Origin of the sequence: Vibrio sp. OPT18 (assembly GCF_015163615.1) — a bacterium.
Classification (GTDB): Bacteria; Pseudomonadota; Gammaproteobacteria; order Enterobacterales; family Vibrionaceae; genus Vibrio; species Vibrio coralliirubri.
In genome coordinates this window covers 221,807-272,804 of the sequence record NZ_JADDYK010000033.1, presented here as the reverse complement: position 1 = coordinate 272,804, position 50,998 = coordinate 221,807, and the positions used below count along the sequence as shown (strand labels likewise).

Below are 50,998 nucleotides of genomic sequence, written 5' to 3'. Positions count from 1 at the left end.
CTTTTTCGCTTTACCCATGTCACCACCGTTCTAACTATCACAAAGGTTCAGATCACGGGACTTGGAAAAGGTTCAACTGATTTAGGCAACAACGCCTTGTAAACTTGTTAGTTAATGTACTTAAGCCAGTTCACCCGTTTGCGAGAAAGCTTCTAGCTTCGCTGCATAAGGTTGTAGGTCTCCGATATTCAGATTTACCCACTCGTCATTGAAGTAAGTGTCTAGGTAACGCTCACCACTGTCACACAGTAAAGTCACGATAGAACCTTTTTCTCCACGTGCTTTCATTTCACTGGCTAGCTGAAGCACACCGTACATGTTAGTCCCGGTTGATGCGCCAACCTTGCGGCCAAGAATGTCAGATAACCAATGTGTCGTTGCGATACTTGCTGCATCTGGAATTTTGCGCATTTCGTCGACCACACCAGGAATGAAGCTTGGTTCTGCTCGTGGGCGACCAATGCCTTCAATCTTGCTGAATGTACTGCCTTTCACGTTCGCATTGCCGGTTTGGAAGTATTCGTGGAATACAGAGTTTTCAGGGTCGACAACACAAAGCTTAGTTTCATGTTGTTGGTAGCGAATGAAACGGCCAATCGTCGCTGAAGTACCGCCAGTACCTGGGCTCATTACTACCCAAGCCGGAACTGGGTGATCTTCCATCTGCATTTGATTGAAAATCGAGTTCGCGATGTTGTTGTTACCACGCCAGTCGGTTGCGCGCTCCGCGTAAGTAAATTGGTCCATGTAGTGACCATTCAACTCTTCTGCTAAACGGCGAGACTCATCGTAAATTTCATCTGAGCGGTCAACAAGATGCGCTTGACCACCGTAGAATTCTATCTGTTCAATCTTCTTCTTCGCTGTGCATTTTGGCATTACTGCAATAAACGGCAGGCCAAGTAGGCGAGCAAAGTACGCTTCAGATACCGCAGTGCTACCCGATGAAGATTCAATGATTGTTGTTTCTGGACCAACCCAACCGTTACAGATAGCGTATAAGAACAGAGAACGCGCTAAACGGTGTTTTAAAGAGCCTGTAGGGTGTGTGCTTTCATCTTTAAGGTAAACATCAATGCCTTCGATACTTGGTAGATCGAGCTTGATAAGGTGCGTATCCGCTGAGCGTTGGTAGTCCGCTTCAATTTTACGAATCGCGTTGTTAATCCATTGATGGTCAGTGCACATAAGCGTTCTCCTGATCGAGTGTAGGAATTCTTTGTAATTGGTATGGTTCTAATTTATCCATAATTCGAGAGAAAAACTTTGCCATATTTGCTTTGTTTTGCTTAAATTGTAGAAAATTATTCTCTTTAAATGCGATTTGGTGAAAGTGTGATAGATGCCGTAGATAAAAAAATATTAGGGTTACTGCAAGAAGACAGCACCCTGTCATTGAATGACATTTCTGAAGCGGTCAATCTCACTACAACGCCTTGTTGGAAAAGGCTTAAGCGCCTCGAAGAGAACGGTATTATTGAGAAAAGAGTCGCACTGCTGAACCCGGAAAAACTGGATCTTTCCTTTACTGCGTTCGTTTTAGTGAAAACCAGTGATCATTCTCACGAGTGGTATGGTCGTTTTGTGAATACTGTGTCGGAGTTTCCAGAAGTGATGGAGTTTTATCGTATGGCTGGCGAATATGACTATATGATGAAGGTTCAGGTTAAAGACATGAAGTGCTTTGATGATTTCTATAAGCGCTTGGTGAATAGCATTGATGGTATCTCTAATGTGACCTCGACGTTTGCGATGGAACCGTTGAAGTACACTACAGCATTGCCGCTTTAAGCTGCGCCTAGTAATAGATTAACTATCGCTTTAGTTTAACTATCTTCTCAGTTTAGATCTCGCCTCTGCGATAAAGAAAAGGATTATTCATGTTTGCAAAAGTATCTACCGCTATCCAGCTAGTATTGGCGGTCGCCATTTTTTACTTGGGTTACACCATTTACTCATTGACCAATAAAGTCGGTGAAATCGTTGATACTTATCCGCAAGTTATCGAAGACATATCGGGCCTCACCAAAGGCCTTAAAGTAGAAGAGCTATTAGCGCTTGCTGAACATGTCAGCGATCTTGCTCCTCAGGTGTTAAACACTGTCGAAGAAGTTAGAAAGACGATCGATGATGTGAATCAAACGGTAGCCTCGGTCGACAACAAAATCCCTGCGATTTTAGATGAAGTCAAAAATGTTCGAACGGAAGTCGAGCAGGTAAGAACCGATGTTATTCCTCCAACATTAACGGAATTAAAGAGATACCGCGTAGATGTAATGCCACCAATGCTCGCTGAAAGTAAGTCTTACCGCGAACAGACTATTCCTGTCATCGTCACGGAATCTGAAATGCTACGAGCGGAAGTCCCTGGCATTTTGGCACAAGCTAATTTGTTAGCGGATAAGAGTAAAGAGCTCGCTCAGGGAGCCGCAGAGGGCGCGGTGAAAGGTGTAGTGTTATCGCCATTTAACCTACTGCGTGACGCAGGTGATGGCATCAAAACACGAGTACAGAGCGAGTTTGAGCCTACGCTAGAAGCAGAATAAACTTTAGTCACTCTTAAGTGACGGCTTTTCGTTAGTGTTATAAAAAAGAGAGGCTAGGTATTAAACCTAGCCTCTCTTTTTGTTTTCTCGTACATATTTGGGGCTTTTAAAACAGCGCTTGATCGCTATTTAGTAAAGCGCATCACACCTTCTTGTACTGCTGTCGCTACGAGCTCACCTTTTTGATTAAAGATCTCGCCACGAACTAGGCCGCGAGTATTAGCTGCCGTTGGGCTTTCAATCGCATAAAGCAGCCATTCGTCCATTTTGAATGGGCGGTGGAACCAGATTGAGTGATCAATCGTCGCTACTTGGAAATTTGGCGTCATGATAGAGACTTCATGAGGGTGAAGCGCCGTCACCAAGAATCCCCAGTCCGATGCGTAAGCAAGCAGGTATTGGTGGATCAATTGGTTGTCTGGCATTGCACCATTCGCTCTTACCCAGAGGTACTGTTTCGCTTCCGTCTTCTTAGGTTTCAGTGGATTCACGACCGTCACCGGGCGCATCTCAATCGGCTTTTCGCCACAGAAGGTTTTGCGCAGTTTCTCTGGTAAGAATTCCGCGATGTGGCTCGCTAATTCAGTTTCTGAGGCAAAGTTCTCTGGTCCAGGAATGTCAGGCATTGAAATCTGGTGCTCAAACCCTGGCGCATCGCCATGATAAGAAGCCGTGAGATAGAAAATAGGGCGGCCATTTTGAATCGCTTTTACACGGCGTGTGCTAAAGCTGCGTCCATCTCGTAGGTTCTCAACATCGTAAATGATTGGCTTTTCAGGATCGCCGGGAAACAGAAAATAACTGTGGAACGAGTGAACACTACGGTCGTCTTGGACGGTATAACGAGCAGCAGAAAGCGCTTGTCCCAATACCTGACCGCCGTATACCTGTGGTAGGCCTAGGTTCTCACTTTGCCCACGGAATAAACCTTCTTCCAGTTTTTCTAGCTGAAGTAAACTTAGTAATTCTTGTAAAGGTTGACTCATCGCCAGCATTCCTCTTCGTAAAATGGGTGTCAGATTATGGTGTTAATCATTTAGCTTAGTCAGATATCTGTCAATAAATCATAGGGTTTCAAGACAGAATATGAAAGCTCTCTTATAATTGGTCAGTAGATTTGCCGAGTCCGGCAAACATGTTGAGAGAAATTGAATATGAAAAAGGCTCTAATTCTTATTACGTCTTTAGTATCGTTTGGCCTACTTGTTGGTTGCCAAGCAACATCAGAAACGAACGCTTCTCAAGAAGTGGTTGCAGAGAACACTCAAGTGATTTCAGGAACAGTAAGCTATCGTGAAAGAATTGCACTGCCAGAGAATGCAGTAGTTACCGTTACGCTAGAAGATATCTCACTGGCTGACGCACCATCGACGGTTATCGCAACTCAAGAGTTCACCACAGACGGTAAGCAAGTACCGTTCGCGTTCGAGCTAAACTACGACAACGACAAAATTAAAGCTAACCACCGTTACAACATGCGCGCATCGATTCATGTTGACGGCAAACTGCGTTTCACTACTGATACTATTAAGTCAGTAATTACTGATGTAGAAAATACACAGCAAGCAGACCTACGTTTGGTTGGTGTTCGTTAATCAGAAGTCGATGCCACTGTTAAGGCATCTTGATTGGCTTAATTTAGCCAGTTGAATTGACGATTAGTGGCAGCTCTAGGGCTGCCATTTGTATATTCTGAGTTTGATCTTTCCTGCATCACTTACCTCAACCCCTTCTTTAACCAAATGCTGCTTTTGTCGGTCGAACGAATCACCCTTTAAAGATATTTCACCCTTGCTGTTTATCACTCGATACCAAGGCAGTTTGCTACCTTCTGGCAGGTTGCCCAGCGCTTTACCAACATGGCGCGCATAGCCCGGAAATCCTGAAAAACGTGCTATGTCTCCATAAGTTGTTACTTTTCCATATGGAATTTGGTGAATCACAGCAAAGATTTGGCTCAAAAATTGGTCCATACTAAATGTTCCTAGTTCATTAATACCACGGATCGGTAGAAGGAGAGGGCTATGGTATTTACAACGTTTCAGTTCTTGATCACCACATTATTAGCGGTTGTTTGCGCGAGAGCAATCAGTTTAAGTGAGGGAGATATCCCGGTGCTTGCAATGGTAATTCCTGCATTATGGATTTTACCGCAGGGAGGCATAGCAGGATTAGCTTTGCTTGCTGCCATGACCACTTATGGTCTAACCCTTCCTTTACAGCCTATCACGCTGTCTGTCAGTGCATGGGTACTATTCCCGCTATTGATGGTGGTCTTCTCAAGACGCAGTAGTTTGTCGGTCGTGATTATTTCCGGCTTGATTGTGACTACTTTGCAGGTCGGGATCATGGTGACACAATCAGCAGGCAAGCTTGAAGGCGTCCCGTGGGTTACCACACTTCAAACCTTATCAATCATCGTGATTTGGTGGGCGGCAAATCATCTTAAGCCCGCTAGCCGACACAGCTGGTGGTCATTAGGCTTAATACTTCCATTATGGATAGCCGATTTACCTTATGCCGCTTTGGTTGCCTTGTGTGTAACGGGCATCATGGCATCGATGGAAACGCTGACGCGCTTGAAAACCTTCCGCTGGAATAAACTATTGTGTTGGACATTGCCGACGGTTGGTTTTGCGGCACTGGTGATTACCCCAAGCATCGAAGTACCAAGCCCAGTCTTTGTGGTGTGGTTGTGTCTATTAGGTACAGCGTGGATGACAGACTACATCATTCGCACAGAAGATAACGAAGACATCGATATCTAGCACTCCAGCAATCCAAACCTTCCAAATGCAGGTAAATGGTGAATTTACCTGCGATTTTCTAGTGGTTTGAATAAAGGATAAGCACTTAGACCGCAATTGTTCAAAAATAGGGTGGAAGGGCTTGCAATGGTTGCTGTGATGCTTAATAATCCAATCACTCTTTGAGGCAAGCCTCTTAGAAAACGAATCTATGGGGGCCTGGTCCTCCCGCAACAATAGCTCGTGAACTCGGTCAGGCCTGGAAGGGAGCAGCCGCAGCGAGTGACTTGTGTGCCGGGATGTGGCTGGGTTCCCACCCCTTAAAAAAGCCGCTCTTTATGAGCGGCTTTTTGCTATCTGGAGCTTTTTAAATCGTTTCTTCAAATATTGTCTAAATCTTTCAGATTGTCCAGTTCAATATTTTCAAAATCCTATCACCCCAAAGCCTGTCAAAAAGTGCAAGCAGTCATTGTCTACACTGTTTGAAAGCCACCAAACTATTCGTAAATGCTGTATGAAAAGTATTTACTCGCAATTTTTTGGTGCTGGCCATTGTCGATCAGCTTTTGTATTCCGCTATCGATAAGATCTTTTAATTCGTCATCTTGTTTTCTAACAGCTACACCAATACCGCGCCCAAACCATTTTTCTTCTGTAAATTTAGGACCCGTAAAGTGATAGTCCTTACCTTGTTCCGTTTCAAGAAAGCCCGCATTCAGTCCCATAGAACCACCAAACACGCTATCTAGGCGCCCGTTGAGTAAATCGGTAAAGGCTTCGTCGAATGATCCATAACGCTTGATATCTACATTTGGGTAGATCTCGGAAAGGTATTTGTCACCAATGGTAGCGCGCTGAACTCCAATTGTTAGTTCATTTAAGCTGCCGTCATCCATATTGATTTCACGCCCCTTTTCCATGACAAAACGAGTGGGAACTTTAGCGTAAGGCATCGTGAAGTTAACTTTCTTTTCACGTTCTTCGGTAATTGTCATCGCAGCAATGATTGCGTCGTTTTTACGGCTTAAAAGAGATGGGATAATACCGTCCCAATCAGTTTTTGAGATGATACATTTTACTTCTAATTCGATACACAAGGAGTTGGCTAAATCGACTTCAAACCCCTCTAATTCACCATCTTGCGTTGTCCAACTGAACGGTGGGTAGGCCCCTTCCACCGTAAAGCGAATTTGTTTCCAATCTTTTGCGTATGTGAACACAGAGAAAACACTGACGAGTACAACAAATATCCACTTCATTTTTATTTCCTTATAGTAACAATGGGTACCGATGATTAACTATTTGTTAATGGTTATCAATGCTGGTGCATATTGATGTAAGCAAAGACATGCATAACAATGAGTTTGCTTGCGTTTTATTTTTAGAAGCACAGCTAGTGTATTCAATGAAGATAAATTACGTACCTTTCTCAATTCGCAGGCAACACAACAGCAGACGCTACTTCGTCTGAATCTTCTTTGCTTTCTACTTGGTAGGCAACCTAATCAATCGTCTCCGGAAAAGTAAAAAAGACTTTACACATTGGTTTAGTCATTTCTGATGTATCGAACAGCGCTATTAATCCATTGAAAGTATTCTGTAAAATTTTCAAAGGGTGTAGTGTGTCCTTCGAGAAGGGAGGATATGATAACAGCTAGTTTGATTGATAAGCCGATCGTAAAATTGATGATAAACACGTTCATACACAACACCTAGTGGGTAACTTATAGTTTTCTGTGCCCACAGAATAAAAAATGGACAAAAATTGGCTAATATCAATTGAATACAGTTAACCATATGTCTCGAGGTGTATTTTCGCGTATGAATATAAAACAAGCCCTGAAAATTGCAGAAGACGGTTATGCACCCTTGTTTAAAGCTACAGATTTTTTGCTAATAAACCTTTCTTTAACAATTATTGTAAATACGGCATTTGTTGATGAGACTGCAATCGATGTTGCAGGGGCTTTCTTCGTCGCGACATTCTTTTTGTTGTTTGGTGAGTATTGCCATTTATACCGAACTCATATTCGCCGACGCCTTGACTCTTCTATTCTTCGTATTTTGGCGACAGCCTTCCTTACCTTGATTGCGATGGAAATCGTTAAATATAACGTGGCGGATTTGGTGGGAAGTCAAATAAGTCACTTTCGTAATGGCTTGTATTATATTTGGTTCGCCAGCGCAATGTTATCAACCATTTTAGTTCGAGTGGTTGCCTTTGCTATCTACCGACAGTGCTTTAAAAAGTACAAAAAGGTAAAGAGAATCGCGATTGTCGGATTGTCACCAGCAGCGCTCGTTTTGGAAAAACAATTGCTGACTTTTTATAGGAGTCAGGATATCAAGATTGAGCTGTATGATGACCGAAGGGAAGAGCGATTTGGGTACATGATTAAGTCTCGCTACGTAGGAAGAGTGGATATGCTGATTGAAAAGGCACAAAACAACGAGATTGATGAAGTTTATATAGCGTTACCTATGGTTGCGAAAGAGCGAATAATTGACTGTTTAACTCTTTTATCTGATACAACCGTTGATACTTTTATGGTTCCTGATCTATATAGCTATAACCTTTCTGCGTCCCAGTTTAAGTCAATTGGTCATGTACAAACGTTAAGTATTTTCGGTACTCCCTTTGATGGCATGGGTGGGGTGACTAAGCGTATCGAGGATATTGTCTTAGCTAGCCTCATTTTGTTACTTATTACGCCTGTTCTTTGCGCTGTGGCAATCGGAGTCAAACTCAGTTCTAAAGGTCCTATCTTGTTTAAACAAGATCGTTATGGTCTGGGTGGGAAAAAGATAAAGGTATGGAAATTTCGCTCTATGAATGTGATGGAGAATGGGGTCGATTTTAAACAAGCAACGTATTCAGACCCAAGAGTGACAAAGTTTGGTGCGTTTATTCGCCGCACATCCTTAGATGAGCTTCCTCAATTTTTTAATGTGTTACAAGGTTCAATGTCTATCGTAGGGCCAAGACCTCATGCGGTTGCGCATAATGAGCAGTACCGGAAGATCGTATCTAACTACATGATTAGGCATAAAGTAAAGCCCGGCATAACAGGTTGGGCGCAAATTAATGGTTATCGTGGAGAGACCGAAACCGTCGATAAAATGAGTAAGCGGGTTCAGTATGACATCGTTTATTTACAGAATTGGTCGCTTTGGTTGGACATTAAAATAGTGTTTCTAACAGTTTTCAAAGGGTTTGTTAGTGAAAAGGCGTACTAGCCTATTAAGTGTCAATGTTGTGTTTTCTCTTGGTTTGGTTAGCCAAGTTTGTCATGCCGAGCTTACTCCCAAGTCGCATATCTCAGTCGCGGGTATTGATGTTCAGTCACATGTCGGCGTTGAGTATGGTCAGGATTCCAATGTGACATACCAAGTTGAATCGATGAATGAGCTAGACTCAACTTATACCAAATTAACACCGTATTTACGTGCAGTAGGCGAGCGTGGAGAGGACCGATATGTGCTGGTTTACTCTGGTGATTATTCGCGCTATGACAGTGCAAGTGATGATGATTACACCGACCATTTTTTAATGTTTCAATCTTCGTTGAGGTTTGGGCTTAAGCACGGCCTTGATTGGTTTATCCAGCAAGATTGGGGGCATGAGGAAAGGGGTACAGAGCTAACGGAAGGTTTCAATCCTACTCAGTTTGCATCTTTTGGGGTGAATACACCGTTACAAAACCGGTTCCTAAATAGTGAGATACGATATAGCTATGGGTCGCCTGAGGGGCGGGGGAAATTAGACTTTGCTTGGCAGGTTAAAGATATAACGTTTGATGAGTTGGACGAAATACAAAGCGCATCCAGTGACTTCTACCATTATATAAAAGAGCAGGAATGGAAAGAAAATACTATAACTGCTGAATTGTTCGACCAATATTCATCGCGGACTCGCTTTCGATACAGTCTAATTAGTAATCTAAGAAGCTATGAAGCAAATTCGGCTAAGGATTCGAGCGAACATTATGCGCTCGTCGGTTTGAAGTCCCAACGAACGGGCAAACTGATAATAGAGACTGATTTAGCATGGTTGTACAAGCGTTTTCCGAATAACAGCGAGGCACAATCGTTCAGTGGTTTAAATTGGGACGCTAATATTAACTGGCAACCACTCAAGCATTCGAAGTGGTCTTTATATGGTTGGCGCAGAGTCAAAGACCCAACGGAAGAAGGTGGTTATATTCTTAACACTAAGGTCGGTATATCGTGGAAACATCATTGGTGGGTCGAGCGGTTAAGTACTACGGTTGATTATGGAAGAGAAGTCGATGACTATCGGGTAGAACAGAATGACAGAAAGGATGATCTAGACGTTGCGTCGGTCACGTTAGGGTATGATTTTCGGCCGTCGATTCGGCTTGAGTTGAACTATCAGTTCGCCCGTAAACGTTCGAACGAGGATGAAGTGGTGTTTTTCATCGGAGATAACTCCCAATCCCCGGTGAGTCGTCAACTTGGCTATGACAAAAACACAATTGGATTGACACTAAAGGTACAGATCTAGAGATGAAAAAAATAAAGCTACTGCTATTAGGTTACTGTGTGTTGATGAGCTGTATTAGTTTTGCCGCAACCGCAACCGCAACCAAGACAGCACCTGAAAAAGAAGTGAAAGGCACTACTTCTAAGACTCTTGAAAATAGCCATCAGTCAGCTAACAGTGAGACCCGAGAGTACCTTTTGGGACCAGGAGACACGATACGAATCTGGGTGTATGGAGAGAAAGAAATGTCGATGTCGCTAAAGATAGGCAAGCGTGGTGATATTAATTTCCCCTATATAGGTCGAGTACAGCTCTCGGGACAAACGACAGATTCGATAGAGCACGACATTGAAACTCGTTTGAAAGCTGGGTTTATTCGCTCGCCAATGGTAACTGTCACTATGGAAGAATTTCGGAAATTTTTTCTTCTTGGAGAAGTTGAAAGCCCAAATGGTTATGAATATGAACCACAACTTACGGTTGAACAAGCGATTGCTATGGCAGGTGGCTTCACCGATAGAGCCGATAGAAGTGATATTAACATTCGCCCATCAGGGCAAAAAGTATTGATAAAGAAAGTCGACATGACACATTCAGTCTATCCTGGCGATGTTGTTATTGTTGAGAAGAGCTTTTTCTAAGGTGAAAAAATTAATGGTAGAACGTGGTAAACCTTTAGAAAGTAACGTCAACTTTGCACCGCTTCTGGGCGCTCTGAAAAATCATGGGCTTAAGTTATTGCTGATTACAGTGGTAGTAACAGGGTTAAGTCTGCCGGTGATTTGGTCGATGACGGCTAAATACGTCTCGACGGCGACAGTATTGATTAAGGCGCAACCGGACAATGCTTCTCCGATTGACCCGATAGAAGATTATGACTCTGCTCGCTCACAATACTATGAAACTCAATTTAACCTTATGCAATCTAGAGTGGTGTTGGTCAAAGCCGTTGAAGAGCTAGAGCTGCAACAAAATGAACAATTTAACGGGGCAATGCTGACTGATAATGGCGACTGGACATTGTCTAGAGAGTTACGTATTGAACATGCTGTTAAAGAGTTGAAACGGCATCTAACGTTTACTTCAGTGCGCTTAACTCAATTAGTTTATGTGTCTTATGAATCCGCGAACGCACAACAAGCTTCAAGGATAGCAAATGTAGTAGCGCAAGCTTTTATTGACTATACGGTGGAGCAAAAAATAGCGAAAACCCAACAAGCTAAGCTGTGGAATCAGCAACAACTTGGTGTGCTCAAAAAGCAAATTCGCCAGCAAAAACAAGAAATAGACGCGTTTTTACAAAGAGAAGGGTTACTGACTTTTCGCGGTGTTGATGGATTTGAAACAGAAGAACTCGGGATTATTACCAATAAATTGGCTGATGCAAAAGAGCGGCGCCTGACCGCGCAAGCCAATTATGAATTAGTGAACAAATACATGAAAGGTGACACGGCGAGTCTCACCTCGTTGCCTGACTTTTCTTCTCATCCTCAGCTTCAAGATCTTAGAATTGCACTTATACAAGCAAAAAGGAAACTGTCTGATCTTAATCGACGATATGGGCCAAAACACATTAAAGTTCTTGAAGCCAATGCTGAAATAGAGGTTATTCATAAACAAACCGTACAGCTGCTTGATGAGTTAAAGCTGGGGCTTCAGCAAAAATATCAAGCAGAACTCATCAAAGAAAACCACTATAAAGCGCTATTAGCCTTACATAAAAAGGACTTTTTTACACTCGCTGATAAACGTGAGCATTATGACAGTTTGATGGCCGACCTTACTCAAAAACAATCGCTATATGAACAGCTTTATCTGCGTACAACTGAGCATGCTCTTAACACAACATATAGAGAGCAAGACGCACGAATTTACGATCCTGCGGTGGTCAGTGAGCGCCCAGCGAAACCTAATAAACCATTGTTAGTCGTGATGGTAAGTATAATGACAATGATAATTAGCGTTCTGATTGTCATTATTCGGGCTGCCACCAAACAAACAATAACAACTCTCGCACAGTTGGAGGCAAAGCTTGGGTTGATTCCACTGACGGATATGCCCACATTCATTAGTGAACCGATGCCGGCATGGGCGTTAGGTAAGCAAATCCTTTCCAACCTATATGCGAACGAGATCGGTAATGGCGCTTATACCGCATTATCTTTAGCTCGCCCCAGCAGCCAATGCGTTGGTGTCGTATCGTCATACCGACAAGAAGGGGCAACGACGACGGCGTTGTTATTAGCTGCTGCGGTCAGTGAAGTGAAACCAACCTTACTGCTTGATTTGGATTATCGTGGAGAAGGCGAATTTACAAGAGATATTATTGCGGACAGTCACTGCAGTACCGCTAAGTTAAACGAGCAGGAGGAAATTGCTGGGTTTAGTCATTTGGTGTTTAGCCAATTGAATTCGATACAAATAAGTGATGAAAACAAATCTTCATCATTACAAGAAGCACTACAACTCGATATTGAGCAAGTCACTATGCCAATATCGCAGGGATTGTCTTATATCGCCCCTGGTACTCTGGCAGAGTCACCATTAACTTTTTTTGCTCGTCCAGAATGTGAATCTGCATTGTTGGCACTTTGTCAGCGTTTTGAATCTGTCATCATTAAGCTTCCGCCTCTGAATGATAGTAAGGATGCACAGCTCCTATTGCGCCTTTTGGACAGCCTGATTGTCGTGGTCAAATCTGAGCAACATACGGCGAATGAAATACAGTATCAACTGAATAAGTTGTCGCCGTTGTTGAACCAGCCAGCTTTTGGAGTTCTCAATCAAGTGAGTGATGACCTGATTGTAGGTGAAGAATCTCTGCGTTTTATTGCTCAAGGTAGTATGGATTTACTCAATATTGAGGATTCTTAGTGAGCTTGCTTAAAAGCATTTCCACTATTGCAACATCATCGATATTGTCTCAGTTAATTGGGGCAGGATCGATATGGTTGATTTCGCATTGGTACGGGATGTCGGAAGTCGGCTCATACGCGTTAACGTACAGTATTGCCTTAATTGGCGCACAAATTTGTACATTTGCATCACAGTTATTACTGCCAAAACAACAACCTAATGAATTAGGGCAAAACGTATCATTTTGCTTGCTGTTCAGTGTTTGTGCATCGTTCATTTACTCTATTGGTATAGCATGTTTTTTTGACCGTCCCATACTTCAAATTCTGATGTTAACGTTGGCGCATGCATGGGTTTTGATCTCTGAGAATTTACTGCTTAGAGATGGAAAAATGAAGTCGCTCGCCTTACAAAGAACATCGATTTCTATATTGGTGTTGTTACTTGTTTCTGTCAGCGAAGATTTGAGTGCATTTTATTGGGCTTGGGGGGGGGCGTTGTTAGTGTACATGCTGCTATGTATTGGTTACTCACTACCAAGGAACGTGATGAACATGAATCAATTCTCGCTTTCGTCTCTGTCATTGTTCTTCCGTAAACACAAACATCATATTGTCAAAGTTGGGAGCGCTGAGGTTTTGGCAATGGTGAATAACAATTTACCCGTTATTCTTATTAACGTGTGGTTCAGCCCTACCGTGGCTGGTTATTACGCCGTAGTCAGCCGATTTTGCTTAGCGCCTATTGTGATTGTTGGTAACGCTGTAAGAAACTCTATTTTTTCCAGTTGGTCCGTCGACTTTCGGCATAATCAGTTCAATTACGCCGAATTCTCCAAAGTGCGCCGATTACTCTTTGCTTTGGGGATGGCGGCGGTAATTGGAGTCTTCATTTTCTACCCTATAGTGATGCAATTAGGGTTTAGCGCTGAATGGGTCGCTTCAGTGCCAACGTCTCGCTATATGCTACCGTATTTGTTTATGGCGCTAGCGGTGTGCCCATTGACCGTTCTTGAGTTGGTTTATGGATCTCCCAAGTATTTCCTTCGCATTCAGCTTGAGCAACTTATGGTGGTGGTATTGGCTTTAGGTACGCTGCCATTTTTTATAAGTGATTATGCATATTCGGTTATTGCTTTCGCCGTACTGTCTTCGATTCGGTACTTGTTTATTTATTTCAAAGTGAATAAAACGGCTTTGCGACTTCGTCGAACGATGGAGGCGACTTGAAGGTAAATAATGGTCTGTTTTTGCAGGTATACACGTTTGTTGCGTTAGTTGCTTGTGGGCTAGTACAGTACCTAACTGGTGTTGGTGCAGTGCTTTGGCTACCATTTGTTGCTGCCTCTGCGATGGTTTTGTTGCTATTGATGCAAACCAATTATGAAACGGTTAAATTAGATACTATAGAAACAGTGCTCACATTGTTGTTGGTGGGTGCCTATACGTTGATCTTAGCGTCGACAGTTCTACAAAATGGGCTGACGGTGACCATTGTAGGTTGGAAGAACGAACTTGCATTGTCGCTTATTTTTCTATGTTTACTATTGGGGTTTATCCGAGAGTCGCAGCTTTACCGGGTGGTACAGATGCTGTATTGGACTTTCTATCTACAATTCCCAGTTATCTTGTATCAGATTTTAGTTGTTGTTCCACAACGTGTCGCTTTGAAAGGTGAATTTGAAAAGTGGGATTCCGTGGTTGGGACTTTCGGTGGTGACCCTATGGGCGGGGGGAATACGGCAGCATTAGGATTATTTTGTTTACTTGTAATGCTCCTTAAATTGTCTGAATTTAGGCATGGTGTAGTTAGTCGGCTTAACATGATACTGCATATTGTTGCCGCGTTTATTTTGTGCGTTCTTGGTGAAGTTAAGTTCGTCATTTTGCTTGCTCCTATACTTTTAATATTTGTTTGGCTGTGCCCTAGCTATGTTTACGGCGTTAGGCAAAAGGATATTAAGAAAGTGCTTCTTATGGTTTTCACCATGGGGGTGTTAGTTTTATTGGCAATAGTTGTCCTTGCTGCGTCTTACGCAACCGCTTTCGATACCGACCCTGACCACAGTGCTTTAAAGGTGTTTTGGGATTCTTTAGAGTATATATATGACTCAAATTACATCTTACCAACGGGAGAGTTAGGGCGGATGACCACGCTATTTTTCTGGTTGGATAATAGTCAGCTTTATGGATGGTCTAACGTGTGGTTTGGTTATGGGTTAAATGCAACCAACCACGGTAGTTCGGTAGCTCCAGGTTTCTTAAATCAAATATTTAATGTCCTTCTAGATTCTACGTCACTAAGTATGATGTTGTGGGAATTTGGCGTCGTTGGATTAGTCCTATTTTTATGTCCAATTTTATTGACGCTAAAGGTGTCGATGCCTAAGGAAGCGCTAAAACGTGAGCAGTTATCGATGCAAGACATTCAATTGCTCTCTTGGCAACCTGCGTTGATTGCATTTATTTTTGCAGGTTTATTAAGCTTACCTTACAGCCAAATTTTAATGTTGGTGCCTATGTTGCAGTTCCTTTTCTATTTTTCACTTGGTGCAAGTCTAATCATACGCAAGTCTGTTATTCAATCGGGGGCAAGGTTATGAGCTCTTTACCTAGAATTACCGTCATTATAAAAACACTCAATGAACAAGATGGTATTGCTGCGACGATTAAAAGCATCCAAAGTCAGCTCAACAATTATCAATATGACATAATTGTTGCCGATAGCTTATCTGATGATGATACGCAAAGAATTGCGTTAGAGAATGGCGCTAAAGTCGTGACGTTAATCAACGCTAATGATCGTTGCTGCGGCGTAGGCCATCAACTTGGCTATTTATATAGCACTGGTGAGTATCTACTGTTATTGGATGGTGATATGCGTTTACAAGACGGATTTATTGATGCGGCGATAGCATTTTTGGAAAAAGAGTCGACTTACGCCGCGGTGGCGGGGACGGTTGAAATGGATGAAGCGAATAGCTACGAATTTAAATCTCGTCAACAAAGGCATCACAAAATATACCCTATCGGTGATTGTAGTCATTTAGCCGGGGGGGGACTGTATCGGGCGAGTGCAGTCAATGATATCGGTTATCTTACACATCGCACATTGCATGCCTATGAAGAAGCTGAGCTTGGTATGAGGCTTCAACATGCAGGTCACAAATTGCGTCGCTTGGATACCCCGTTTTTTCATCATACCTCTTATGACATGCCGACGTTAACGTTACTGCGTTACAGATGGAATCGTGGTTATTTGTTTGCGTCAGGCGAATTGCTAAAGAGCGCGTTTGGTAAAGCGTACTTTCGAAAAGCTGTGAGTGTGGTGCGTAATGAGCTGATCTTTGCTTGCTATCTTGTTTGGTTAATATTGACCTTGTTGGTGGGCAATATTTCGTTGTTGACCATTAGCTTGTTGCCATTGATGCTTTTTTTTGCTGCGAAAGCGTTTAAAAACAGCTCAATAAAGGACGGTGCGCAGAGCATTATTAATTTGACCGTATTTGCAGCCGGATTGGTAAATGGTTTGTTGTTGCCCATTAAAGACCCAAATCAACCACCGTCACATAAAGTGTTAGAGCGAGATGTGTCATGAAAGTATTGGTGGTGAATAAGTTTTTTTTCTTAAAGGGAGGCGCTGAAACGGTCTTTTTTCAAGAAAGAGAAATGTTAATGGAGCGAGGGTTTTCGGTTATCGACTTTTCAATGGTCCACAATGACAACTTGGTATCTGATTACAGTGCTAGTTTCGTCGATAACGTAGATTATTACGCTAATGCTACTTTATTCAGCACATTGAAAACGGCAATGCGGTTTGTACATAACACAGAGGCGTGTGAAAAGCTGTCTGAGTTGATTGCTACTGAGCAACCCGATATCGTTCACTTTCACAACATTTATCACCAACTGACTCCCTCAATTATCAAGGTTGCTAAACAAGCCGGATGTAAAACCGTACTAACCGCTCATGATACTAAAATAGCCTGTCCTAGTTATACAATGTATCGTGATGGGCAAACCTGTGAAGCTTGTTTACAAGGTAGTGTTTTCAATGCGTTGAAGTATCGTTGCCAACAAGGGTCATGGTTTAAAAGTGGCTTGCTTGTTATAGAGGCGCTTTATCAATCGCTCGCTCAGAACTATCAATCACTGGATGTGATAGTTTCACCTAGTCAGTTTTTAGCCAATATCATTCGTCGTAAGCTTCCTAATAATAGAATTGAGGTCATAGTGAATGGCATTGACGAGAACGTTGACCAGCAAGATGTGGCAGATCATCGATATTTTTTGTATTTAGGGCGATTGAGTCAGGAAAAAGGCGTGGCGACAATGGTAGCGGCTTACGAGTTGTCCAACCAATCGATACCATTAAAAATAGCCGGTACAGGACCACTTGCAGACTCCCTTTCAGGGAAACAGAGTAAGGTCGAGTGGCTAGGTTTTAAAACGGGGCCGGATTTACATTTACTCATAAAACAAGCTAGTGCAGTTATTGTCCCTTCGGAATGCTATGAAAACTGTTCTATGTCAGTGCTTGAAGCTATGTCGTACGGGAAGCCTATTATCGGCGCAAATATTGGAGGTATCCCTGAGCAAGTTCGAGATGGAAAAGAGGGGCGTTTATTTGAAGCGGGTAATGCCCATGATCTTGCCAATGTGATGGATGAGTTTGCGATACGGCCAGAGCTTACAAAGTACTATGGTGAACAAGCAAGACAACGCTTAGAGTCGCGCTATTCATTGAGAGCACATCATCAGCAGTTGGTCGATTTGTATCAAAATTTATTGGGTGAGCAATCATGAAAGTAACCGTACTAGGGACGCGTGGTATTCCTGATGTATTAGGAGGAGTCGAAACTCACTGTCAGCACCTTTACCCTCTTATTGTTAAGCAAGGATTTGAGGTAGAGGTTATTGCTCGTTCTCCTTATGTCGCTTATAAAACGAGGAGTTATAAGGGGGTCGCGGCCAAAGCACTGTGGGCTCCGAAAAAGACATCGTTAGAAGCTATCGTTCACTCGACTATTGCGGCGTTTTCTACCTTAACGGATGGCTCGAATGTGGTGCATGTTCATGCGATCGGCCCTGGGTTAGTCGTGCCACTGTTGCGTTTGATTGGAAAGAAAGTGGTATTCACCCATCATGGTCCAGATTATCAGCGTGAGAAATGGGGGAAGCTAGCAAAGATTGTTTTGAAGCTCGGTGAGCGTTTTGCCGTTAAATATGCCAATGAAGTCATTGTCATATCAGAGGTGATTAATGACCTTATTAAGCAATCTTATCAAAGAGATGATGCACATCTTATTTATAATGGAGTTAACCCGGCTAAGTCTCTGCCTGTTGATGTCGTATCATCTATATTAGAGCGCTACCAGTTAAGTGCGCGAGGATATATTGTCGCGGTAGGACGTTTTGTTGAAGAAAAAGGCTTCCATGATCTTCTTCAAGCCTACGCAAAATCCAAGCTTGATATGCCGCTCGTACTGATCGGAGATTCCGATCATGAAAGTGAATACAGTCGCTCATTAAAACAAGCAGCGAATGACACTCCAGGCGTGATATTGACCGGTTTTCTCAAAGGGGAGGAACTACAAGTTGTATTTTCTCAAGCTAAGTTATTCGTAATGTCTTCTTATCATGAAGGCCTACCTATTGCACTGCTAGAAGCGATGTCATATTCCTTACCCGTGGTGGTTAGCGATATCGCGCCGAACTGTGCGGTTGGACTTGAACCTGATTGCTATTTCCCAGTCAAAAATATAGATGAATTATCACAGGCAATACAGAAAAGGTGTGTGGTGCCGCGACAAGACTATCAACACTTTTTAGAGCGATATGACTGGCATAAAATCGCTAATCAAACGGTGAGTGTTTACCATAAAATATTGGGAAGAAAATGTGACGAATCGTCGTAATAAAAATAATGACACGGATGAGCCTGATAAGAGCCGGGCAGTGACTCAATTTTACCGAGTTTTACAGCAAGAAACGCAACAAAGCTTGAGTGAAGAACAAAGGCAGGCCATTGAAAAAGCAGTTAATCAAGTTGGCTTAGTCGCAAAACACTCCGTTGATATCCGTAAAAGCTTTCCTTGGTTCGGCAAGCGCTACTATGTGGTGCTGCTGAGTGGGCGTGATCGTCGTACGGCAGAGCGTCAAGGTGAGTCTAAATGGATAGTCTATGCTACAACGGTATTGCTAACTACCTTTGTCCTTGCGGGGGGGATGCTCGCTCTACTGGCATTGTATTTGTTAAAGTCTGCACTGGGTATCGATCTGTTCGAGAGCTTTTCACTAGGTATATGGGACTGGTTTCAATCACTATAAGGGTTGAACTCGAGTGATAAATGATAGGAAATAAACAAGTGAAAAAAGTCACTAACTGGCAGTGCTCATGGCTATACCTATTATCGTTAGTATTCTTTGTTACCTCATACGCCTATGCTGACGAAGTAGAGGATAAAGTGACGTCAATCACGGCACTCAATACACCTATCTCTAATCCAGGTATGGGGGTTGAAACGTTTCACGACGGGTGGGGTACCGTACTAACTCTTGAGCAATATCCTGTCTCGGGAATGGGATACTACCGGTATTATTGGAGTGAACTTGAGCCAAGCGAAGGTGAATATAACTTTTCTCTCATTGATGACTTGCTTGAACAGAATGCCAAGCAATCAAAGCGAGTAGCTTTGCGTTTTATGACACTTGATGAACCATTCTCAGGAACAAAAATTCCACAATGGCTCATCGATAAAGGTATCGAAGGGCAGTGGGTTGAAAATGGAAAAACTTTCGTAGCCGATCTCGATGACCCAACTTATTTATACTATGTAGAAAAATTACTTAGTGCTTATGGGCAACGTTACGATAATGACTCGCGGCTTGCTCAGATTGACATAGGTATGGTGGGTTCTTGGGGAGAGTGGCATAACAGCAACTTTCCAGAGCTTGAACCACTATTTAGTAGGTATTCAGAACACCAGTTAAATAAGTTCGTTGATCTGCACTTTTCAGCATTCCCAAATACTGCAAAATTAATGCTTATCAACGGGGGGGATTCTTTCGCATACGCAATAGAAAAAGGTGCTGGCTGGCGTGCCGATTGCTGGGGCGATTGGCATAATTTTGGCCCTACTTGGAGTCATATGAATGATGACTACCCGTATCGAATTCAACAAGCAAACTCGCAAACACCAATATTTGATACGGCTTGGCAGCACCAGCCGGTTAGTTTTGAAGTCTGTGGTGACATGCATGGTTGGCTAGCCACACAACATTACACAAGAGCTCAAGTGGCTGCCTCATTAGACTGGGCGATTAGCCAACATGCGAGTAGCCTAAACTTGAAATCGAAGCCAATTCCCGAACAGTACCGCGATTTGTTAGATAATGCGTTGCTAAAAATTGGATATCGCTTTCGAGTAGATACGATTCGTCATTCAGCTTACCTGTCGATGGGAAAAAACCTCTCTCTGGAAGCTCATATTTTTAACGATGGAGTGGCACCAACATACCAACCTTATTATGCGTATTATCGATTAGTAAACAGCAACGGTCAGGTGGTTTCGTTTGCAAAAGATAGTACAAGTAGCGAAGCTTGGCTCCCTGGGGATTATAAATCTATTGCGAACTTCTCATTGCCGACAGATCTAAATGTCGGTCACTATTATATCGAAATAGCAGTGAGTGAAAGTCGTGACAGTAAACCTTTGAATTTGGCAAATATAGGGAAACAGCCTGATGGTTGGTATCGGCTAAGTGAAGTGATCATTGAAGAGTAATGACAATTGTCATTACTCTTCTAATGCATGCTAGATAAGATGGCCTGGTTAGCCCTGATTACTCAATCTAATTCGCAGGCAATACTACAGCAGACGCTTCTTCCTCTGAATCTTCTTTGTCTTCTACTTGGTCAGCAACCCAGTCAATTGTCTTTGTTAGATAAAGCTTGTTGGTTTCGGTATCACACCAACTCTTGGATAATCCTCTTCGATTGAATTCACTGCCAATTGCTGCGAGTGTCTGGTTACTTGAGCGCCCGTAATACAAGGTGTCACAAAGTTGCAGGTTCGACATCGATTGTGGGTATGTGTTAACCGATGAGGAGTTCATGCTCAGTGCTTTTGATTGGTTATGAGTGCATCCTGTTAGGCTCAGGAAAAAGAAAAGGATCAGTGTATTTTTCATGGTGTATCAGGTCTGTTGCCGATGATTTGAAGACAGTATTGGCATGTATGATTAAATTATTGTCAATTTTTTGCCAACTAGTTACAGACCAAGACTTTCCTCCCAGTTAAAAAGCGTTATTAAGCCAACGACAAAAACAGTATTAACAAACAAAAGCGCAATTTTGTACAAAAGCTGAAAGAGACTATAGAGTAGACTGATAAGTCGCTCGATAATCAACAGGCTTGGGAATTGTTATGGAGAACAAGAAACGATCTAAAGAAAAGGCCGAATATAAGATAACCGAAGAGCTCGGTGGCCTTGAAATTCTTAATGCTGAATATGAAAAGCAGAACTTCTCGCGCCACAGCCACGAAGGCTACACGCTGGGAGTCATCGAGCAGGGCGCTCAGCGTTTCTATCGAACGGGCGGACATCATATTGCGCCACAAAATGCGATTATTCTGGTCAATGCCGACGAAGTTCATAGCGGTCACTCTGCTACTGAAGGCGGTTGGGCGTATCGAGCCATGTATCCACTCCCAGAGCAACTTGCCAAGATAACTCAAGAGCTTAACCTACCGAATTACGGCGCGCCTTATTTCCCAAGAGCGGTTGTTGAAGACCCTGAACTCGCCAATCAATTGAGATTAGTCTTTAACACGATTGATGAGTCCGACAATCGCCTGTTAAGAGAGACCTTGATGTATGGGATGTTGGTTAAGCTGATTAGCCGACATGGAAAATCGCCGCTTAACCCTCAACTCGATGGGAAAACTCAGCGTCAGCTCGTTCTGGTTAAAGAGTTCTTAGATGATTTTCCACAAGCCGATGTTTCCCTAGACGAACTATCTAAGTTAGCGGCATTGAGCCCGTTTCACTTAGTGCGTTCTTTTCAAAAAGAGTTTGGTCTTCCGCCACATGCGTATCAAATCCAATCACGATTAAGGCTTTCTCGTAAGTTATTGAAACAAGGACATACCATTTCAGATACCGCGCAAGAGTGTGGCTTTCATGATCAAAGCCATTTTCATCGACACTTCAAAAAGGCCAATGGCTACACGCCGGGGCAATACATCAAAATGCTCTAAATCGGACACCTTAATTCGTTCGCGAAATCGAGCAAGTTTGTACAATCGAACCGACTCAACTCTTCTTACATTGAATAGCTAATGTGAAGAGACAAAAGAATGATATGGATAGTGAAACAATGGATAGACGAACACAGTTATGGAAAGGCGTTTTAGCGGGAATGCCTTTGAGTATTGCGGTAATCCCTTGGGGAATTCTTGCGGGCTCATATGCGATAGATGCTGGATTGAGTCAGCTTCAAGCGCAAGCGATGTCGGCTATTTTGTTTGCTGGTTCAGCGCAACTTGTCGCTGCGGGCATGTTCAAAGCGGGTATTGGTTTAGGCACCATGTTGTTGACCACACTGTTCATCACCTCAAGGCACTTTCTGTATAGCGTATCGATGCGTGACAAAATCAGCCATCTTCCTGCGCGTTGGCGTCTATTACTCGGTTTTTGGCTCACCGACGAGCTGTTCGCGATTTGTAGTGGGCAGTCTCAGAATGAATTTAATCGCTGGTATGCTGCGGGTGTAGGCGGCGGTTTTTATCTCGTTTGGAATATTGCGAGCTTCGTTGGCATTGTCGCGGGAAGCCAAATTCCTTCACTCAATGAAATTGGGCTCGATTTCGCGGTCGCAGCAACCTTTATCGCTTTGGTGTTCCCATTAATCCGAACTCTACCCGTCGTGGTGTGTGTGGTGGTTTCACTGGCCACTTCGGTTGCCATGTCGGTTAACAATATTGAGGGCGGGCTAATGATTGCAGCGATTGCCGGTATGTTAGCGGGCTTTTTCAGTGAATCGTTCCAAGAGCGAAACAACGGTAACAAGACAATCGTGGAGGGGAAATAGAGATGATTTGGTTAACGATATTCCTCATGACTGCGATTGTTTTCTTTAGTCGGTATCTGTTTCTTGAGCCTGCAATCCCGCTTCGACTCAATCAAACCGCAAGGCGCCTATTACGCTATTCAAGCCCCGCGGTGCTGACTGCGATTTGGGGGCCGATTGTATTTGCTCCTGAACAAACATTTTGGCCAAGCCTTGAGAACCCATACTTGATAGGCGCGGTGGTCACAGGTCTGTTGATTTGGAAAACAGGCAATGTGCTGCTAACGATCGGCGTCAGCATGGCGGTGTTTTTGTTCTATAACCTTGTCGCGGTTGATTACCTTTTCTCGTGAGCTTCAACTTCAATGTCAACTTAGGCTTTGTGTTTCTCCTATTATTTAAGGGCTGTATAAATATGATTACTTGTTATGTTCGATATGTGATTGATCCTAAAAAGGTAAATGAGTTTGAGGCATACGCAAAAATGTGGATTCCTCTGGTCGCTAAATTTGGAGGCCAACACAATGGTTATTTCTTACCGTCGGAAGGGGCGAACAATATTGCCTTGGCGCTGTTTACCTTTGAAAGTTTGGCTGCCTATGAAGAGTATCGGATTAAATCGTTGAACGATGCTGAGTGTATTAAAGCGTTTGAATTTGCAGACGAAGTTGATTGCATCGTGAGTTATGAACGCAGCTTTTTTAGACCTGTTTTAGAGTGATAGACCTTGCAACGTATAGCGTGGTGGCATCTAATGTACTGATTCACTGTTTGTGTGTTTAGGTTTTGGTAAGGAGTTAGTTTGGCTAAGAAATATTATGTGGTTTGGAAAGGTCGCACACCGGGTATTTTTACCACTTGGAACGAGTGTAAATCTCAAGTTGATGGCTTCGCTGGCGCGAGATATAAATCGTTTCCAACACTAGGCGAGGCTGAGTCTGCTTTCGGTGGTAAAACGTCGTCTGCGTCAGGTTCTACAGCGACAAAGCCAAGCTCTGCGGGTAAGGCGACGAAAGCAAAGGTTCCGCCTCTTTCGGAGCAGCAAATCACAGATATGCCTTTTGATATCAAGATCTTTACCGATGGTGCGTGTGAACCAAACCCTGGTGAAGCGGGGACGGGTTTAGCGGTATACCAAAACAACCAATTAACCGAATTGTGGTATGGCTTGTATCAATCTGTTGGAACCAATAATACCGCTGAGTTACATGGCCTTAAACAGGCGTTTTTGCTCGCAAAAGAGAAGCTAAACGCGGGTCTGTCTGTAGCGATTTATTGTGACTCTAAGTACTCAATTGATTGTATTACTAAGTGGGCAACGGGTTGGGAGAAAAAGGGCTGGACTAAGTCGGGCGGCGAGATCAAAAACCTCGATATTATTAAGCCGGCATATGCGCTCTACCAAGAGCTGGCTTCAAAAATTACCATCTACCATGTGAACGGACACGTTGGTATTGAAGGTAACGAATTGGCCGATAGAATGTCGATTGTGGCTATTTCATCGAAAGAGCAACAACTCGCTCAATATCGTGACATCGACGATATTGAGTCTATTTTGGCACTGCGAGCAGGCTAGTTAGGCTTCTTAATGAAAAGCTACTGAAAGCATAAGTCGCGATCATTGGGCAGTGCTAAGTTGAGCGTTACATTTCAAATTGATGTAGCGCTCTTTTGTTTTTGTAGTGCTCCGTTTTCTTATGGTGCTTAGTCGTTCTTGTAAGGCGTAGCGGTCCTTGTGATGCTTACCGCCTGAGTTAATCCTTATTGAGCTGGGTTCTCTATCCAACGAGATAATTGCTGAGCTTGTTTGATCGAATTAAAACTGTCTTTCACTCTCTCACGTGCCTTTAAACCCATCGATGTTTTATCGTTACTGCTCAGCTGCGCGAAACGCTCAATCGCTTCTCTTAATTCTTCCACATTCTTTTCGCTAACCACAAAACCTGTCTCTGGTGAGACGATCTCTTTGCATCCCATGATGTTGGTGGTAATAACTGGCGTTCCTACGGCCATCGCTTCTTTTAAAACCAGTGGCCCTGTATCCACACACCCGGTTTCGGAAAAACAGAAGGGCGCGATTAGGCTGTCATAGTTCGATAGTTTCTCTTTGACCCATTCGTGAGGTTTCGCGCCAAGAAAGGTCACGTTTCGAGTTAGCCCTTGCTCTTTGACCTGCAATTTTAACTGTTGCTCTAAATCGCCAGTACCGATGATATCGAGATGAATGTCGAGAGGTTCGGCAATCGGCGCTAATGCATCAATAAGATGGTGAATGCCTTTTTGCTCCACTAATCGGCCAAGGAAAATAAAGCGAAGTTGCTTCGTTTCGGTTTTTGGGTTGAGTTGGAATTGCTTGGTATTGACTCCGCAGTGTAGGAGTTTAATGTTTCCTTTCGCCATGGTGTTGAAGTCAGCGAGCATGTCTTTACACACTGCAACCACAAAATCACTCGATGAAATCTTATGTTCAATGTCATAAGCGAACTCGTAAACATCATGACCGTGAGCAACGAACGAACAGGTGATATTCAGCAGCTTTGCCGCGACGATGGCGTGAGCTGTGGTGTGCTGACAGAAGTGCGCGTGAACGTGTTCGACGTCGTTTTCCGCGAGTTGCAGCGCTAATTTAAAGCCATAAGCGAACAGTGACTTTTTGGGCATGCTGGTTTGCTTAGAAATAAATGAGACAGCCTTGATGAACCCTATCCAGTTAATGCTAGCGACTTTACCCTTCCGAACATTTTTACCTATTTCAACAATGTCGTAGTCGAACTGTTTTTCACTGTTTTCAATTTTGAACGTCATTACACAAACATCGTGCCCACACGCTTTCACAGAGTCGACTTCTGTTTGAATGAAGGTCTCACTGAGTACTGGGTAGGTTGGCGCCACAAATGCTACTTTCTTCATTCCTTACTCCTCAAATCCATATGACTAAAGCTATCAAGCCAAGGTAATAACCAATAAAGCAAGATACGAACCAAGATCGAATCGTAGCTTTGGAGGGCTTTCTGATTGCTTTTCGAAGGTTACCCCTTAAGAGGTGGCTCGTTTTCTCAAATTGATAATCAAATTGGAGTTGCAGTTTTTTTGAACATCTGTGTTTGGTCGTCATTTTGAGAATAGGCGTGTAGGTGACTGATATAGAGCTGATTTCGTAGCAAGACACTCTCGGCATAGAACGTGCAACGTTAGCCATATAACGTATAAATCTGAGGGCGTCATTATGGCTAAAGTAAGTGTTGTTATTCCTACCTACAATTGTTTGGATTACCTGCCGAAAGCGATTGGCAGTGTACTAAAGCAGACTCATCAAGATGTTGAGCTGATTGTCATTGACGATAACAGTAACGATGGAACGTCGACGTATCTCGCTTCGATAGACGACGAGCGCATTATAATCATATCTACGTTGGGTGTTGGTGCGCCTCAAGCGAGAAACCTAGGGATTGAAAAGGCGACAGGTGAATACATCGCTTTTTTAGACGCAGACGATTTCTGGTTTCCTGAAAAAATTGAGCGCCAACTCGAATTTCATCAACGTTACCCTGATCTCGCGATGAGCTTTACTAACTACGAGCATCTTACTGAAGATTACCAAGTAATAGTCGACTGCTTTAGTTACTGGTCGCAATTTCAAGATCAAGACGAGCTGTTCATCAACATCGAGAACCCGCTGGAGTTCATCATTGAAAACAACGTGATTGGAACTTCAACGGTCATGGTGAAAGCGGATGTGTTTTCTCAAACAGACAGTTTCAATGCTGACATTAAGTATGGGGAAGATTGGGAGCTGTGGCTTCGAATGAGTGAAAACCATCAGATCGGTGTGTTGAACTCGGTGCAGGTTGGCTACTTGATGAGAGCGAGCTCTGTTACCCAAACTGAAAGTCTTAAATTGAGAAATTTGCAGTCTATAGAGACTATTCTTCAACATTACCAAAATGACAGTCAACGATGGAATCTACCCACTTCCAGCTTCAAAATCGCAAAGGCGAGAATACTGGAAGGCTACGCTGACTATTACCGAGGCTTACAACAAAACCGATTGGCCATTTCATACAGTATCCGCTCGCTAGTTTTGGCTCCGCAAAAACGAACGTTACGACATCTTCTTGGAGACTGTAAGAGTTTCCTAATGCCTGCATTGTAAGGAATAGGTGTCTGCTATGGGGTCACTAAAACAGTCTGCCTATTACGCCATTGGCATTGTGATGATGAAAGGGATCTCGCTCGTGATGATCCCCTATATTACTCATAAGATGACGTTGGCTGAATACGGTTCTTTAGAAGCCATTGTCTTGTTGGCTGACATCGGGACGATCTTATTTAGCTTTGGCATTGTTGAAGCCATGTATCGATATGTTGGCGTTGCTGAGGGTGAAGAAAAGAGAAAGCTGGTCTCGAACTGTTTCACGTTGAGTGTCTTGGTCTGTGTGCTTGGAGGGGCTTTAATTGCTCTTAGTATGCCGTTGTTGTTGCTGATGCTTCCCGTCGAGTTCCAACACTATCAGATCCTACTTCTGTTAATACCGACCATGTTAGATGGTGCGATTTCTATCCCGCTCACATTGATGCGAATGAATGCGATGGCTAAGCGCTTTTGCATGCTCAATGTAATGAAGGCGAGTGTGCAAGCTGTTATGACGTTTGTACTGCTTGAAGCGGGTTATGGTATTGATGGTGTACTCATATCTTCCGCTGTTTCGAGTGTGTTGTTGATGCTGTGTTTACTGCGTTATCAATGGCAAGAGATGGGCTCATTTGGCAGCCTCAAATACTCCGCTAAGATCTTAAAATTTGGATTGCCCACGTTAGTTGGTGGAGCTTCAATATATATGATTACAGGGCTAGACCGCTGGGTGATGGCAAGCTTTGTTGGTGTTGAAGAACTTGCGATTTATGCGGTCAGTGGCAAATTTGCGTTGCTTCTTGGTTTGCTACTGCAGCCTTATGCTCTGTGGTGGTTTCCAAATCGAGTGGCCATGTTGCAACAACCTGATGGTAAGAAAGAGTGTGCGGACAGAGCGCTCGTCGGCGTTAATTTAGCCATTGTATTGGGTTGTTTGATGATCCTCACTGTACCTGGTTTTATTACTTTGATTCTGCCAAGCAGTTATCAATATGCAGGCACGATTGTCGTGGCACTCTTGGCGATTGGTGTGATTAAGAACGCTGGGGATTACCTAAACCTTGGTTGTTTCAGCGGTCACTCAAGCCAATCGCAAATGTGGATACAAGGCGGGTGTGCGATTTTAGCTGCGATTGGTTATTTTGTTGTGACACCAATTTATGGAGTGTGGGGCGTTGTGGTGGTGCTTTTTGGCACTTATGCCGTGAGACTGTCGCTGCTCTATATCGTGAGCCAAAAAATGGAGTACTTACCTTATGATCACCGTAAATGGATGGCAGCGTTGAGTATCTCCATACTTGCCATTATTTGTGACCGAGTTCTTGGCTTGGCGCTGGTTGATGTTCATGATTTTGTTTTAGGCAGTTTTGTGGCGGTAGTGACGTTAGTGGCCTTCATTCGATACTCTGTTGTCCCAGTTCCAAAGGCGCTGCTTGATAAGTTTACGTTAGGCAAACATTCACATGTGAGTTGAATTCATGCCATCCAAGCTCTGGGCTTTCTAATCGGCATTCTTAAATATCATAATTCCTGATAATAAAACGCTGTTCATAATACTTCTGATTAGATAGTATTTATAAATTCAGTGAATATTAACGATGGAAAGATATATGAATAAGTGGATGCTGCTCCTTTCTCTGTTTTCAGCTGCCTCATACAGCGCCTCTGAGTTTTCAAGTGAGGGTATGACTGCTCCCGACTTCAATTCACCGGATTTTAAGCCACCTGAAGTTTCCCAACAGGAACAACACAATATCGTTTGTGAAAGTGTCGTTTGTAATTCAATCTCGCGATTGCAGGCAGTTCCTGAATTGGGCGAAGTACCGGATAGAGAGCCGAATAAAACATTAGAAACGATAGCGAGTGCGATTTTCATCGCGGGCGAAATCGGTATTGCAGAGAATTTGATTGAACCAGACGAAGATCATTATATTGTCGAGTAATGATTAATTAAAATGGCGGTATGTGAAGCGGTAAATACAGAGCTTTCTGCATTCGTTCATTGATTAAATATTTACGAAGTTTTTCACAAGGACGAAAAATGGAAATCTGGAAGTTAATGCTATTCATCCCTGCTTGTTTTGCGCTCAACATGACTCCGGGTCCAAACAATTTGTTATCAATGAACAACGCCCGTTGTTACGGATTTCAGGCCGCCTTTGTCGCTGGCCTAGGAAGAATCCTCGCTTTTTCTGGCATGATTGCTTTGGCTGCATCTGGCTTAGCGGTTGTGCTTTACACCTCTGAAACGTTGTTTTTCCTTATCAAGTTATTTGGCGCGATGTACCTGTTGTGGATTGCGTTCAACCTATGGCGCTCACAAGCCAGCCCGGTCGCGGATATCGAGCGAAATAAGAACTGGTTTGGTCTGTTTAAACAAGAATTTGCACTCGCTGCTGGCAATCCAAAAGCGATACTCATTTTCACTGCATTCCTTCCTCAATTTGTCGATGTTTCAGCGAACGTAAATACTCAATTCTTTGTTTTAGGAAGCACATTCTTAGTATTAGAAATGCTTGCGATTTCTATCTATGCGGCATTTGGTTTATATCTACGAAATTGGTTTTCAAAACCTCAGATGGCCAAGCGCTTCAATAAAGCATGTTCTGTGTTTCTTGCCTTATCTGGTGCGAATTTGTTGGTAAGTCGTCAGTAGTTCTTATTTTGCTTTTTAGTTTATAGTTAATCTTTTTAAGGTCGATGTATGAATGTTGTTTGTGCGGAAAAACAAGAGCTCGCTAATATTTACCAATTAGAACATGCTTTGTTTGGCGATCACGCCTATCCGCTGTTTTTCTTTCGTCAGGCATTTGATTGCTGGGGGAAGGGCTTGTTGGTGGCGAAACAGGATTCGCAGGTTGCGGGCTACGTGTTAATGACGCCAACCGACAAACAACAAGAGTATTGGGTTTTGTCACTGGCTGTAGATACTGCTTACCGAGGCATGGGGATTGGCCGTTCATTGATGCAGCAGGCGATAGAAACATTGCCCCAAGATTCCAAGCTGTTGCTTACTGTTGATCCAAATAACAACTCGGCTTGTGAGCTGTACTTGTCGATGGGGTTCGTGACCATCAAGGAAGAGAGCAATTATTTCGGTGACGATGAGCCTCGTCTGGTCATGCAGCTCATCGTCTAGTTCCCGTTTCATTGTGTCTATTTAGGTGCAGACATCCCACGCTTAGGTCAGCATAACGATACCGTGCATCAACACCACGCTAGAGGTCAGTCGGGTTCGCATATCAAAATAGCCGTCGGGGCCTTCGCTTTGGTTCTCTTCTCTCATGGACCTTTCCGCTCGCCAAGCCGCAATGTAGCCTAAGATCAGAATCAGTGTGGTGAGGAACTCTTGTTGCTCACCGAGTAGCACCGCTAACCAGGCTGCCAACACAATAACATTGCTTAGAATCAGAGCCTTGTTGCTGGATTGGCTTTCGAAGTTCTCTATCCCATTGCCCCACAAGATGCCCGACAAAAAGCTCAAGATAACCACGCTGTAGGTGATGAAGAGTGTTTCGCCGCTCAAGCTAAAGAATTGGCTGTCGGTGAGTGATAACAGTAGGCCGAATAAAAAGGGGATTAAACCCATATAACCGAGCTTGGCCATGGTGTTGCGTGTTTGAGTTGTGTCCAAGTAATCTGACCTCATAACTGCTGCTCTATTGCATTTTTGAGGGTACTACTGGTTGGCGATGTAGAACTCGGGAAGGTTGCTATCACTTTGCCTTCTTTGCTGACCAAGAACTTGTAGAAATTCCATTTCGGTTTGATACCGGCTTGTTGTTGGATTTCGGCAAAGACAGGGTTTGCGTCTGGCCCTGAGAGTGAAGCACGCGCCATCATCGGAAAAGTCACACCATAATCTAGGTAGCAGATTTTAGCGGATTGCTCCTCACTTCCTCTGTCTTGGCGAAAATCATTGCTTGGGAAACCAACAACCGTGAACCCTTCATCTTTATACGTTTGGTGAAGCTGCTCAAGTTGTTCGAATTGAGGCGTGAAACCGCATTGGCTTGCCGTATTCACGATCAATAAAGTCTTACCTTTGAACTCTTCACACAGCTCAATCTCTTCATTTGAATTTAACAGCCTTTGTTTGCCGTTAAGTATCTCAGGGCAGCTTGCTGAAAAAGCGAATGAACTTGTTAGGCTCGCGATTAGGGCGGTGGAGCACAGCAGTGAATGGTTCATAAGTCTGACTCATTTTAGTTGGCGTAACTGTTATTACTGTTCAGCGACTAGAAATGATCACTTTAAAGACCAGAATCGCTTCAGTATCAGTATCAGTATCAGTATCAGTATCAGCTATCAGCTATCAGCTATCAGTTAAGTATCAGCTGTCGCTTAGCAAATAGGGCTCCACCAAGCGTCTGATGTTTACCTTGGCTCCAAGGCGAGATGCCAGCAGGTACATGCCTCCGATCTTTCGGTGGAGGAATAGGGCATCGGCTGGTGGTGTGTGCCAATACTCTTGCTCCATGCTGAGTATGGTTCCTGCTTCACGAAGCCTTTGGGCCAAACCACTGGCTTTGAAGTCGTAATCTTCATCGACAAGCATGGGTTCACACGCCATTTTCACTAAGTTGAGAATCGCTTGGCGTTGGTCTGGGAGGATGGTCTCGCTAAAAAATCCAATTTGCTCTAGGGCTTTGTTTAACCCCTGTTCGTCATGATTAACTACAGATGTGAAAGCCATGCGATAACCATCACTGAATCGGTCGCTGTATTCACGGGTGGCACCGAAATCCAATAAGCCAATCTGTCTTGTTTGTTCCACATACAAGTAATTGGCGAAGTTGGGGTCGGTCTGCACCATCTTAAAATCGAACAATTCCCTGAACATGAGTTCGAGCAAGCTGTGCATCACAAAATCTCGAGTACTTTGATCATAACCTTCAATTTGCTCTATCGAGATGCCCTCAATGAAGTCCATGGCGAGCACCGATTCTGATGAGATTTGCGTATGAATCTTAGGTACGACGAAGTGAGAGTGCTCTTTTAATGCATTGTGATAACGAGTCGCATAGTCAGCCTCGCGAGCATAGTCGGCTTCATCATGTAGTTGTTTTTTTGCCTCTTCTAGCAAGCCTTTGTAATCGACTGACTTTGGTATCAACCCTACGATATTGAGCAATGTACCAACGTTATCCACATCACTGTCGATGCTTTTTCGAATGCCAGGGTATTGGACTTTGACGGCGAGTTTGTCTCCCGCATCGCTATAGGCTTTGTGAACCTGGCCTATAGATGCGCTGGCAATAGGTTTAAAGTTGAAGGAAAGGAATTCGGCTTTCCAATGGCTCCCGAGCGCGCTTTCTAACACTTGGTTGAGCTGCTTTGTTGGCAGAGGATCTGCGTCTGAGCGCAGGCGAGAAAGAATGTCGGCTAATTCAGGTTCTAAGACATCGCCTGCATCCATTGATAGCATCTGCCCCAGTTTCATTGCTGCACCGCGCAGGTGTGCAAGTTGATCGGTTAGACGAGCAATGTTTTGTGGCGTTAGCAGTAAGTCTTTTGCTTTAGGCCTGTTGCCTTGTGCTATTTGCTTGGTACCTTCCGTTAGTACATTACCCGCGACCCTTGTTGCCAGCGAGGCAAACTTACTGAATCTAGAAATTCGATGAGTGGGAAGGTTTCTCTCTTTTGCCGACATAAAGGTTCTCACTTAGTTATCAAGACTCACTACAAAGTTCTATAAATCATTACCCAACCGAATGTTTTGTTGTGGTAACTTGTCTCGCGAAACAGTAAACAGAATTTAAAGGACAAAACATGAAGTTTATTTGGTTAAAAGTCGCGGTTACCGTTTTAGTTTTTGCTGCGCTGTTTGGTGTGGTGTATTACAAAGTCGCAAGTGGTATGTCTTAACCAAGTACTATTTTGTGCAGCTGTTACCATCGCAGCGTGACTTTCCAGTTAGCCAGAAAGAGACTTTGTATCGGTTCTTGGCAAACCGAAGATAACACCAGTCGGCCACTGGCTTGAATATCGCCCAACGTAAAGGGGCGTATAGCCAACCTTTTCCTACTAAGCGCCACGCTTGGTAGGTCACGTCTAAACCTAGCAGCAGTTTTCCCTTCTCATCCAGTGCATGCAAAATGGTGTTGGCTGCGTCGGCATCAATCTGTGGGTAGTCTGAAAAGGCTTCACTGTGGATATCGATGGTTTGAATCTTATTCTCGGTATCATGCTTGGCAAGTGCCGCCATCTCTTTTGCGCACAATGGACACGTCCCATCGTAGAATATCGTAAGTTGTGTCATCGTCTGTTCACCTATCATTTCACGATCTGAACCTCCCGTTACCCGTCAATTCAACCGCTTGTTATTCAATAATCTAGCAATGGCTACGTGATTGTACCTTTTAAAGATCACTCTCCTCGTATCAAAGCTCTAAAGATGTCTGACTTAGACACTTTGTTCATCCTTCCAAGTCCTTGATTGTTTGGTCAAATCTCTGGTCTATGGACAAATGATAACAAAGCGTCCAATAAAGGTGTTCCGTCAATATATAAACATCAATCAAATCAATTAGTTGAACTTGGCTTGGAATATGCTCTATCGAACCTACGAATTGCTAAAGGATTTTCTCCAATTTGGGCAAGGCAGAAAACCCTAAAAGCATAAGTATGAACAAATGGAGAGAGAACATGAAGGTTATAAATTATTTACTTAGTGTGCTTTTGTTGTTTAGTAGCCCCCAGTTGGCGTGGGCTACTGTTGATGTGATGGAACTTGATGGTAATGCGACCAGTGATAATAGTGGTATTGATTGGGACGATGTAAATGATCCCAACAGCATGGTTGGGATTGCAGAATTTTTCCAAAAAGACCGTAATGGTATCGACCAAATCTTTTGGAAGGGTGGATCAAAAGATGATTCCGACATTACGGATTGGGCGTTCCGTACGGCGTCACCACAACCAAAAGATGACTTTACCAATGCGTATGCCGCTGCCTTTGAAAGCGAAGGCGATTTGCTAATTTACTTTGGTGCAGACCGATATGCGAACAATGGTGATATGTACATTGGCTTCTGGTTCCTACAAGACCAAGTAGGGTTACCGGATGGACAAACCAAAGGCGACTTTGTTGGGCAACATGTCAATGGAGACATCCTTGTGCTGATTTCATTCCCACAAGCGAGTGGCGGTAATCCGTATATAGAAGTGTTGCAGTGGGATTTGAATAATGGCGATGTCACCGACAACATGACGAGAATTTTCCAAACAGACGGTGATCCTAAATCGAATGATTTTGTGGGAGCTAGATGTGGCAGTGGTGCTGTTGGTGTCGATAAGATATGTGCGATTGCAAATGATGACTCTATCGGGGCAATACCGCTACCTAATGTACAAGGTTGGGACTACCTCGCGAAAACGGGTGAAACAACCTCTATTCCGACAGAGAGCTTTGTTGAAGGACGTCTGAATTTATCTGCGTTGTTGAACGATGAGTTTGGTATCAGCGACATCCCTTGTTTCAGTAGCTTCTTAGTTGAGTCACGAGCTTCTCGTTCGATTGATGCATCTTTGGCTGACTTCGTTGTCGGTTCATTCAGTTTATGTAGCATCAGCATAGCGGCGACTTGTAACACAACCAGCTTTACGGTTGATGGCATGTTTAACATCGATTACACCGTGATGGTAACCAATACTGGTCCAGGTTCGTTAGGCACCAATGGTGATTACGAAGTGGCCTTTTTATCGGAGTCACCAATCTTAGGCGCGCTTCCAGTGGTTGGTAATGGTGATGAAGTGTGGAGTGTCGGTGAGTCATTCTCATTCATGGGCAATTACTTGTCTGTAAATAATGGTGCTGTCGGTGTCATAGATGGTTCGGTGGATCTTGATGGGCTTATCGTGAATGCTCAAGCGCCAGTGGCCTACAATTGTCCACCAATAGACTTGAGCCCGATGGTTGAGATTTCTAAGGTGTGTAATAGCTTCTTAGAGGTTGATGGCGGTCAAGTTGTGCTTAAGAAAACCTATGATGTTGAAATATGTAATACCGGTGATATCCCATTGGCCATTGAATCGTTGGTGGATTCTAAGGATGACTCTTTGAGCCGTTCTGATTTACCTACTGAAGTAGTCAACAGCAGTTATTACCTCGACTTTGCTTTACCTTGTGATGATCTTGAGGATGTGACCACATGTGGTGCTGGCAATATGTGTAGTGCATTAAGTGCCGACCCTGAGCTGTTTGCTTGTAAAACGGGTGAAGGAGAGTGGATACCGAACTTTGGTGATGCGATTGGTCAAGTGTGTACACAAGTAAGTAAAACTTATGCACCAAATGTGTTACCAACCGGAACTGCAGGGATGCTATCTAATCAAGTGACAGCAACGTTTGACTCGCTGTTCTTACAAGAAGCATTTATGGAAACATCCAACATTGCAACCTGTGATGTTTGTCCATTTACTGTTCCTGAGCCATAAGTACTTTCATTAATTGAGTACGACTAAACTCTAAAGCAGCCTAGTTCGTTAGGCTGCTTTATTAGTTATTTAGTTATTTAGTTATTTAGTTATTTAGTTATTTAGTTATTTAGTTATTTAGTTATTTAGTTATTTAGTTAGCTAGCTAGTTAGGCGACTTAAATTACTATCTGATGTTTTTTGATCAGCTTGTATAAGGTTGTCCGAGAAATAGACAACGCTTTAGCAGATTGGGAAATATTGTAGTGGTGTTGCAGAATCACTCGACGAACATTTTTTGAAGAAAGTCGAGTGTCACTCTCAGTATCGGGCGAAGCGTCTTTTAATTGAATCCCCATATGACGAGTAGAGAGGGCGCTCGAGTTAGAAAGAACAATCGCCCTTTTTATGCAGTTGAATAACTCTCTAACATTGCCCGGCCAATGGTACTGTTTCATTTGCTCAAGGGTGTCACTAGGCAGTTTGGTTTTGGATGCGTAATTGTGCTTCAGTTCAAATCGAACCAAATCTTCAATGTCTTCTTTGTGATCATTGAGTGGTACTAGGTCTAATGGAAGTACATTGATGCGATGAAAGAGATCCTTTCGAAATTTACCCGCAGCAACGGCTTGTTCGATATTGACGTTGGTGGCGAAAATTACACGGCAATCTACGGGCAATTGGTTGTTACTGCCTAATCGTTCTATCGAGCTATTTTCAAGAAAGTGGAGCAGGTAAGTTTGCAGCGAAAGTTCAAGGTCGCCGATCTCATCCAAAAATAGTGTGCCACCATTCGCTCTTTCCACGTGTCCGACGTAGCGTTTGTTTGCACCCGTGAACGAGCCTTTTTCAAAGCCAAATAACTCTGAGTGAATCAGGGATTGTGGAATTGCGCCACAATTTACAGCGATGAAAGGTTTTTGACTGCGGGCTGAGGCCTCATGTATTAAACGCGCACATAGGCTTTTTCCTGTTCCGGTTTCCCCTTGAATCAGCACTGGAAAATCGTTGTTAGCGATCTTGGCTATCTTCTTTTTAAGTTGTTGGATGGTTCTGGATTGCCCTACCAATTGACATTCATGGCACGAGGCAGACTTAGGTTTAGTTTGCTTGGTGTCGACCATGCCATACGCATGGCCTAAATTTCGACAAAGCCATTCTGTATCAATAGGGAGGTGGTAATAATCCCAAAAGGTTTGCTTAATGAGCGATAAGTTGCGGCTTGGTGGTTGGTTGCAGATAGCGATTGCTTTTAAATTTGGAGAGTGAACCTTTAACGCTGATATTTGCTCACATTGTTTGTCGATTGAGGATGATGTTAGACAGGAAACGACAATTGGTGCGCAGCAGTGACTGCGGGAATTGAGAAAGTGAATGGCCTGTTCGGTGGTTTCTGCAATTTGAGCTGCCCAATTATGGAGACGCAGTTCTTCTACCCACTGTTTATGATGCAGGCATGCGGTGTTGCATAATAGAATCACGGAACGAGTTGTTGGCTCAGGTGATACTCTTTTTGATGGCATTGTGCTCACTCTTCATGTTTCGACTCCATGATGAAACCTTCAGTAAGCCCCCTAAATATCCATAAGCTTAGAAGCAAAATTCAATTAATTCGAGCACACAAATCTGATGGCGTTTGGCTGACAAGTGTCATTATCTCAAGCGGGAAAGCTAATCTGGTGCTTTACTTACTGATATTTATGCTTATTAATTAAAGGTATTCACGAATATCGTGTTTTTACTGTTTTGTTTATTGATGATCACACAGTAAACTCCGCGCTAATCACTAACGATAAAGAGCTGATATTGATGATAATTAACGTAGCAAAAAAGTTCATTTTGGCAGCTTCTGCGCTGGTGCTAGGTGGTTGTGTTAGCTACAGCGTGACTGAACAAGAAATGACAAACTACCTTCAAGATTCGGTGATGTTAGAACAAGAAGTCGGTGTGCAAAACGTTATGTATGCGCAAGTGGCGGTTGATGACTTAGCGGTGCAAATTGGTCGAGCTGATGCCGAGCGAGTGTCTGTTCTGGCGAATACCAATGCAAAGGTTCAAGTGTTTAACATGCCAAACATGGGGCTAGATCTGGATATCGAATTCAGCGCGATTCCCGAGTACGACAAAGAGAGTGGTGAGGTCTACTTAAAATCTCTGCGTCTTGAGCGCTTTGAGGAGAAGGGAAAGCAGCTTTCTCCTGAAATAGAGAAGTTACTAAAGCCTGCCGTTTCTATGATTGGCTTTGCTTTGTCCCAGTCACCGGTTTACAAATTGGACAGCAATAAGGTTCAAGAGTCATTGATCAAGTCATCGGAACCTAATCTAGTGATTAAAGACAACAAGCTGGTCATCGAGTTATTTGATTAACCCTTCCCGTTTACTTGGACTCAGATTTAAAACACAATGGCTGCCGATTTGGTGGCCATTTTTGTTTGTGTTGAACAAGCAATACTTCTGTTTTTAGGCTGTCTGTTAAGCTTGTTTTCTATGGCTCATTTATTGAATTAGCCGCGTATCTCACCTTTACTTTACTCTTGTGAGCAAGTCATCGCTTCAGTCATCAAATCATAAGAAAGAAAAGGTGAACGAACTATGAAGAATCCAGTAATAGCGGATAACAAACCCGTTAAGGTCGAGCTAACCGAAGGCGAGGAGTATTACTTCTGTACCTGTGGCAAATCGAAAAACCAACCGTTCTGTGATGGTTCTCATGCCGGAACGGGCTACAAACCAAAGAGTTTCGTGGCCGAGGAAACCGGCGACGCTTACCTGTGCCGCTGTAAGTATTCGAATAATCTCCCTTTTTGTGATGGCACTCATAAACAGTTTACGGCTGAGCAAGTGGGTCAAGAAGGCCCCGATGTTCATATCCAAGCAGCAACGCCCGATCTCTCACCAGCGGCTTCTGCAACCAAAGAAGAGCCCACGGTCGAGTTCATTCATCAATTAGCACGAGATGGTTTATCCAAAGTGGGCCACCATGGACCAATGACTTCAATGGGCGTCCCAAGATATCTATTACCTCACTGGGATGATATTCAAGTGATGGTCGCACAAATGGCGACCAAACCGTTATTGGAAAATGTGCCCGTCGGTACTGAGCTTATTATTGGGCCAAAAGCGAAAAAGCCGCTTAAATTGAACATCTCCTTGTTTGTGTCTGATATGAGTTTTGGGTCGTTATCTGAAGAAGCGAAAATTTCTTTAGCGACAGGCGCGGAGCTGGCCGGAACGGGAATTTGCTCGGGCGAGGGCGGAATGTTACCCGAAGAGCAAGCGGCAAACTCGCGTTACTTTTACGAACTAGCCAGCGCACAATTTGGCTACGATGAATCTAAGCTCAAAAATGTCCAAGCCTTTCATTTTAAAGGTGGGCAGGGGGCTAAAACCGGAACAGGTGGTCACCTACCGGGTGCGAAGAACATTGGCAAGATAGCTGAGGTGCGCGGCATTGAAGCGGGTACGGCTGCGATTTCTCCACCAACCTTTGTCGATCTAAAAACGGTCGAGGATTTCAAAAAGTTCGCCGACCGAGTTCGAGAAGTGACAGGTGGAATCCCGATTGGCTTCAAGTTGAGTGCCAATCATATTGAAGAGGATATTCAGTTTGCGCTTGATGCCAGTGCCGATTACATCATTTTGGATGGTCGAGGCGGTGGTACTGGGGCGGCGCCAGAAATGTTCCGTGACCATATTAGCGTGCCAACTATTCCAGCGCTTGCTCGTGCCAGAGCCTATCTAGACAAGCAAGGCGTAAGTGACAGAGTCACCTTAATCATTACCGGTGGGCTTCGTGTTCCAATGGACTTCGTAAAAGCGATGGCGCTTGGTGCTGATGGTGTCGCCATCTCGAACAGTGCCATGCAGTCGATAGGTTGTGTTGCTGCCCGAATGTGTAACACCAATAATTGTCCGGCGGGCATCGCGACTCAAAAAGCCGATTTACGCCAACGGTTAAATGTCGAGAAGGCATCGAACCAATTGAAGAACTTCTTCGAAGCCTCGACTGAATTGATGCAAGTGATGGCGAGAGCGTGTGGTCATGATCATTTGAATCAGTTTAATCCTCACGATTTGGCAACGTGGAATCGCGAAATGGCCGAGCTATCCGGAGTCGCATACTCTGGTGTCAGTCCATTAAACCAACTTAAGTAAATAGTATTTCGATAAAGCACATTCACTGTATTTTGGGTGTGCTTATTTTTGCCTGTGCAATGCCAATCTATGTTTAACCTTTCGTAATTAACTGCTTTATAAGTATTTTTAAATTATTTCCTATATTTTGAAAATATCGCTTTACCTCAAGTTAACTTGAGGTTTTATTATCATCCCCAATCTAAAAACATAAACAATCACCTTGTCATTTTTGAGCGTTGTTAGCTTGGAAGACGTCAGTCATTAGGTGATGAAAACAAATCAGGGGTTAGGTATGGAACAGCGTCAAATCACCGAATATTTTTCAAGAATTGGTTTATCCAAACCAAGCGATACCACAATCGAAAGCCTAACAGCGATCCATAGGCATCAACACCGAACCATTCCGTTCGAGAATTTTGATGTGGTTCAGGGGCTGCCTATTCAACTGTCTCAAGAGGCATTGCATGAAAAGCTGGTGGTTAATCAGCGAGGTGGTTATTGCCAAGAACTTAATGGGTTGTTGCTGAATGTGTTAATTCATATGGGCTTTGAAGCGAGAGCCTTGCTTGGTCGAGTACACCTAGCAGGAGAGCCTACAGGGCGTAGCCATCGAGTGACATTGGTGACGATTGAAGGTAAACAGTGGCTGGTGGATGCGGGCTTTGGCACCTTTACCCCTCGTGCTCCATTGCTGATTGAAACCAATATTGAGCAGTCTAATGACTTACAAACTTTTCGTTTTATCGAAGATGAACGATATGGCTTCTTACTGCAGATAAAGCAGGGTGAAGAGTGGATGAACGTCTACAGCCTAGACATGACGTATGTGGGTGCCAACGACTTAGAGTCGAGCAACTTCTTCACTTCAAACAGTCCGAAATCCATTTTTACATCAAACTGTATTGCGGCACTGCCGATTGAAGGTGGGATTGTCACGCTGCTTAACCAGAAAATTAAAATTAGCAAAAATGGCTCAACAGAGGAATGGCTACTTGAAGATGAGCCAGCGTACCTTGCTGCATTACAAACGTACTTTGGTTTAGCGCCAAATGTGCCTTTTCAAACTTTAGAGAAATGTTTCTAACCAAATTCGAGGATCAACAATGAAAGTATTAGCGATTGGCGCGACCAACAGTAAAGCATCGATTAACCAACAATTGGCAGCGTACACCGCAAGCTTAGTTGAGGGCGCGCAAGTAGAGGTGCTCGATCTTAATGATTTCGAGATGCCCATTTACAGTGAAGACAGAGAAAAAGAGTCCGGCGTTCATCAACACGCGCAGCGCTTTTTCAGCAAGATTGGCGAAGCAGATGCTGTTGTCATCTCTTTTGCAGAGTACAACGGTTCATACACCGCAGCCTTTAAGAATGTGTTTGATTGGACATCACGAATCGACATGAAAGTGTATCAAGGCAAACCTGTTGTGATGCTCTCCACATCACCAGGCCCAGGCGGCGCAAGCTCTGTGTTGTCGTCTGCGGTAAATTCGGCACCTTACTTCGATGCTGATGTGAAGGGGTCGATGTCGGTGCCAAGTTTCTACGACAACTTTAATGTAGAAACGGGTGAGATCATCAATGCTGAAATGGCCGAGAGCCTGAAATCGATCATGAGTCAGATTTAGCTGCTTTAGTGAGTGAGATAATTACAACATCGGTGCGCAGATAAATAGATAAATAAATAGTTAGATACATAAATGGCCATCAAGCGATGGCCATTTAATTGCGTCATTGTCTATTGTGATAACTCTGCTGCGGTGTCAACGAAGATACCTTGAATGTCTTTCGCTTCACGCTCAGTTTGTCCGCCATGTTTTAGAAACGCACCGATAATTGCTGCGGTTTTTTGCTCTTTTGCGCGCTCTAAGAAGTAACGCAGTTCTAGCTCAGCGCCCGCTTGCTCATCTTTGATTGAGGCTGCGATGATCTCTTTGTACATCACGATATCACGTACTTCTAATTGACTGATCACACCGAGTGTCGCTGCTAAGAAATCCTCTAGCTCAGCCTTCGGTACGAACTGCGTAATGATGTTACGGTCTTCTGCTTGCTGAGCCGTAAAATCGTTGCCAAGCAGCAAAGCTTGCAGCGCTTTGTTTTTGCCCATGCGTCTTGCAAATTGCACAGCGCCTTGGCCACCCGTTGGGATGTTTACATGAATTTCTGGTTGTGCGAACGCCGAGTTTTCAGTGCCATAAGCAAGGTCACACGCCATCACAAATTCATTACCGCCCCCACGAGCTACGCCATCAACTACCGCGACAGAGACTTGTTTCATCGCTTTAATGTTCTCAATCATGTGGTTGAATTCTATCGAACCGGCTTGTCCACCTTGCGTACCGTTGATCACATTGAGGTCTAAGTGAGCCAGAAAGAAGCTCTCATGTAATGATTTAAAGACCACAACCTTAGTATCACGATCATCTTTCAATGAAAGCACAAAGGCATTGATCTCGTTGATCAAGTCGAAAGTCAGCACGTTCACTGGTGGGTTATTGATTGATACCGTTGCGATGCCATTTTGGTTAGTCACAGATAGTAGTGTCATGGGGTGTTCCTCTATTAGGTCGGGACTGAATGTTGTCTCCGTTATGTTTAGCTACTATAGATTTGTAATAAGATGAGAAAAATAGTCATATTGGCACTTGATTGGTGCTTAAAATGCAACAAAGGGCGTTATGGATATATCGAGTCGTTTATTATTGTTACTTGAAGTGGTTGAGCTGGGTTCGTTTGTCAAAGTGGCGGAGCAAAGAAACGTCGACCGTTCCGTTATCTCTAAACAGATCAGCCGTCTTGAAGAAGAGCTGGATGTTCGGTTACTCAATCGCACCACTCGTTCGTTATCTCTGACAGCCGCAGGTAATGAGATGGTCAATCAAGCGCATCAGCTTCGTGCACTGTTGAACGATACTCGACGCTTGGCGCAAAATTATCATGCAGAGCCTCGAGGGTTATTAAGAATCACCAGCTCTACTATGTTTGGTCGACAATATGTTCAGCAGGCGATAGCGGTTTTCCAGAAGCAGTATCCAGATGTTGATTTTGAATTGAGACTCGAAGATCGAATCGTCGATATGGTTAAGGAAGGGTTTGATATTGGCTTCCGTATTGGTAAGCCCAAAAACTCTAGCCTAATCAGCCGCAAGATAGCCAGAAGTCGATTGTTGATTGTTGCTTCACCTGAGTTCATTGCTCAGCATGGCGAGATCAACACCATCGAAAAGCTGGAGTCATTACCTGCGACTATTTACGCTGCTCCGGGTTTGTTAATCGATAAGTTTTCTTATGTCGATCAAGAGGGGCAAGCGCAGCATTTTCAGCTTAATGCCGCTTATAAAGTGAATGACGTTGAGATGATTTCCAAGAGCGCGCTAACCGGCAGTACTCTCGCGGTCGTCACGGCGCAGATGATTGAAGATGAAGTGCTCAGTGGTGAGTTGGTGCCTATTATGACTCACTTAAACTTGGATGACTTTGGCACTTTTTATGCGGTGTACCCACATCGAGATGCACCCATAAAAACCAAGCTCTTCATTGATACATTGAAAACCATTGTCGGTGAAGATAAACCCGTGTGGGAGCAAGGCATTCCCGGATTTGACGACATGTATGGTAATCAGCGAACAAAATCATAGTTCATAGAATCAATACGTTAGGTTGCTTTGTTGCGCGTATTTTGTAACCTAGCCCAAACCTTAATTTGAACCCAAACTTCAAGTTAAAGTGAACTCTATTATACTGATCATTATCAGGATGAAACGGCTATTCAAACAGGAAGTGAAAGATCATGAGAAACATCGTATACCTCAGCATAGGCCAGTTGGCAGAGCGCAGTGGCGTGGCTCCTTCGGCCCTACGTTTTTACGAAACCAAGGGATTGATTGCTTCGATTCGTACTAATGGAAATCAGCGCCGTTATCAGTCGGCGATGTTGAGACGAATTGCGTTGATCCAAGTCGCGCAGTCGATAGGCTTCACGCTGGAAGAGATCACCGAAGAATTATCGACACTGCCGATGAACCATACCGCGACTAAGCGAGATTGGGAGCGCGTTGCTAAGAAGTGGCAGGGGCAACTCGACAGTAAAATGGCGCAGATTAAATCGCTACAAGAGAACTTAACCGGCTGTATCGGTTGCGGGTGTTTGAGTATGCAGAAGTGCCACTTGTTGAACCCTGAAGATATTCTGCATGACCAAGGGCAGGGCGCACAACGGATCGTTGAGTAGCCCTGAATTAATGTATCTTATCTGAGATCGTTGAATCCAATGCACTCAATCTGATGGTCAGCTAGCCACTGTTTTAGCTCTGGGCTAGTGAGAAGTTGATGCTCTTCGACGCGTTTATCACTGTAGCTTGATAGGGACTTAAGCTGTTCACTTGCCACTGATGAAGGGTGGCACATTAACTCAAGCACACCGTCAGGCATCATAGCTTGGTAGCTCAGTAATAAATCTTGCAGGCCATTCAGTGATATGCCTTCGTCAAAGAAACGCATGTCGAAAGCATCTGGCGTTGGCACTCGCAGTGCATCTTGGCCACTCAAGATGTTATCGATTCGCCTAACTGGCAGACCAATGCGATTCACTGTGCGGGTAAACGCTGCTTTTAGAGGTTTGAATACACCACCAAAGTGATGGCTGTCGATATGGTTGATCTTCAAACCGGCATCGACAGCGGCTTGATATTGCGCGTTGAGTTCGAGCATCACCTCATCTTCATTTACATCTGATTTATCGAACAGAATAACATTGCTAAAGAAGTGGCCGTGTTCGTCGACTAAGCTCGGAATTAACTCTGGTGGCGTCAGTGGTTTGCCTGCGGTGACCGTAAAGTGCAATCCAACTTCAGGGATTAAACCTTGATGATAGAGCTCAATCGCGTGCTGTGTACCCGGTTGATTCATCATGATGGTGGTCGACTTAACCAAACCCGCCTTGAAGCATTCAACGATGCCGTGGTTCACGCTTTCAGTGAGGCCGAAATCATCGGCGTTGAGTATCAATTTCATCATGACCTCTTATTAAAAGATTTGGATTCAATATCTTGAATGAGCTCTGCTGTCACTGAGCTCATTTGCTGTTATCACTGAGCTTATTAGCTGTTATAACCGAGCTTATTAGCTGCTAACAAAGGCCACATCAAGCGAGTCGATGAGCAAACGCAGGCATGAAGTCTAAGTTCTCGCGAATGGTTTCTTGCAAAGCCTCGTCGATGTGCGAACCACTATCGACGATAGGGTTTAAGATCAGAGCACGTTTTGCTGTTGCGATGTCACCCGTCATCGCCGCTTTAACGGTCAGAGTTTCAAACTCTTTCATCTGCTGAATCAAGCGCAGCGTGTCACTATCAAAAGGTTCAACGTTCAGTGGCAGGATCGCACTGCTGGTGATCACCGAACTCACTTCTACCGCGCAGTCATCGGGTAATCCTTGAATCGCACCATTATTGCGAGTGTTGACGTGCATGATAGAACGTTTGTTGTTGTGAATACTGCTCATCAGCTCACAGGCCGCTTCAGAGTAGTAAGCACCGCCTCGTTCTTCTAACAATTTAGGTTTGGTATCGAGCATCGGATCTTTATAGATCTCAAGCAGTTGCTTCTCAACTTGAGCCACCAAGTCGGCGCGATTAGCGTTGTTCTTCGATGCCTCAAACTCTTTATCTAAGATATCTCTGGATTGGTAGTAGTAACGTAGGTAAGCACAAGGAACGATGTTCAGAGAACGAATCAATTCAGCGTCCCATTCAAAGGGAGGGATGTTCTTTGGCATCATTTGATCGTTACCACCAAGGAGTTGTTCGATGAGTTCTCCTAACTTGTCTTCACCTTTATGAAGCACCTTACGAGCCCACACTAGGTGGTTTAATCCGGCGATTTGCATCGTGATATCTTTACGTTCTGCGCCGAGCATTTTCGCCGCGCCTAGCTCCATGTTGACGGGAACGTTACATAGACCAACGGTTTTAATGGTTGAGTGCTTAATCAGTGCTTCTGTTACCATGCCTGATGGGTTGGTGAAGTTGAGTAACCACGCATTTGGACACAGTTCTTCCATCTCTTTCGCTATATCGAGCGCAATCGGAATGGTTCGGCAAGCATTAGAGAAGCCACCCAAGCCGTTGGTCTCTTGACCGATCATGCGATATTTCAGAGCAATCCTCTCGTCACGTAATCTTGCTTCCATTCTTCCTGCGCGAAATTGTGAGCAGACAAAATTGGCGTCTTTCAGGGCTGATTTTCGATCCGTGGTGAGGTGAACATTAATCTCACAGCCTGCTTTGTTTATCATTCGCTTGGTGAGCGCCGCGATTATCTCTGCTTTTTCCATGCCTTCTTCGATATCGACCAACCACAGATCAGAGATAGGTAATTCGTGATGGCGCTTGAGCAGTCCTTCAACTAGCTCTGGGGTGTAACTTGAGCCACCACCAATCACGGTTACTTTGAGTTTTTGATTCTGTTGCATGCTGTTCACCATTTAATGTTGTAGATTACTTGGTTTAATTTATATGATGGTTACATACACCGACAAACCAGTTATGACGACTTATGAATTAGTGAGGTTAATGCATGGGACTGTTCGAAAATCGCCAACAAACGCTGTCATTGCTGCACACCTTTAGTGTTGCGGCTAAACACTTAAGCTTTACACTTGCCGCCGATGAGCTCTTCTTAACTCAGGGAGGGGTCAGCCATCGCATCAAAAAACTGGAGCAACAACTGAAGTTCAATCTGTTTGTGCGCAAGACAAGAAAGCTCGAACTGACGCCAGAAGGTCAGCGTGTGTTATCCATGTTAAACGTCTCGTTTGAGTCTATCTTTTCCGAACTCATGGATATTCAAACGGGTGAGCTAAGTGGGGAGTTGTATATCGCGACATCGCCTTATTTCGCTTCATCATGGTTAATGCCGCGTTTGCCAGAATTCAGACGCTTGTATCCGAATCTAAGCATCAAACTGCAAACCAAACAGAGCCAGTCAGATTTCCAATTTGAACCTTATGACGTGGCAATTTTCTATAGCGAAGGCCATTACCCCAACCATTACAGCGAGCGATTATTCAGTGGAGTAAGAACCCCAGTGTGCAGCCCTGAATACGCGAAACGCTTCAAACTAGACCAAGGCATTCAACACTTAGACGATGTTCGTTTCATTCATAGTGGTGATATCACTGCGTGGCAACGTTGGTTGTATGAAGCTCAAAGTGATACCAACTGCGCACTTCAGTGTGACTATTACAGTGATAACCGCTTGGCGATGGATGCGGCGATATTATCGATGGGGCTAGCACTAGGGCGGTTAGAATTTATGACACCGCAGATTGAACAAGGCTTGTTGGTCGCGCCTCTTATGAGTATTGAGTCGGGTAAAGGGTATGACTTAGTGTGCCCGAAAGGCATGGAGCAACGAACTAAGTTTCAGGTGTTTGCTCAATGGGTTAAGCAACAGTTGTGACAGAATAGCGTGCCTAGACAAACACGAATTATAGGTCTAGTTTAGGTGGTTCTTTCAATAAAAGAAGAGGTTAGTTATGTTCAGCCATGTTTTTCTCGGTACCGAAGATATTGAACGCGCGAAGGCTTTTTATGACCCAATCATGAAGGTGCTGGGTTATAGCGAAGGCTCTGTTGATCCCAAAGGGCGCTGTGTTTACGTTAGCCAAACGGGTGTGTTGGGTTTAACGAAGCCGATTGATGGTCAGCCTGCGACTCACGGCAACGGCATGACGGTGGGTTTTCTTGCGTCTTCTCCTGAAGTTGTAGATGAGTGGCATCGGGTTGGCGTCGAGAATGGCGGTACCAGCATTGAAAATGGCCCCGGAGCGAGAGGTTCTGATGAGCGTCGCTTGTACATGGCTTATTTGCGAGATCCTGATGGAAACAAGATCTGCGCAACTCACTTTATGCCATAGTTCGCTTTATGTCATAGTTGACGTTATGCCACAGTTCGCCTTATGCCATCGTTCATTTTATGCCACAGTGGCGTATACTTAGATCATGTTGATGGTTCGGAGTTGGCGAAGTCGCGGCTCTGAACTTGTTAGCTTCCCGAAGACTCAAAATTTTGCAAAGGACTGGCTAGATGAAACCGAATGAACTGTTTTATGAAAGCTTTGAGCGCTGCCGGATTGACCAAGAATTTCTCGAAACGTTTTTGGCGGATTTTTGCGAGCATAATCCAAGGTTTTCAGAACGTTTTGAAAAGATAGGGTTAGAGCAACAAACCAAGATGCTTAAAGCCTCGATCATTCTTATCTATAACTCTGCTGGTCTACCGAGCGTACGAAACTCGGTGAAAAAGCTTGGGAAGCGACATAAAGATTTAGGAATGGATATCTCTGAGCAAGAGCTCAACGAGTGGTTCAATTCGTTACTTAATACGGTTAAAAAATACGATCCTCACTATGATGAAAGCGTTGAACAAGCATGGACAGAAACGCTCGAAGCCGGCTTAACTATCATGAAGAAAGAGTGCGTAGTCTGAATCAAAATGTGTAACGAAGTAAGCCTCGTCTAACGAGAGGCTTACTCATTTTTTCTACTCAATTAAAAGGTAAAGCCTGCTTGGATACTTAGTGCCGACTCAGTGGTATACCAACCAGTACTTCCTCCGAACTCATACCAATCAAATCCAGCTCGAGTCACAAACTTGGAGTGGCCGAAAACTGGTTTTAGTGACTTATATTCTGCGCCGATACCGTAAGTTAAGCCAAGATCACCATGGGACCCTTTGTGGACTTCATTATTATCGCTAGATAGGAACACCAATTTGGTATCTGAGTGTGCGTAAAAAGCGCCCGCCTTACCATAAACAGCGAAGTTTTCGCTGAAGCTGTGCTTATACATAGGTGTTAATGAAAGCATTAAAGAATCGAACTCTTGCTCTGTTTTAAGATCTTTTTCATCAGTGCTGATAACAAGCAACGTTGATTCAACATACCAGTTGCTTTGCATGACTTGGCTACCAAATGTGAACTGGCCACCGACATCGCCATCATCCATCCCGAAACCACCTAGTGCGTACATTTCATTTGATGCAAAAGCTGAAGTTGATGCGATGCCGGTAACTGAGGCAATCGTAAGAGCCGCTAAGATTAATTTTTTCATTGTTTCCACTCTGGTTTGTAAATTTCGGGAGAGGATTCTAGCGATATTTTCAAAATAAAAAACACTGTTCGAATGGGGCGGGAAGGATTAAATGAAGATTAAATATCTCAAGATATAAACCTGTATTTCAATGATCTAAAATTACAATTTTTTAGATAGATGAAATGAGCGGTGTGCGAGAGTTACTCTATGATTTAATGGGTTTTCTATAAGGGAGGGCAGTGCATATCTCACGAAGAAAAACCTCTGGCAATGGAGGTCATCGCCAGAGAACAGAATCATTTGGGGCTTACGTTTTAATAGAAATTAAATCCAAATGACCGATATTGGGTTGGCCTAGGTTCTAACACGTTACGAGAATCGGATTAAAAGTGAGCAGCCCAACCAATCAGGAACCCTTGCGATGCGGTATCGTATTCAAAGGTGCCCTTGTTTTCGTAATCAACCCAAGTGGATTTGTAGGCAACATTTAAGTCAGACCAACTGTTTATCTGGTATCGCACGCCAGTTAACAGAGATGAAGTAAAGTTGGTGTCACTACCAAGCCCTGCATCAATGGTTGCGTGAAACTTCCAATCCTTATTGATCTGCGTTATCCATCTCACACCTATTTGGTAATCTATCCAATCTTCATCGAGTGATCGGTCTGTACTTAGCTTGCCACCTGAACCGTAAAGCTTGGCATCAATGTCGTTATCCCACCAACGAAGCCCAAACAGATAATCAATCGTGCCAAAATCGTATTGGTAGCGCTTAAACCCCTTCACATCTAAAACACCTTGTCGGATATCAAGATTGCCTTTTAATACCTCTAGGTTGCTACCTAACACTGAGTTTGTTTTTCCGCTTAACTTCATGAAGCTGTAGTCAATGTAATAGCCCCATTGATTGTCATAGATACCCTCTAAGCGCACCATTGCGGTCATATCAAGATGATCCATGATGAATGCAGGATCAACATCGACATCAGCAGATAAATCACTAATGGTGCTGTCTCCGCGGATGTTGAGTGCAAGCGCGTAAATTTCGAAGCTATGTTGCCACTTTTTTGTATCCGCTTGTGCACTTGCTTCCTGAGCATTTACGGTTGAACTTGCAGCCAATGCTGATGCGAGTAGGTAACGCCATTTAGTCATATTGATATCCTTATCTTTGATGTGAAATAGCACGAATATGAATGTGTGTTTTAACTATCCATTTTTCACATATGCAACTTGTATATTGCTGATTGTAGACTATGTTTTTTGAAAAGAGCCAAATTAAAAGAGTAAGGATATGAAGCCACAAAGCGTTTTTTTGTTCGTCGCTGTTTTGGGTTTAACACCGATTGCGTTGTCGTACGGTTATGCCCCCGTTGTCTCCCTTGATTATCTTTTCGGAATTGATGCTAGCCCCATCAATGTCACTCATATCTTTCGTGCCGTGATGGGGTTGTACTTAGCGTTGGCTCTGTTTTGGATAGCAGGGGCGTTACTAAAGAAATACCGACTGCCAGCACTCTACAGTTTGGTGGTCTTCATGTTGGGTTTGGCTGCCGGTCGAGTCATTAGCTTGTTGATAGATGGCATGCCTCACTGGCTACTTGTCGTCTATCTACTATTGGAGCTTGGCTTTGGTTTGGTAGGAATAAAAATGGTTCACAAAGAGCAATCTGAAACAGTATAAGGACATTCTATGAAAAGGATCTTCCACCTTGTTGTTCTGAGTTTGTTGAGTAGCTTTTCGCTATCAGCATGGTCAGCGCAAGAGCAACCGAATATTTTTGTTATCTTCACGGATGATATTGGGATATCAAACCTGAGTGCTTATCATAATGGTGTGATGAGTAGTGAAACACCGAACATCGATAGTATTGCTGAAAAGGGCATGCTACTGACAGATTATTACGCTCAACCTTCTTGTACGGCGGGTCGTTCTGCATTCTTAACGGGTCAACTTCCTGTGCGAACCGGCATGCACTCAGTCGGGTTACCGGGTGGTCCTGTTGGTTTAAGTGCTGACACGCCAACGCTTCCTGAAATCCTTAAAACCATGGGTTATGTTACGGGACAGTTTGGTAAAAACCACCTTGGTGACCGAGATGAATTCCTACCAACGATGCACGGTTTTGATGAGTATTGGGGTTGGTTGTATCACTTGAATGCAATGGAATACACAGAAGATCCAGATTGGCCAAAAGATGGCTCTTTGGATGCCTTTGCACCTCGTAATGTGATTTACGCAAGATCAGATGGTAAAGGTGGTCAAACGATCGAAGACGATGGTGCATTGTCGATCGAGCGTATGCGTACACTCGATGACGAAGTGAATAAACACGCGATCAACTTCATCGAAAGGGCGGTTGAAGCGGATAAACCCTTCTTCACTTGGTACTGTCCATCACGTGGTCACGTTTGGACGCATCTTTCACCTGAATACGAAGCGATGCTCGGCCAAAATGGTTGGGGGCTTCAAGAAGTGGTCATGAAAGA

At 43.8% G+C, this 50,998-nt stretch carries 52 protein-coding genes, 1 other RNA gene and 1 pseudogene; 38 read left to right on the top strand and 16 right to left on the bottom strand.

The genetic code is table 11. From position 1 onward, the window contains the following. Positions 1–120: 120 nt before the first annotated feature. Positions 121–1,188, bottom strand: a complete 1,068-nt coding sequence (locus IQQ51_RS07815; RefSeq protein ID WP_017064069.1) for a PLP-dependent cysteine synthase family protein — start codon at positions 1,186–1,188, stop codon at positions 121–123. Between the two features lie 129 nt (positions 1,189–1,317). Here IQQ51_RS07815 and IQQ51_RS07810 point away from each other — a divergent pair, with 129 nt between their 5' ends. Beyond that, the gene (locus IQQ51_RS07810) at positions 1,318–1,791 is read left to right on the top strand and encodes an Lrp/AsnC family transcriptional regulator (protein ID WP_017062025.1); all 474 of its coding nucleotides are present in this window, start codon (positions 1,318–1,320) and stop codon (positions 1,789–1,791) included. Between the two features lie 89 nt (positions 1,792–1,880). Further along, the gene (locus IQQ51_RS07805) at positions 1,881–2,546 is read left to right on the top strand and encodes a hypothetical protein (RefSeq protein ID WP_193840750.1); all 666 of its coding nucleotides are present in this window, start codon (positions 1,881–1,883) and stop codon (positions 2,544–2,546) included. Between the two features lie 125 nt (positions 2,547–2,671). Here IQQ51_RS07805 and tesB read toward each other — a convergent pair whose 3' ends face one another. Further along, positions 2,672–3,532 (bottom strand): acyl-CoA thioesterase II, encoded by an 861-nt coding sequence (gene tesB, locus IQQ51_RS07800; RefSeq protein ID WP_029224039.1) that lies wholly within the window; start codon positions 3,530–3,532, stop codon positions 2,672–2,674. A gap of 168 nt (positions 3,533–3,700) precedes the next feature. On the opposite strand from tesB, the gene IQQ51_RS07795 reads away from it, so the two are divergent. Continuing rightward, on the top strand, positions 3,701–4,141 hold the full coding sequence (locus IQQ51_RS07795) for a YbaY family lipoprotein (protein ID WP_193840749.1): 441 nt from the start codon (positions 3,701–3,703) through the stop codon (positions 4,139–4,141). A gap of 75 nt (positions 4,142–4,216) precedes the next feature. On the opposite strand, the gene IQQ51_RS07790 is transcribed toward IQQ51_RS07795, so the two are convergent. Beyond that, positions 4,217–4,519, bottom strand: a complete 303-nt coding sequence (locus IQQ51_RS07790) for an MGMT family protein (protein ID WP_060982945.1) — start codon at positions 4,517–4,519, stop codon at positions 4,217–4,219. Between the two features lie 51 nt (positions 4,520–4,570). Between IQQ51_RS07790 and IQQ51_RS07785 the strand changes: the two genes are divergently transcribed. Then, positions 4,571–5,314 carry a hypothetical protein gene (locus IQQ51_RS07785; protein WP_017070265.1) on the top strand — a complete coding sequence of 248 codons (744 nt, stop codon included), beginning with the start codon at positions 4,571–4,573 and terminating at the stop codon, positions 5,312–5,314. A gap of 196 nt (positions 5,315–5,510) precedes the next feature. Beyond that, positions 5,511–5,607: signal recognition particle sRNA small type (gene ffs, locus IQQ51_RS07780), an RNA gene on the top strand. A gap of 183 nt (positions 5,608–5,790) precedes the next feature. Here the strand turns inward: ffs and IQQ51_RS07775 are convergent. Next, entirely contained in the window at positions 5,791–6,552 is a 762-nt protein-coding gene (locus IQQ51_RS07775) for a transporter substrate-binding domain-containing protein (protein WP_193840748.1), read from the bottom strand. A gap of 562 nt (positions 6,553–7,114) precedes the next feature. On the opposite strand from IQQ51_RS07775, the gene IQQ51_RS07770 reads away from it, so the two are divergent. Genes IQQ51_RS07770 through IQQ51_RS07720 form a run of 11 tightly spaced genes read left to right on the top strand, consistent with a single transcriptional unit; the run spans position 7,115 to position 20,439 of the window. Further along, positions 7,115–8,530, top strand: coding sequence for an undecaprenyl-phosphate glucose phosphotransferase (locus IQQ51_RS07770; protein ID WP_193840747.1), 1,416 nt, complete (start codon positions 7,115–7,117; stop codon positions 8,528–8,530). 19 nt (positions 8,531–8,549) lie between these two features. Then, a complete protein-coding gene (locus IQQ51_RS07765) occupies positions 8,550–9,818 on the top strand; it encodes an outer membrane beta-barrel protein (RefSeq protein ID WP_322632745.1) in 1,269 nt (422 codons plus the stop codon). A 2-nt stretch (positions 9,819–9,820) separates the two neighbouring features. Continuing rightward, positions 9,821–10,438: a polysaccharide biosynthesis/export family protein gene (locus IQQ51_RS07760; RefSeq protein ID WP_228012724.1), complete on the top strand. Its 618-nt coding sequence runs from the start codon at positions 9,821–9,823 to the stop codon at positions 10,436–10,438. A gap of 1 nt (position 10,439) precedes the next feature. After that, positions 10,440–12,671 carry an exopolysaccharide transport family protein gene (locus tag IQQ51_RS07755; RefSeq protein ID WP_322632744.1) on the top strand — a complete coding sequence of 744 codons (2,232 nt, stop codon included), beginning with the start codon at positions 10,440–10,442 and terminating at the stop codon, positions 12,669–12,671. Next, positions 12,671–13,882, top strand: coding sequence for a lipopolysaccharide biosynthesis protein (locus IQQ51_RS07750; RefSeq protein WP_193840745.1), 1,212 nt, complete (start codon positions 12,671–12,673; stop codon positions 13,880–13,882). Before IQQ51_RS07755 ends, IQQ51_RS07750 begins: the two co-directional genes overlap by 1 nt. Next, positions 13,879–15,255 (top strand): capsular biosynthesis protein, encoded by a 1,377-nt coding sequence (locus IQQ51_RS07745; protein WP_193840744.1) that lies wholly within the window; start codon positions 13,879–13,881, stop codon positions 15,253–15,255. Before IQQ51_RS07750 ends, IQQ51_RS07745 begins: the two co-directional genes overlap by 4 nt. Continuing rightward, on the top strand, positions 15,252–16,250 hold the full coding sequence (locus tag IQQ51_RS07740; protein WP_193840743.1) for a glycosyltransferase: 999 nt from the start codon (positions 15,252–15,254) through the stop codon (positions 16,248–16,250). The genes IQQ51_RS07745 and IQQ51_RS07740 overlap by 4 nt, the downstream gene beginning before the upstream one ends. Further along, the gene (locus tag IQQ51_RS07735) at positions 16,247–17,458 is read left to right on the top strand and encodes a glycosyltransferase family 4 protein (protein WP_193840742.1); all 1,212 of its coding nucleotides are present in this window, start codon (positions 16,247–16,249) and stop codon (positions 17,456–17,458) included. The genes IQQ51_RS07740 and IQQ51_RS07735 overlap by 4 nt, the downstream gene beginning before the upstream one ends. Next, on the top strand, positions 17,455–18,570 hold the full coding sequence (locus tag IQQ51_RS07730) for a glycosyltransferase family 4 protein (RefSeq protein WP_193840741.1): 1,116 nt from the start codon (positions 17,455–17,457) through the stop codon (positions 18,568–18,570). Before IQQ51_RS07735 ends, IQQ51_RS07730 begins: the two co-directional genes overlap by 4 nt. Next, on the top strand, positions 18,554–18,982 hold the full coding sequence (locus IQQ51_RS07725) for a hypothetical protein (RefSeq protein ID WP_322632743.1): 429 nt from the start codon (positions 18,554–18,556) through the stop codon (positions 18,980–18,982). The genes IQQ51_RS07730 and IQQ51_RS07725 overlap by 17 nt, the downstream gene beginning before the upstream one ends. A gap of 38 nt (positions 18,983–19,020) precedes the next feature. Next, positions 19,021–20,439: a DUF4832 domain-containing protein gene (locus IQQ51_RS07720; RefSeq protein ID WP_322632742.1), complete on the top strand. Its 1,419-nt coding sequence runs from the start codon at positions 19,021–19,023 to the stop codon at positions 20,437–20,439. 67 nt (positions 20,440–20,506) lie between these two features. Here the strand turns inward: IQQ51_RS07720 and IQQ51_RS07715 are convergent, their stop codons facing one another. Continuing rightward, on the bottom strand, positions 20,507–20,845 hold the full coding sequence (locus tag IQQ51_RS07715; protein ID WP_017084570.1) for a hypothetical protein: 339 nt from the start codon (positions 20,843–20,845) through the stop codon (positions 20,507–20,509). A gap of 236 nt (positions 20,846–21,081) precedes the next feature. Between IQQ51_RS07715 and IQQ51_RS07710 the strand changes: the two genes are divergently transcribed. The 5 genes from IQQ51_RS07710 to IQQ51_RS07690 all read left to right on the top strand — a co-directional run bounded on the left by IQQ51_RS07710 (position 21,082) and on the right by IQQ51_RS07690 (position 24,303). Continuing rightward, a complete protein-coding gene (locus IQQ51_RS07710) occupies positions 21,082–21,915 on the top strand; it encodes an AraC family transcriptional regulator (RefSeq protein ID WP_050646374.1) in 834 nt (277 codons plus the stop codon). A 104-nt stretch (positions 21,916–22,019) separates the two neighbouring features. Further along, the gene (locus IQQ51_RS07705; RefSeq protein WP_193840739.1) at positions 22,020–22,748 is read left to right on the top strand and encodes an AzlC family ABC transporter permease; all 729 of its coding nucleotides are present in this window, start codon (positions 22,020–22,022) and stop codon (positions 22,746–22,748) included. A gap of 2 nt (positions 22,749–22,750) precedes the next feature. After that, on the top strand, positions 22,751–23,080 hold the full coding sequence (locus IQQ51_RS07700; protein WP_029235401.1) for an AzlD domain-containing protein: 330 nt from the start codon (positions 22,751–22,753) through the stop codon (positions 23,078–23,080). A 62-nt stretch (positions 23,081–23,142) separates the two neighbouring features. After that, on the top strand, positions 23,143–23,448 hold the full coding sequence (locus IQQ51_RS07695) for an NIPSNAP family protein (RefSeq protein ID WP_017070270.1): 306 nt from the start codon (positions 23,143–23,145) through the stop codon (positions 23,446–23,448). An 81-nt stretch (positions 23,449–23,529) separates the two neighbouring features. Continuing rightward, entirely contained in the window at positions 23,530–24,303 is a 774-nt protein-coding gene (locus IQQ51_RS07690; RefSeq protein WP_193840738.1) for a viroplasmin family protein, read from the top strand. 185 nt (positions 24,304–24,488) lie between these two features. Here IQQ51_RS07690 and IQQ51_RS07685 read toward each other — a convergent pair whose 3' ends face one another. Continuing rightward, positions 24,489–25,637 (bottom strand): glycosyltransferase family 4 protein, encoded by a 1,149-nt coding sequence (locus tag IQQ51_RS07685; RefSeq protein WP_193840737.1) that lies wholly within the window; start codon positions 25,635–25,637, stop codon positions 24,489–24,491. Positions 25,638–25,953: 316 nt separating this feature from the next. On the opposite strand from IQQ51_RS07685, the gene IQQ51_RS07680 reads away from it, so the two are divergent. The 5 genes from IQQ51_RS07680 (at position 25,954) to IQQ51_RS07660 (ending at position 29,998) form a co-directional block, all read left to right on the top strand. Beyond that, positions 25,954–26,880 (top strand): glycosyltransferase family 2 protein, encoded by a 927-nt coding sequence (locus IQQ51_RS07680; protein WP_193840736.1) that lies wholly within the window; start codon positions 25,954–25,956, stop codon positions 26,878–26,880. A gap of 16 nt (positions 26,881–26,896) precedes the next feature. Then, positions 26,897–28,333: a lipopolysaccharide biosynthesis protein gene (locus IQQ51_RS07675; protein ID WP_193840735.1), complete on the top strand. Its 1,437-nt coding sequence runs from the start codon at positions 26,897–26,899 to the stop codon at positions 28,331–28,333. A 136-nt stretch (positions 28,334–28,469) separates the two neighbouring features. After that, the gene (locus IQQ51_RS07670) at positions 28,470–28,802 is read left to right on the top strand and encodes a hypothetical protein (RefSeq protein WP_193840734.1); all 333 of its coding nucleotides are present in this window, start codon (positions 28,470–28,472) and stop codon (positions 28,800–28,802) included. Positions 28,803–28,900: 98 nt separating this feature from the next. After that, positions 28,901–29,515, top strand: coding sequence for a LysE family translocator (locus tag IQQ51_RS07665; protein ID WP_193840733.1), 615 nt, complete (start codon positions 28,901–28,903; stop codon positions 29,513–29,515). Between the two features lie 48 nt (positions 29,516–29,563). After that, complete coding sequence (locus IQQ51_RS07660; RefSeq protein WP_048609286.1) at positions 29,564–29,998, top strand: GNAT family N-acetyltransferase; 435 nt, start codon at positions 29,564–29,566, stop codon at positions 29,996–29,998. A 42-nt stretch (positions 29,999–30,040) separates the two neighbouring features. Here IQQ51_RS07660 and IQQ51_RS07655 read toward each other — a convergent pair whose 3' ends face one another. The 4 genes from IQQ51_RS07655 to IQQ51_RS07640 form a co-directional block, all read right to left on the bottom strand. Continuing rightward, positions 30,041–30,508, bottom strand: a complete 468-nt coding sequence (locus IQQ51_RS07655) for a DUF3429 domain-containing protein (RefSeq protein ID WP_193840732.1) — start codon at positions 30,506–30,508, stop codon at positions 30,041–30,043. Beyond that, entirely contained in the window at positions 30,505–31,050 is a 546-nt protein-coding gene (locus IQQ51_RS07650) for a glutathione peroxidase (RefSeq protein ID WP_193840731.1), read from the bottom strand. Before IQQ51_RS07650 ends, IQQ51_RS07655 begins: the two co-directional genes overlap by 4 nt. Positions 31,051–31,192: 142 nt before the next feature. Further along, the gene (locus tag IQQ51_RS07645) at positions 31,193–32,512 is read right to left on the bottom strand and encodes an ABC1 kinase family protein (protein ID WP_193840730.1); all 1,320 of its coding nucleotides are present in this window, start codon (positions 32,510–32,512) and stop codon (positions 31,193–31,195) included. Positions 32,513–32,734: 222 nt separating this feature from the next. Next, the gene (locus IQQ51_RS07640) at positions 32,735–33,121 is read right to left on the bottom strand and encodes a thiol-disulfide oxidoreductase DCC family protein (RefSeq protein ID WP_061039329.1); all 387 of its coding nucleotides are present in this window, start codon (positions 33,119–33,121) and stop codon (positions 32,735–32,737) included. Positions 33,122–33,507: 386 nt separating this feature from the next. On the opposite strand from IQQ51_RS07640, the gene IQQ51_RS07635 reads away from it, so the two are divergent. Further along, the gene (locus IQQ51_RS07635; RefSeq protein ID WP_050622092.1) at positions 33,508–35,298 is read left to right on the top strand and encodes a hypothetical protein; all 1,791 of its coding nucleotides are present in this window, start codon (positions 33,508–33,510) and stop codon (positions 35,296–35,298) included. A gap of 158 nt (positions 35,299–35,456) precedes the next feature. Here the strand turns inward: IQQ51_RS07635 and IQQ51_RS07630 are convergent, their stop codons facing one another. Further along, the gene (locus IQQ51_RS07630; RefSeq protein WP_193840729.1) at positions 35,457–36,800 is read right to left on the bottom strand and encodes a sigma-54 interaction domain-containing protein; all 1,344 of its coding nucleotides are present in this window, start codon (positions 36,798–36,800) and stop codon (positions 35,457–35,459) included. A gap of 286 nt (positions 36,801–37,086) precedes the next feature. Here IQQ51_RS07630 and IQQ51_RS07625 point away from each other — a divergent pair, with 286 nt between their 5' ends. From IQQ51_RS07625 to IQQ51_RS07610, 4 genes are all read left to right on the top strand, one after another. Then, on the top strand, positions 37,087–37,644 hold the full coding sequence (locus IQQ51_RS07625) for a DUF1439 domain-containing protein (RefSeq protein ID WP_060982921.1): 558 nt from the start codon (positions 37,087–37,089) through the stop codon (positions 37,642–37,644). Between the two features lie 225 nt (positions 37,645–37,869). After that, complete coding sequence (locus IQQ51_RS07620; protein WP_193840728.1) at positions 37,870–39,432, top strand: glutamate synthase-related protein; 1,563 nt, start codon at positions 37,870–37,872, stop codon at positions 39,430–39,432. Positions 39,433–39,706: 274 nt separating this feature from the next. Beyond that, positions 39,707–40,498, top strand: coding sequence for an arylamine N-acetyltransferase family protein (locus tag IQQ51_RS07615; RefSeq protein WP_193840727.1), 792 nt, complete (start codon positions 39,707–39,709; stop codon positions 40,496–40,498). A 19-nt stretch (positions 40,499–40,517) separates the two neighbouring features. Next, on the top strand, positions 40,518–41,039 hold the full coding sequence (locus IQQ51_RS07610) for an NADPH-dependent FMN reductase (protein WP_017071824.1): 522 nt from the start codon (positions 40,518–40,520) through the stop codon (positions 41,037–41,039). A gap of 110 nt (positions 41,040–41,149) precedes the next feature. Here the strand turns inward: IQQ51_RS07610 and IQQ51_RS07605 are convergent, their stop codons facing one another. Then, on the bottom strand, positions 41,150–41,962 hold the full coding sequence (locus IQQ51_RS07605) for an enoyl-CoA hydratase/isomerase family protein (protein WP_050644619.1): 813 nt from the start codon (positions 41,960–41,962) through the stop codon (positions 41,150–41,152). 130 nt (positions 41,963–42,092) lie between these two features. On the opposite strand from IQQ51_RS07605, the gene IQQ51_RS07600 reads away from it, so the two are divergent. Next, positions 42,093–43,052 (top strand): LysR family transcriptional regulator, encoded by a 960-nt coding sequence (locus IQQ51_RS07600; protein ID WP_012604456.1) that lies wholly within the window; start codon positions 42,093–42,095, stop codon positions 43,050–43,052. A 152-nt stretch (positions 43,053–43,204) separates the two neighbouring features. Beyond that, on the top strand, positions 43,205–43,645 hold the full coding sequence (gene soxR / locus IQQ51_RS07595) for a redox-sensitive transcriptional activator SoxR (RefSeq protein WP_017087167.1): 441 nt from the start codon (positions 43,205–43,207) through the stop codon (positions 43,643–43,645). 17 nt (positions 43,646–43,662) lie between these two features. Here the strand turns inward: soxR and IQQ51_RS07590 are convergent, their stop codons facing one another. Together IQQ51_RS07590 and IQQ51_RS07585 are read right to left on the bottom strand one after the other, a co-directional pair. Next, positions 43,663–44,427 carry a carbohydrate deacetylase gene (locus tag IQQ51_RS07590; protein WP_059021074.1) on the bottom strand — a complete coding sequence of 255 codons (765 nt, stop codon included), beginning with the start codon at positions 44,425–44,427 and terminating at the stop codon, positions 43,663–43,665. A 130-nt stretch (positions 44,428–44,557) separates the two neighbouring features. Then, positions 44,558–45,886, bottom strand: coding sequence for a 6-phospho-beta-glucosidase (locus IQQ51_RS07585; protein WP_193840726.1), 1,329 nt, complete (start codon positions 45,884–45,886; stop codon positions 44,558–44,560). A gap of 104 nt (positions 45,887–45,990) precedes the next feature. Here IQQ51_RS07585 and IQQ51_RS07580 point away from each other — a divergent pair, with 104 nt between their 5' ends. The 3 genes from IQQ51_RS07580 to IQQ51_RS07570 all read left to right on the top strand — a co-directional run bounded on the left by IQQ51_RS07580 (position 45,991) and on the right by IQQ51_RS07570 (position 47,904). Continuing rightward, positions 45,991–46,875 carry a LysR substrate-binding domain-containing protein gene (locus IQQ51_RS07580; protein ID WP_004736382.1) on the top strand — a complete coding sequence of 295 codons (885 nt, stop codon included), beginning with the start codon at positions 45,991–45,993 and terminating at the stop codon, positions 46,873–46,875. 76 nt (positions 46,876–46,951) lie between these two features. Then, the gene (locus IQQ51_RS07575; RefSeq protein WP_048609300.1) at positions 46,952–47,332 is read left to right on the top strand and encodes a VOC family protein; all 381 of its coding nucleotides are present in this window, start codon (positions 46,952–46,954) and stop codon (positions 47,330–47,332) included. Positions 47,333–47,502: 170 nt separating this feature from the next. Beyond that, the gene (locus IQQ51_RS07570; protein WP_048616730.1) at positions 47,503–47,904 is read left to right on the top strand and encodes a globin; all 402 of its coding nucleotides are present in this window, start codon (positions 47,503–47,505) and stop codon (positions 47,902–47,904) included. 62 nt (positions 47,905–47,966) lie between these two features. On the opposite strand, the gene IQQ51_RS07565 is transcribed toward IQQ51_RS07570, so the two are convergent. Further along, positions 47,967–48,527 carry a hypothetical protein gene (locus IQQ51_RS07565; RefSeq protein ID WP_086775032.1) on the bottom strand — a complete coding sequence of 187 codons (561 nt, stop codon included), beginning with the start codon at positions 48,525–48,527 and terminating at the stop codon, positions 47,967–47,969. 365 nt (positions 48,528–48,892) lie between these two features. Beyond that, positions 48,893–49,663, bottom strand: coding sequence for a DUF481 domain-containing protein (locus IQQ51_RS07560; protein WP_193840725.1), 771 nt, complete (start codon positions 49,661–49,663; stop codon positions 48,893–48,895). Between the two features lie 139 nt (positions 49,664–49,802). Between IQQ51_RS07560 and IQQ51_RS07555 the strand changes: the two genes are divergently transcribed. Beyond that, entirely contained in the window at positions 49,803–50,192 is a 390-nt protein-coding gene (locus IQQ51_RS07555; protein ID WP_017062182.1) for a DUF4345 domain-containing protein, read from the top strand. Positions 50,193–50,201: 9 nt separating this feature from the next. Next, positions 50,202–50,998 (top strand): annotated as a pseudogene (locus tag IQQ51_RS26800) (sulfatase-like hydrolase/transferase); the annotation flags it as partial.

Excerpts from the sequence above, each read along its gene's own strand:
- IQQ51_RS07560 (WP_193840725.1), bottom strand. The coding sequence starts at position 49,663 with ATGACTAAATGGCGTTACCTACTCGCATCAGCATTGGCTGCAAGTTCA.
- IQQ51_RS07625 (WP_060982921.1), top strand. The coding sequence starts at position 37,087 with ATGATAATTAACGTAGCAAAAAAGTTCATTTTGGCAGCTTCTGCGCTG.
- IQQ51_RS07685 (WP_193840737.1), bottom strand. The coding sequence starts at position 25,637 with ATGAAGAAAGTAGCATTTGTGGCGCCAACCTACCCAGTACTCAGTGAG.
- IQQ51_RS07555 (WP_017062182.1), top strand. The coding sequence starts at position 49,803 with ATGAAGCCACAAAGCGTTTTTTTGTTCGTCGCTGTTTTGGGTTTAACA.
- IQQ51_RS07695 (WP_017070270.1), top strand. The coding sequence starts at position 23,143 with ATGATTACTTGTTATGTTCGATATGTGATTGATCCTAAAAAGGTAAAT.
- IQQ51_RS07775 (WP_193840748.1), bottom strand. The coding sequence starts at position 6,552 with ATGAAGTGGATATTTGTTGTACTCGTCAGTGTTTTCTCTGTGTTCACA.
- IQQ51_RS07680 (WP_193840736.1), top strand. The coding sequence starts at position 25,954 with ATGGCTAAAGTAAGTGTTGTTATTCCTACCTACAATTGTTTGGATTAC.
- IQQ51_RS07565 (WP_086775032.1), bottom strand. The coding sequence starts at position 48,527 with ATGAAAAAATTAATCTTAGCGGCTCTTACGATTGCCTCAGTTACCGGC.
- IQQ51_RS07740 (WP_193840743.1), top strand. The coding sequence starts at position 15,252 with ATGAGCTCTTTACCTAGAATTACCGTCATTATAAAAACACTCAATGAA.
- IQQ51_RS07645 (WP_193840730.1), bottom strand. The coding sequence starts at position 32,512 with ATGTCGGCAAAAGAGAGAAACCTTCCCACTCATCGAATTTCTAGATTC.
- soxR (WP_017087167.1), top strand. The coding sequence starts at position 43,205 with ATGAGAAACATCGTATACCTCAGCATAGGCCAGTTGGCAGAGCGCAGT.
- IQQ51_RS07605 (WP_050644619.1), bottom strand. The coding sequence starts at position 41,962 with ATGACACTACTATCTGTGACTAACCAAAATGGCATCGCAACGGTATCA.
- IQQ51_RS07670 (WP_193840734.1), top strand. The coding sequence starts at position 28,470 with ATGAATAAGTGGATGCTGCTCCTTTCTCTGTTTTCAGCTGCCTCATAC.
- IQQ51_RS07805 (WP_193840750.1), top strand. The coding sequence starts at position 1,881 with ATGTTTGCAAAAGTATCTACCGCTATCCAGCTAGTATTGGCGGTCGCC.
- IQQ51_RS07575 (WP_048609300.1), top strand. The coding sequence starts at position 46,952 with ATGTTCAGCCATGTTTTTCTCGGTACCGAAGATATTGAACGCGCGAAG.
- IQQ51_RS07635 (WP_050622092.1), top strand. The coding sequence starts at position 33,508 with ATGAAGGTTATAAATTATTTACTTAGTGTGCTTTTGTTGTTTAGTAGC.
- IQQ51_RS07710 (WP_050646374.1), top strand. The coding sequence starts at position 21,082 with ATGGAGAACAAGAAACGATCTAAAGAAAAGGCCGAATATAAGATAACC.
- IQQ51_RS07660 (WP_048609286.1), top strand. The coding sequence starts at position 29,564 with ATGAATGTTGTTTGTGCGGAAAAACAAGAGCTCGCTAATATTTACCAA.
- IQQ51_RS07810 (WP_017062025.1), top strand. The coding sequence starts at position 1,318 with ATGCGATTTGGTGAAAGTGTGATAGATGCCGTAGATAAAAAAATATTA.
- IQQ51_RS07785 (WP_017070265.1), top strand. The coding sequence starts at position 4,571 with ATGGTATTTACAACGTTTCAGTTCTTGATCACCACATTATTAGCGGTT.
- tesB (WP_029224039.1), bottom strand. The coding sequence starts at position 3,532 with ATGAGTCAACCTTTACAAGAATTACTAAGTTTACTTCAGCTAGAAAAA.
- IQQ51_RS07760 (WP_228012724.1), top strand. The coding sequence starts at position 9,821 with ATGAAAAAAATAAAGCTACTGCTATTAGGTTACTGTGTGTTGATGAGC.
- IQQ51_RS07580 (WP_004736382.1), top strand. The coding sequence starts at position 45,991 with ATGGGACTGTTCGAAAATCGCCAACAAACGCTGTCATTGCTGCACACC.
- IQQ51_RS07585 (WP_193840726.1), bottom strand. The coding sequence starts at position 45,886 with ATGCAACAGAATCAAAAACTCAAAGTAACCGTGATTGGTGGTGGCTCA.
- IQQ51_RS07650 (WP_193840731.1), bottom strand. The coding sequence starts at position 31,050 with ATGAACCATTCACTGCTGTGCTCCACCGCCCTAATCGCGAGCCTAACA.
- IQQ51_RS07620 (WP_193840728.1), top strand. The coding sequence starts at position 37,870 with ATGAAGAATCCAGTAATAGCGGATAACAAACCCGTTAAGGTCGAGCTA.
- IQQ51_RS07600 (WP_012604456.1), top strand. The coding sequence starts at position 42,093 with ATGGATATATCGAGTCGTTTATTATTGTTACTTGAAGTGGTTGAGCTG.
- IQQ51_RS07715 (WP_017084570.1), bottom strand. The coding sequence starts at position 20,845 with ATGAAAAATACACTGATCCTTTTCTTTTTCCTGAGCCTAACAGGATGC.
- IQQ51_RS07610 (WP_017071824.1), top strand. The coding sequence starts at position 40,518 with ATGAAAGTATTAGCGATTGGCGCGACCAACAGTAAAGCATCGATTAAC.
- IQQ51_RS07730 (WP_193840741.1), top strand. The coding sequence starts at position 17,455 with ATGAAAGTAACCGTACTAGGGACGCGTGGTATTCCTGATGTATTAGGA.
- IQQ51_RS07700 (WP_029235401.1), top strand. The coding sequence starts at position 22,751 with ATGATTTGGTTAACGATATTCCTCATGACTGCGATTGTTTTCTTTAGT.
- IQQ51_RS07790 (WP_060982945.1), bottom strand. The coding sequence starts at position 4,519 with ATGGACCAATTTTTGAGCCAAATCTTTGCTGTGATTCACCAAATTCCA.
- IQQ51_RS07770 (WP_193840747.1), top strand. The coding sequence starts at position 7,115 with ATGAATATAAAACAAGCCCTGAAAATTGCAGAAGACGGTTATGCACCC.
- IQQ51_RS07815 (WP_017064069.1), bottom strand. The coding sequence starts at position 1,188 with ATGTGCACTGACCATCAATGGATTAACAACGCGATTCGTAAAATTGAA.
- IQQ51_RS07655 (WP_193840732.1), bottom strand. The coding sequence starts at position 30,508 with ATGAGGTCAGATTACTTGGACACAACTCAAACACGCAACACCATGGCC.
- IQQ51_RS07630 (WP_193840729.1), bottom strand. The coding sequence starts at position 36,800 with ATGCCATCAAAAAGAGTATCACCTGAGCCAACAACTCGTTCCGTGATT.
- IQQ51_RS07675 (WP_193840735.1), top strand. The coding sequence starts at position 26,897 with ATGGGGTCACTAAAACAGTCTGCCTATTACGCCATTGGCATTGTGATG.
- IQQ51_RS07735 (WP_193840742.1), top strand. The coding sequence starts at position 16,247 with ATGAAAGTATTGGTGGTGAATAAGTTTTTTTTCTTAAAGGGAGGCGCT.
- IQQ51_RS07570 (WP_048616730.1), top strand. The coding sequence starts at position 47,503 with ATGAAACCGAATGAACTGTTTTATGAAAGCTTTGAGCGCTGCCGGATT.
- IQQ51_RS07665 (WP_193840733.1), top strand. The coding sequence starts at position 28,901 with ATGGAAATCTGGAAGTTAATGCTATTCATCCCTGCTTGTTTTGCGCTC.
- IQQ51_RS07795 (WP_193840749.1), top strand. The coding sequence starts at position 3,701 with ATGAAAAAGGCTCTAATTCTTATTACGTCTTTAGTATCGTTTGGCCTA.
- IQQ51_RS07705 (WP_193840739.1), top strand. The coding sequence starts at position 22,020 with ATGGATAGTGAAACAATGGATAGACGAACACAGTTATGGAAAGGCGTT.
- IQQ51_RS07590 (WP_059021074.1), bottom strand. The coding sequence starts at position 44,427 with ATGAAATTGATACTCAACGCCGATGATTTCGGCCTCACTGAAAGCGTG.
- IQQ51_RS07640 (WP_061039329.1), bottom strand. The coding sequence starts at position 33,121 with ATGACACAACTTACGATATTCTACGATGGGACGTGTCCATTGTGCGCA.
- IQQ51_RS07615 (WP_193840727.1), top strand. The coding sequence starts at position 39,707 with ATGGAACAGCGTCAAATCACCGAATATTTTTCAAGAATTGGTTTATCC.